We start from the raw sequence: 57,671 nt of genomic DNA, 5'->3' as shown, positions 1-57,671 counted from the left end.
ATGAAGCCAGCCGGGGACACACCATATGGTCTGGGATCAGGTGATACATTTCGACATCTGGATGATTAAAAAACGCTGTTTCATAAGGATTTTTTGTAATAAAAACTTGTTGTAAATGACCAAAAAGTTGAGACTGTTTATCTATCTGAAACACTTCTCCTCTAATAATGTTGTAGTTCCATTCCATCGTAATATCTAATGATGTGGACGTCCTTCCATCGATGACAAAGTAACAGTGATTATTTTTCTTCAATACGTTGGATTTAAATGTGCTAGGAAAAGTGATGAAAAAAATGTCGTCATCATAAGTTGATAAATACGCAAGTACGGTAGTATGAGGTTGTTTCTCTGCGTAAGTTAATAAGACACCAGCTTTGTTGTCATGACACAAAACATCTGGAACGGGCACTTTTTTTAAGGGGCTCGTTTTAATTTCTTGGATTTGCCTATTATCATCTGGATATTGATAGATTGGAGAATGATATTCTTTTTCACAATGATTGCCGTGAAACACTTGATACTCTTCCGCGTCGACAATTACTTCATATTCAGATTTATGGGTCACAACACCTTTGTACGATACCCTGTAAACACTGAGCTCTTCATCGTAGGTTGTATTGTTTGATCGGTTATCTAGATGAACAGTAACAAGCTGATTTTCTCGTAACTGATGACCATGTGGGAGCTGAACACTTAGTCTCGTATCCTCAATCACATCCACACCACATACATATACATCCATGCCATTTTTTCCTGGAGGATATGTACCTAACACGCCTAAAATCCGCTCACCGACCAACTCACAAAGCAGCCTATTGCCCATTTCCATGTCTCTCCTTTAGACCTATTTACAAAATTATAATCCATACTTCGGCTAGCTCAAGGAACGGATGTCGCATGCTTGAATATTGATATATCTGGCATAAATAGGCTCTAAGACCAAAGTAATATCATCGAAAAAATGGGGTGACGTACTCAAGAAACTAGATTTTTAAGTACGTCCACTATAAATGACACCACTCTATTACTGCCTTAATATAATCAATTTTTATTCCACTACTTTCTACCATTTAATATATATTTCGATTTAATTTATCAGTTATTAATATTCGCACTTATAAATCACCAATTAAAGAAAAATCATCTTTGACAATATAAAAATAAATATTTATAGTGCACACGAACACAATATCCCAACGAAAACCCCTTGGGTAAAAAATAATACAAACCATAAACCACTGATTAAATGGTTATTCAAATAGTGTAAATTTAAATTCAACAAATTTTCTTTACGCATCAATGGATGTGAACTATTAAACTTTTTGATTTTATATTCTCAATATGAATATCAACTTGCTAAATTAAATGGATTGACTGAATAAGCATTGCAATCAGATCTTATTTATTAGGAAATGAAGTATGCAAACAGTTAATGACTTTCAAAAGAAAAAACAAGCAAATCAAAAAATTACCATGGTGGCTTGTTTTGACTATGCGCTATCTAAAATTGTATCGGATACAGACATCGATTGTGTATTAGTCGGGGATTCAGGCAGCGTCGTTATGCTAGGCCACCCAGATATGACCCACGCAACACTTGATGAAGTCACGCTTTTTACTCGCGCTGTAGCAAGAGGCACAGACAAATTCATCATCGCCGACATGCCATTCATGAGCTACCGAAAGTCGCTACATTCAACAATGGAAGCCGTGACTCAGCTTATTCAGGCTGGGGCGCAAGCTGTTAAGCTCGAAGGTACTCGTGGAAACTTAGAAACGATAAAACATATTGTAGAGTCAGGTGTTCCAGTCATGGGCCATATAGGCTTAACACCACAGCATATTCACGCCTTGGGCGGATTTAAATCTCAAGGTAATACAAAGTCTGCACAAGACCTTATTTTAGAAGAGGCAAAACAGCTTGAAGAAGCTGGATGTTTCTCCATTATTTTAGAATATATCCCATCTCAACTTGGTAAAAGAATCAGTGAAGAACTGAGCATTCCAACTATTGGTGTTGGTGCAGGCCCACACACAGATGGACAGTCACTAATCTTGCACGAACTAGTCGGCTTAAAGCCACCATTTGAATCTAAGTTTGTAAAACAATATATGGATGGAACAAAGCTTGTTCGAGAAAGTATTGAACAATATGTAAAAGAAGTGTCATCGGGTGATTTCCCGACTCAAGCTCATTGCTACGATGATATAGAGCACTCGGCTTAATAAGTTGAAATAAAATTCATTACACTAGTAAAGCAAATTTAAATATTCGATGAAGGTTAAATATGGCTAATTTCGTTTTAATTCCCGGAGCATGGCTGGGCGGATGGTGTTGGACAAGAGCAGCAAAATCATTACGTGAACAAGGGCATAATGTTTTTACTCCCTCTCTGACTGGATTAGGAGATCGCTCGCACCTAATTGACAGCAACATCGATCTAGAGACCCACATACAAGATGTGATTAATGTCATCGAAAGTGAGGAGCTCACTGACATAGTCCTGTGCGGTCACAGCTATGGTGGAATGGTCATTACTGGTATTGCCGACAGATTATCCGAACGAGTGACATCTCTGGTTTACCTAGATGCACTGGTACCTGCAAATAAACAATGCGTTTTAGATTTACTACCAACTGAAGCTGCGTCTGAATTTAAGAACAACGCGGTAACTAAAGGCAACAACGCTTGGATTACGCCAGCTCCATCCGCAGCTTTTGGGGTTAACGTTGAAGACCAAGCATGGGTAGACCGCCAGTGTAAAGCTCACCCACTAAGCACTTTCGAACAAGCGGTCGAGTTAGAAGGCAAATGGGAAGATATCTCTAGGCATATTTACATTTATGCGACCGAATGGGGTTACCCTGGTGTGGGTAAGCCTTTTTATGAAAACGCTCAAAAGCTAGCAAACTGGGAGACAATTTCATTACCTTGTAGCCACAACGTAATGGTTGATGATCCCGACACGTTAGTAAAAATCCTAATCGAATCAATTTAATCGGTTAGCAATTCAATAACCTGCAAAAGTTTGACGCTCTTGCAGGCTATTTTTCACCGCATCTTCTTTTCACCAAGATCCCACGGGCAAGCTCACCTTTCGCTTTTCAATGGTTCAAACATCAATACCGCTTCTGTATTAACTTTAACTTGATCTGTTGTTTTTAGGATCTTGCGATACTTATTGTGTAAAAACATATCAGTCTGGTCAGAATAGTGTTTACTCATCACGTTGCCAGAGTTGCCAGTGGGCAAAATACTCCAAGAGGGCTCGTTTGCAGCAAAACTGACCAACCTTCTGGTCGATGGGATAGATATTGCACGATAATCATGGTTGCCCTTCCTTGACTTAAATTTATTGATTGCCGGGTATCCCGAAGGTGCTGAATAAGGGCCTAAATTGAAGAATAGGTTGAGCGGTTTTACTTTGCCCAGAGGATGAGAAAACTCGACCCAATGAACCTCTCCCCAGCGCCATTTTGTTGCATCACTACCCTGCTTTTCAACTATCTCTGCTACAGCTTGTTTAAAGGCTTGCATGATGACTTTACTTTTAGGAATGGTGAAAAAATCCACATTGGTTTCATCGCTTAACTCACCGGGCTTCAAATACGCTTTTAGGAAATTCCAGTGATCAGACAAATTCATATAGCGTCGAAATTCTTCTTCATCCAGTTTTTTTGCTAGCAAATCTTTAAGCAGATGGTAAGTTGTGAATTCAAATACGGTCGGCCCAACAGAATCTACCGAATAAAGGCCGTGCCAATTTTGCAGCGCTTCTAACGCCCTATTTTCAGTAGCAGATAACGAGCCTTTCTGCTTTTGCAAAACTTCAACCATGAAACGAGACATTTTATCGGCTTCTGCCACTGTCATATCTGTCTGTGCTGTTTTGAGTTGCTCTAAACTCCACTTGTTTCTTGTGTTCAACAGTTGATTTATTCTCGCCGCTCTATCCGAAGGTGCGTAATATCCCGGTATAAGACCAATGGGTGGAATAGGCTCCGCTGTCGGTAAATTATTCGCCGTGACGATCACCCCTGATTTCGGGTTCACTAGGTGAGGGTTACTAGAAAAAGGCAAATATCCTTTTATTTCGTCTTCACCCGAGGCTCCATCCAGTATTTTTTTGCCCGTCACATGGGGAGAGCGAACAACCAGTTTTGCTGCCGCCCACCAAGCAATATTGCCATGATTATCAATATAAGAAATGTTTAACCCTGGAGCGGCCAGCTGAGAAACTGCCTGTCTAAACTCAGCTAAATTTTTTGAATAGCTCATTCCGTACAAAACGTCTAATACCGGGTTATCAACGTCTAAGTAGGTCCAGTAGAGTGAGACAGGCTTTCCGGAGTACCCCTTGATGAAATCACTAATAACAGGGCCATGAGGGGTTACCCGAATCGTCAAAGGCTGTGGCTCTTCTCCTTTTACTCGAACAACTTCATGGTAGGTTTTCACTTTCACCCAATTGCCTTTGTACTTAACCAGCTCTGGATTGCTCGGATCGAAGGTTTCGGCATATAAGTCCATATCGTCATTTTCAAACATGGTCAGTGACCAACTTTTGCTTTTCGTTTGTCCTAGTAGAGGAAATGGCATTAAAGGTATATGATAACCATAGTTGTCGTATCCTGGATAAGTTACTTGGGCTTCATACCATGTTCCCGGATTCGACACTCCAACATGTGGATCATTCGCTAGCAACGCACTACCACTTTCACTTCGAGATGGTGCAATAACCCATGAGTTACTGCCTGTGATGGCTGGCACTACTTGATTCGCTTGGTCAAAAATTTGCTGCCACGAGTCGTGCAAGATTGCCAAGTTGGCGTCCATTTGTTTTGAATTAGCGCTGGTACTTAGGCTTGCTTGGCCGTTAACACTCGGCTGCAATATGGTGGTGTGATTTTCATCGAGGTAATTTGGGTAAAGCACCTTCATATCTGCTTCACCAAGTCTCGGTAATAGCTTGCTATATAGCGAATCTCGCTTTATTCCTTGGGCAAAGGTGTAGGCGACATAACCCATTGACGCTATTGCATCCACACGAGTAAAAGGCTTAGGTTTTACGTTTAAAATCGTATATTCGATAGGAAACTTGCCCTGCGCGATAAACTCATTAATCCCCGCTAAGAAAGCATCTAAAATTGAAAGGGCTTTGGAATCAGAAGCTGAATGTTGCTTTAGGTATTTCTCTGCTTGCTGCCTAATAAGAAGAGTGCGAAACATCTTATCAACTTTGACTGTTGAAGCGCCTAATACTTCTGACAATTCGCCTTGCGCAACTCTACGTTGCAAGTCCATTTGAAACAGGCGATCTTGGGCCATGACAAAACCCAATGCAAAATAAGCATCATGGGCATTTTGTGCCTCGATATGAGGAATTCCCCACTTGTCCGTCAACACTTTTGTCGTCTTATCGACAGCGTTTGTTTTAATCGAGCCGCTTTTGTTTGGGAGTAAATAATGGAGATAACCCCAACCAACCAAAACTATTAGGGCCAAAAGTAACAAGCCAATAACGGCAACGCGTGTCAGTTTTTTCATTCCACTTCCTTGAATCCGAGACGAGCAATCACATCCTAAGCGAGAATCGTATTTTGATACAGAGTTAACGTACCTACTCAAACAGATATCAAACCTAGCTCAAGGTAACATTAAAATATCATGAAATTTCAATAATCTATATACGACCTGGCCGTACAGCATGTTCTTTATCACCAACTAAAGTACTCGCCGACACCCATTCGCTTCAATCTGTGGTACAAAGCACATATATTCATCTCCGTTTCTATTGACTACGAGCAAATCAAACCTAGATCTCAATTTCACGCCGCGAAAAAACTTATCTTCACCCCAAATGAGAGCGCTCACATTTGTGATATAAAACTAATCAAACCATTGTTGAGGACAAAACATGAACAAGATTCTTCTATGCTGTGCTGCAGGAATGTCAACTAGCATTCTGGTGAAAAAAATGCTCGATTCAGCAAGCAGGCGCCAACTAGACGTCGAAATCAATGCCGTTTCTGTTTCAGAAATTGAGGCGCACATAGGTAACTATGATGTTGTCCTGCTTGGTCCTCAAGTTAAATACGAACAAGCTAGAATCACAGAACTCGCCGAGCCTCTCAATAAGAAAGTGTCAGTTATCAATATGCTCGACTATGGAACCATGCGCGGGGACAAAGTCTTGGATAGTGCGCTAGAGCTTGTCAACTAACACAGTAGGAGATTCAGATGGGTCTTTATTCTTCAATGATGCGTGTGGTTGAAAATCGTATTGCTCCTATTGCAACAAAAGTGGGCACCCAACCGCACATCATTGCTATTCGAGATGGTTTCATTTCAGCGATGCCATTTTTAATCGTCGGGAGTATGATGCTTATCGTGGCCAACCCACCATTTAGCGCCGATACGACCTCAACTTTTGGCCACTTTTGGGTTCAACTTGCCAAACACCATTGGGGCACGATTACTATGCCCTATTTCATGACAATGGGGCTCATGAGTGTCTTTGTCAGCATCGGTACTGCCTACAGCTTAGCTAAGCACTATAAACTCGATGGCCTCACTGCAGCAATGCTGTCCCTGATGGCATTTTTGCTTGCTTCCGCTCCACAAATCAATAACCACATGTCTATGGAGTTCTTAGGTGGAAAAGGCGTATTCACAGCTATCATTTGTGCGATTTGGTCAGTGGAACTCATTCGTCTGTTGCAGAAGTACAACGTGACGATAAAAATGCCGGAACAAGTGCCACCAGCAATAGCTCGTTCTTTTGAGCTTTTGTATCCCGTCATTGGCATCATGTTGACCGTCTACCCTCTGAGTCTGTTTTTGCAAAGTGAATACAGCATGTTATTGCCTGCTGCTGTGATGAAAGCTTTTCAACCTTTGGTCGCGCTCGGAGGCAGTCTCCCTGCGATTTTGATCGCGGTAACAGTAGCTAACTTGCTTTGGTTTGCCGGGATTCACGGTGACAACATCGTGACAGGTTTGCTCAACCCCATTTTCATGGCAAATATTGCAGCGAATGCCGCGCTCATTACTCATGGAGCTCAAGCAACCCACATTTTAACCGCTCCTTACTGGTCATTTTATTTGTGTATCGGTGGATCTGGCTCCACTTTGGTTCTGGCTTTTATGTATTTACGAAGTCGCTCTATTCACCTGAAAACAATAGGCAGACTCAGCGTTGTACCGGCCATATTTAACATCAACGAGCCACTGATTTTTGGCTCACCTGTTGTCATGAACCCAATCATGTTTATTCCACTATTGTTGGTTCCTATCGTAAACGTGCTGATCAGCTATGCTGCTCTCAATATGCATGTTGTCGAAACTATGATTGCAATGGCACCTTGGACAACTCCCGCTCCGATTGGCGCAATGATCTCCGCTTCTTGGGATTACCGAGCGTTTGTTCTTGTCATCGCCCTGATTGTTGTCGATAGCCTGATTTGGTATCCGTTCTTTAAAGCCTACGAAAGACAACTTTGCAAAGAAGAAAAAATAACCGAAGACACTCAAGCAAATGCAAGCGTCACTTCATCAGCGAACGCCTAATAGGAAAATAACATGGACACAATAACAGCCTCAGACCTAGACGCTAATAAACTAGAAAACATCGATTTAGAGTCCACCATCATGGAATTGCTTGTGACATCGGGTAGTGCTCGCAGCTGCGCTTTGATGGCTATTCAAAGTGCAAGAAATGATGATTTCGAACAAGCAAAACAACGGCTAAATGAGTCAAAGGAAGCAGTCAATCAAGCGCATAAAGTGCAAACCCAGCTGATTGGGTTAGATGAAGGTAGTGGCAAGCTACCCACAACGTTGATACTTGTCCACGCTCAAGATCATTTAATGAACGCGATGGTTATTCAAGACTTAGCCACAGATATGATTGAGTTGTACCGCCGAACTTCAACCAAGCAAGGAGAAAGCAAATGAAAACAGCAAAAATAACCATTATTGGTGGCGGTAGCAGCTACACTCCTGAACTTATTGAAGGATTGATTGAACGCTGGAAACTCATCCCTCTGCATGAGTTAGCACTTGTTGATGTTGAAGCAGGTAAGAACAAGCTTGAAACCATTGCTGCTTTAACCCGCAGAATGTTGGATAAGTCGGGTTTAGAACACGTTGAGATCACGACTCATTGCAGCCCAGAAGACGCCATTTTGGGCTCAGACTATGTGTTAACTCAACTTCGGGTAGGTCAGTTGCCTGCTCGCGCTGCCGACGAACGTTTAGGCTTAAAATATAACTTGCTAGGACAAGAAACCACTGGCGTCGGTGGGTTTGCAAAAGCGCTTCGTACTATCCCTGTAATGCTTAACATTGCCAAGTTGGTTGAAAAGCTGGCGCCAGATGCTTGGATTATCAACTTTACCAACCCTGCTGGCATTGTGACAGAAGCCGTCTCGCGCTATAGCAATGCAAAAATTATTGGCCTATGTAACGTGCCGATTACCATGCATCATATGATTGCCAATATGCTTGAAGCAAAATATGAAGACATACAGTTGCGATTTGCTGGCCTCAATCATATGGTCTGGGCGCACGAGGTGACGCACAAAGGTGAAAACATCACCAATAAAGTGATCGATCTTCTTTGTAACGGCGCAGAACTAACAATGAACAATATCAAAGAAGATCCTTGGGAACCGAATTTCTTGCGGGCGTTAAATGCGATTCCTTGCCCCTACCACCACTACTTTTATCAAACAAGAACCATGTTAGGTGACGAGCTTGAACAGGCGCAAAATGAAGGCACACGAGCCGAACAGGTGATGAAGGTAGAAGCAGAATTGTTCGACATTTATTCAAACCCAAACCTTTGTGAGAAGCCAGAACAGCTGAGCTTTCGAGGGGGTTCATTTTATTCTCAGGTCGCAATTGAACTTATCTGCGCCATTCATAACAATTTAGGTACTCGCCTCACGGTAAATACCAGAAATAATGGCACAATATCTGGGCTTCCTGATGATGCTATCATTGAAACAGATTGTATTGTTGATGGCCAAGGAGCACACCCACTCGCCTTTGGTCAATTGCCCGAGGCTATGCATGGATTAACGGCGCATGTTAAAAGCTTTGAACGTTTAACGATAGAAGCGGCTGTGCATGGTAATAAAGAAGCAGCACTACTTGCGCTAATCACGAACCCTCTCATCGGTGATGCAGAAATCGCAGCACCACTACTTGAAGAGGTATTGGAAATCAATAATGCTTACTTGCCACAGTTTGCTTAGATACTTACAGGAGTTCAACACCACATGGCAACTTTAGAAGATGTCGCCGCTTTAGCCGGAGTTTCACGAGCCACAGTTTCAAGAGTTGTCAATGGTGAGAACAAAGTTAGAAGCAAAACCAAACTCGTTGTAGAAAAGGCCATAGCCGAGCTCGGCTATGCGCCCAACCTCGCAGCAAAATCTTTAGCATCAAACAAAAGCCACACGCTTGGATTAGTGACAACCTCTTATCTGGGCGCATTCTTTGGTAGCTTAATGGACAATGTTCAGAGTGAGGCTGACTCTCACCAAAAACAACTTTTAGTCATGAAAGGTCGAGGGAGTGTCGAAAATGAGCTAGATGCTATCAACAAGCTATACAATATGAACTGTGACGGTCTAGTTTTACATGTTCGCGCACTCACTGATGCTCAGCTACGTAATTTAGCCTCTCAAGAAAAACAATTTGTACTGTTAGATAGGTTGGTACAAGGTTTAGAAAATCGATGCGTGTCATTCGATCATCGTTTAGCCAGTCAATTGGCAACAGAGTTTTGCATTAGCAAAGGACACCGCCAAATCGCCTGTATTAGCGGCCCTGAGTCCCGCGGCTCTAGCCAATTAAGAAAACAAGGTTTTCTCGATGCAATGAGTCAGGCTGGCCTGTCTCCGACTCAATGCTTAGCTGGCGAATATGATCTACCTAGTGGCTACGAAAACACTTGCAAGATATTGCAAAAAAACAGTAGTACAGCGATATATTGCTGTAATGAGGAAATGGCCGTGGGCGCACTTCTCGCAATTTCTGAGCATGGATTACGAGTCCCCGATGATATTTCTCTCATTTGTTACGACAGCGGTATGCGCGCCAATTACATAATTCCAAAATTAACGAGCTTACATTTCCCAATCACCCTAATGGCTAAAGACGCCACTCGAAAGTTAATTGAGCCAAATACTAACTTGGAGTTTCACACACCAAAGATTATCGATCGCGGCTCGGTTTGCGCAGTGTAAGCCTCCTGTGATGCTGTTCAGTTCACGTCTGTCTTAGCCTGTGTTGACAGATATTTATCAACAATTTTTTTGTAGGTCCCGTCTTGGAGAATAGAAAATAAAACTTCATCAAATTTCGGAACGAGATGTGCCAGGTCTTTTTTCTTGGAAAAGACAAAATATGCGGGTTTAGATTGAATTGAAGGGAGTATTGGAACAATTTGCGATGCGCCAATATTTCTAATGTTGTACAAGCCTACATGATAATTAGTTAACATTGCATCGATTCTGTTTAACTGAATCATTTTTAAGCTCTGCTCTTCATTTTTGACATCGTGCCTTTTTATAAGCCCGCTTGTTACCGCATCCTCAAAGTCTGGTGTTGTTTTGAAACCTCTGTTTACTCCAATCGTCCAGCCTTTCAGGTCTTGAAAAGAATTAAAAGCTTTATTGCTATTTTTTGTACTGGTAAAGAGTGTATAAGAAGTAATATGCAGAGGTACGTTTGTGAAGTCCATATACTCCATGCGCGGCTCAGTTTTAAAGTAAGCTGCAGCACACGTTATAGAACCTTCTTTAATATTTTTCTCAAGCCTCTTCCAAGGTCTGAGTGAAAAGGTAATATCAATGCCCAATCTATCTCCAACTTCTGTAATAACATCAACATCTATTCCACTTATTTCACCATCGTTATCAATAACATAAGGAGAGAACACGGTACTATAACAATCAAGTGTATTTTTTTCGTTGGCAAAACCCGTGAAAGGGAATAATAAAACGACCGATATGAAAACAGTAAGTTGAATAAAACTAGATTCAAGTAGAGAAGCTTTTGCCTTGAGTGGTCCTATAATCATGTGATCCCTCTATAAAAGGCATTGTCATATTAGAATTTAAGCCTCCTACAAAATAGTGTAGTCCGCCGTCTCAATTAGGCAAAAAGGTGGTTCAGAGTGAAACTTTGAGGGCGTCTGCATTTCGCTTCCCGAAAGCATGAGCCACAATGCGTTTAAATCATGTTTCCCGAGTATACCAAAGTCAGCGTTGATTCATTTTGTTTCCCCCAAACGGCCACTGTTTGTCGACAAAAACGGCAAGGGACTTCGATAATGGCAATGGCTACTTCTTAAAAATTGGATTGCGCGATATATCAACGAGTTGGAGTCATGACCTAACATCGGTAAAAGAGCTTTTGCTCTTGATATAAATCTAACAAGGTAAATGTGTTAGTACAAGTGCTGTAAAAGTACTTCTTAGTTATCCATGGGGTATTTACGTTTACTTGCCTCCACTAATGGTTGATTGCTATGTTATTGTTTTACATAGCAGTATAAGAGAAAACCTAATGGAATCTAATAGTAACTTTAAAAAAATATTAATGGTAAATATAGGTGGTATGCTCGATGTGTATGATTTCATCGTTTATGCCGTTATGTCGAGTTATATTGCCGAAGTATTTTTTCCTCATACAGATAGTATGACAGCTCTTATTGCCACATTTTCAATTTTTGCTATTGGCTATGTAGCAAGGCCACTTGGTGGAATTATTTTTGGCCACCTAGGTGATAAATATGGACGAGCCAAACTTTTTTCATACTCTATTTTTATAATGGCTTTCTCTACACTTATGATTGGTTTCACCCCAGAATACAATTCAATCGGCATATACTCTTCAATACTAATCACGGTATTCCGTTTACTTCAAGGTATGTCTTTAGGAGGAGAGTTTCCCGGCGCCATTACGTATATTACAGAATCCAATTCTGCTCAATCAGGAAAAAATGGTGGTTATATGTTTAGTTCGATGTGGTTGGGGGCCGTGTTAGGTTCATTGACTCTTTCATTGCTTTTGATAATGATGAATCATGCACAGATGCTAGATTATGGTTGGCGAATACCGTTTTTCATTAGTGGGGTAATTGGTCTAATGGGGTTCTTTGTTCGAAGCCAACTAACAGAATCAGCAGATTTTGAAAAGCTAAAACAAAAAGAAAAGATACCGGTGCTTGCTATTTTTCGCCGTAAAAAAACAAGCGTTTTACTTGGTATTTTTATTGTGTCGATCAATGCCGCTACGTTTTATTCTCTCTGGTTTTTCTTACCAGACTATTTAGTTAAAATTGTTGACCATACAATCCCGAACTTGCATTGGTTTATCACACTAGGACTGCTCCTTTCATGTATTTTCTGTATACCGTTTGGGCATTTAGTTGACAAAATCTCAACGTATTCTTTTATTCTTTTTGGGTGCGTCTTAGCGTTTGTCTTACCATATCCTATTTATTTACTCTATACTCTAACCGGTCATTTCTTTATAGTTTCTGTCGTTCTCAGCGCTATTTTAAGTGCTACTTCGGCCGTCATCATACCTAAAACCTTGTTTAGTCTATTTGAAACCAATATACGATTTAGTGGAATATCTATATGCTATAACTTTGCCAATGCTATTTTTGGTGGTTTTGCACCTGTCATTTCTTTACTTATGATTAAACAATCGGGTTTTAAGATGGCACCACCATTTTACATTATGTCATTGGCAATAGTCGCACTTATATTCGCAACCGTGTTTTATGGCCGAAAAGTAAGAAAACTAGCTACTGAATAAGGAAGTTGTTGAATCTCTGAATTATTTGTACTTGATATTGTGCTGCCTCACTTCGAGAGTATTAGGTGAGGCATACCATAAACTTTGTCCAAAACCGCGCAAAAATTGACGATGACTTTCACTGCAACTATCTACATTGCCTCACGCCTCACCCTAGACTATCGAAGGTCTTAGATGAGACGAGGCTACTGCAGTGAACTTGTAGGCAAGCTCTGCAGGCATCTCAAACCCGCTATGCTCCTTTAGCCAGTTTGACCGTTTGAACGTTGTTGCCATGAGCTGACGAAGTCTTGAATGTGCCCATTAGTTTCGTTAGCCTTTTGGCTAAATCTTCCATGGATTGACTCGCTGCAGACGTTTCTTCCACTAGCGCCGCATTTTGCTGCGTCATCTTATCCATTTCAGCGATAGCTTTATTCACCTCACTAATACCGACAGACTGCTCTTCACTGGCTTTAGTTATATCTCCAATGACCGAACCCACTTGTTTTACCGAAGTCACAATCTCCGTTAACGTCGTACCGGACTCATTAACAAGACGGCCTCCTTCGTCAACTTTAACAACACTGTCTTTAATTAACTCAGCAATGTCTCTGGCTGCCACTCCAGTTCGTTGCGCTAGGTTGCGAACTTCTGCGGCAACCACCGCAAAACCTCGGCCATCCTCTCCGGCCCTCGCCGCTTCCACTGCAGCGTTAAGTGCAAGCAAGTTTGTTTGAAAAGCAATTTCTTCAATGACAGCAATGATATCCGCAATCTTTTTACTACTTGCGCTAATTTCTTCCATAGCCGATACCGCTTGATTGACGACATCGCCACCGGCTTCAGCTTGAGTACTCGTCTCTGTCGAAAGCTCGTTCACATACTGCGTGTTCTCGGTATTTTTTGTTACGGTCCCTGTTAGCTGTTCGATACTTGCTGAAGTTTGTTCTAACGAAGCGGCTTGAGCTTCAGTCCGTTTACTTAAATCAATATTTCCGTTGCGAATTTCCTGAGAAGCGGTACGAATGCTACTCGATGAAACGAGTATTTCATTCACCAAATTGGATAAGTTTCCGACACTCGTATTCACTGCCTGTTGTAAAACCGCAAACTCTCCTTGGAAATCACCATTCATTGATTCCGTTAGATCGCCTTGAGCAAGCGCACTTAAAACACTTTTACATTCAGCGATAGGAGGCACAATCGCATCTAGAGCAGAGTTCACACCTGCAATGATATCTCTGAAATCGCCTTGATGTTGTGTCTCATCTGCTCGAGCAGAGAGCTCGCCTTGCACCGCAGCATTTGCTAGTTTATTAGCGTCGGTAATTAGTAAATTAATTGCGGCAATACACGTGTTCAGGTTGTTTTTTATATGATTGAAATCTCCTTGATACTCCTCGGTGATTGGCTCAGGTATATCACCTTTCGAGATCCGATTGACGTAATCTGCAGCGGTATTAAGAGGAGTAACTACTGCGTCTAACGTTGCATTCACGCCTTCAATAATCTTACGGAAATCACCTTGATGCTTGCTGGCATCTGCCCGTGCTTTTAGCTCTCCTTGCAGTGCCTCTTCCACTAGCGTATTGGCGTCACCTACCATACGATTGACAGCGGTGATGCAGGTGTTCAGGTTATTTTTAATTTTATTAAAGTCACCCTGATAATCTGCCGTAATAGGCTCTGGGATGTCACCTTTGGCTATTCGATTCACATAGTCAGCAGCCATATTGAGAGGATTGACGACGGCATCTAACGTCGCGTTAACACCCTCGATAATCTTGCGGAAATCACCTTGATGTTGAGTTTCATCTGCGCGAGCTTTCAACTCACCGCGCAATGCCTCTCCAACCAAAGTGTCCGCGTCAGTGACCATACGATTGATTGCCGAAATACATGTATTTAGATTATTTTTAATTTTATTAAAGTCACCCTGATATTCTTCGGAAATTGGCTCTGGGATATCACCTTTAGAAATTCGCTCAACGTATTCAGCCGCTACGTTTAATGGGCTAACGATGGCATCCAACATCTCGTTAATACCTTCCGCCAACGTGCGCATAAAACCTTGGTAGCGTGAGCTATCTAATCGCTTGCTCAGCTCGCCAGTAACTGCCGCCTTTATCACACTTGCGACTTGATCTTCTGCATCTCGTTGCTCGGTCAAATCAGCCCATTCAACTACAGTACCCAATCGCTCTCCGTTATCACCTAAAACCGGATTGGCAACGATATTATAAATGCGCCCGCCAATGGTGACTTCTTCTTGATGAGTATTCCTTATAGTGCTCAATTGACTAAACAGTGGCTTTGATGGTTTATCAAATACATTGATATTGGCGCCACGCAATGCTCGAACATCGAGGTTTGGTAGCTCTTTTTGCAACTCTCTTGTTTTACTACTTAGGAGCTGTTCGAAGGCACTATTAATGTAAATGACTGTATTACTTGCATCTGCAACAATAACGTTTGCTGAGACATTATCCAAAGCTTGACGTATGCGGTTGCTCGAAGCCGCTTGTTTCCGTTCTTTTTCAATTTGAGCACTTAGTTTACTTTGCATCGTACCCAATGCACTCAAAAGCTTACCTATTTCATCATTAGATTTCGCATCAATGGTGTTATCAAGTTTTCCATTGGCTATCGCGTTAGCAATTTGAACAGAGCTATCTAATGGACGAGTGATAAGCCGTTGAACAAAAATCAAGAAAGCGATAGTCAAAGCTAAGGCTAGTACAGTGGTAATAATCGAAGCATTGAGCGCCTGCCCCGCGTTCACTTCAAGTTCATGAACAAAATCAACTAAATCAATAGAAAGCCTGTCTTCCACTTTTTTTAACGCATTAATTTTGGTTGTTTGCATTTGGAACCAATACGCTGGATCGACACCAAACTGACCCGTACTAGCCTTTGCAATCGCAATATTGCGCATTTTTTCCGTTTCATCGATAAAATTGCCGTTCATCGTACTGGCAAAAAATGCTAGGTGCTGAGGTGTGGCAAGTGACTTGAATACGTCCATATAGACGTTCTGGGTGGTTATCAGAGATTGCAGCCGATTAAAAACACCTTCGCCAAACTTATCTTGAGCAAATACCCCTGCCAATACCGCTCGTTCCACTCCCGCTCGTTCTTTACTTTGCAAAAAATTAAAATACGCCACACCCATATTACTGACACGTCCATCCGAACTCAGTATCGGCAGCAAGCCTACAATATCTAAATACGTTGCATTCATTGAGGTAAAATAACCGATGGCTTGTTTTAGCGGTAAACGCAGTTCAGAAATTGCTTTTCGCTGGTCACTAAGCTGCGCGCTCATATCCAACGCTGCTTTAAGTTGCTGAGTGAACTTGTCACCAAATTGGGCCACGTCAAAGGTTTTAAGGTATTTAAGTAAGGTCTCTAGCCTTTTGTCCACCTCTATACGTTGTTGCTGCATTTCACTGGCAAACTTTTTACCTCCACTACCTAAATAACCTGCCGTGACCCCTCTTTCTTTTTGCATTTCATGGACAAGAGAGCTGGCTTTCACTGACAACTTAGCAAGCTCTTGTATTTGCTGGTTTTCATGTTGTGTTTTCCAGTCCAGCTGTATTTCTAATTGAGCAAACAACAGCATACAAATGATTGGAAGGAGCACGAGAGCGGCGAGTTTCCACTTGAAGCTCAAATCATTGAAGAATTTCATAGCCAATTCCTGATGAGTCAGAGTTTATGTAAGGTCCATCTTTTTTTGGTGCGCCTGACTCTGCCTATACTGCGGGATTTAGATTCATTGCCTTTTACACCTTGTTTTTAGAGTCCGTCAACTTCAATAATAACTGGCTCTTTTGCTTTAACATTTCTAGAGCATACTCTAGTAAAACGCTAGCACTAGTTAGGTGATGTTCAAGTCTGGCATTAGCACAATCCAGCATACATCTCGCTAAAATTAAATATAAAAACCTGGCTAGTCCACCTCGAACAAAATACCTTGCTCCAATAACACTCCCTTTCAGTACTGTTTCAATAATAAGAGATGTCGTTCTAACTAATTGTTAACAAAAAAAACAATCGTGTACATAACCACAATATGCTCATAGGTTAATATCTTCACCGCAAAACACTAGGGGCAGCTTCAGAGTTGTTACCTAAACATGGCCAGATGAACATATAGAGTCTCAGGGCCTAACCATTCAACTTAAAAAGAACTTAAATATATTTCCCCACATGATATAGGAGATTATATGATCAGCTCACTTGGCCTTATAGGCGCACTCGCTTTACTCATATACTTTACCATCAGAGGAATGAACCTACTTATCGCGGCCCCATTAACCGCAATGATCATTGCGTTAACAGGCGGCTTATCTCTATTACCTAACGAAGCAACAAACAGTGATTTTATACATAGTTACATGAGTGGCTTTACAGGGTTTATCGCCTCTTGGTTTTTCATGTTTTTGCTGGGTGCTTTATTCGGTAAATTAATGGAAGACAGCGGTTGTGCAGATAGCTTAGCGCGATGGATTGTGAAAAAATTAGGCATGCACAATGCCGCTCTAGCCGTCATCGTCGTATGCGCTATATTGACCTATGGAGGAGTCAGTGTTTTTGTCGTGGCTTTTTCAGCCTATTCAATTGCTTTAAGCCTATTTAAACAAGCCAATCTACCTAGAAGATTTATTCCCGCTGTTATGGCCTTCGGCTCCGTGACGTTTACGATGACATCTGCTGGCTCTCCCGAAATACAAAATTGGATACCAATAAAGTATCTTGGCACATCCCCTTACGCTGGTTGGCAAGTTAGCATGGTGGTCGCGGTATTTATGGCATTGTTTGGGTATTTTTGGCTTCAGAAAATGCTGCAAAAAGCCGTCGCAAATGGTGAATATTTCCAATCTCGAGATAACGACCCTGTCTTAGAAAATAAAGTGTTGCCTAAGCCTATCGTTGCCTTTATTCCGATATTATCTGTATTGATCGTTACCTTGCTAGGTCACAAAACGTTTGCTCAATATGCGTTGATTTTAGCTTTACTCTCTGGTTGCTTAACTGCTTGGCTGTTAAATACTCGATACCTTGAAAATATAAGTACAACGATAGGGAACGGAACCACCGGCGCTTTATTGGCGATAGGCAACACTGCTGCAGTGGTCGGCTTTGGCTCTGTTGCGAAAATGTCACCCGCCTTCTCTGCCGCTGTAGATTATTTAATAGCCATACCCGGCAACGAGCTAATTGGGGCAGCCGTCGCAGTATCAGCAATTGCCGCGATGACAGGTTCAGCATCTGGAGGACAGTCCATCGCTCTACCTCTGCTTGCCCCTCATTACGTTGACTCGGGAATAAATCTGGATGCGCTGCATCGAGTTGTGGCCATTTCATCGGGTGCACTTGATTCGCTGCCACAAAACGGATATGTGGTGACCACTATAAGGTCAATTTGTGGCGAAACCCACCACGATGCTTATGGCCCCATGGCTGCGTTAACCGTCATCATTCCATTGATTGGTACGGTCATTGCCATTGTTCTATTTCAATTATTTGGCTAGTTTAGCCCTAACTTTAAAACTAGCTAGCGCCAAACAGCTTGAATAACTCAAGCTGTTTGGCCGCACTTCATACTAAGGTTGTTGCTTAGTCGGAGCCAAGGCAATTTCGCGGATACACACATCTTGCGGTTGTTGATAGGCATAGATAACCGCTCTGGCTATATCGTCCGCAGCGAGAACTCCACCCATATCTTCTTTCCAAGAATTGTATCCATCTTTAATTTGTTCTGAAGTCGTGTGCGACAGTAATTCTGTTTCAACAGCTCCAGGGGCAATTGTAGTAACACGAACATTCGAGCTTGCTACTTCTTCACGTACATTTTCAGAAATAGCATGTACGGCGAACTTAGTTCCACAATAAGCGGCGTGATCGGGAAAAGTCTTCTTACCCGCTATCGAGCTTATATTAATTATGGTACCAGTGTTACGCTGTTTCATTGGCGAAAGTACCGTCTGCATGCCATTCAGCAAACCTAATACGTTTACATCAAACATGCGTTTCCACTCTAACGGATCTTGGCTATCAATTTGTCCAAGCAGCATCACGCCAGCATTATTAACCAGACCTCCAACAAGCCCATAAGCTTCTTCTGCTTTAGCAATGGCTACTTCAAAACTAGCTTTGTCTGTGACATCTACTCTCTCGCACAAAGTATTCGGTAAATCAAGAGCCTGAAGACGTTCTATACGGCGTGCAATAAGCAATAACGGATGGCCTAACTCGCTAAATCTTTTCGCAATCGCTTCACCAATACCAGAGCTTGCACCTGTAACAACAATAAGTTCTTTCATTTTTTAATCCTCAATTCGTTCTTTCGAACAAATCACCATGATTTGTCGAGATGCAGATATATTAGAGAAATGGTCATTGTTGATATATAGTCATCTAGTTAATACACTGTTGCCACACTGCAACAATAATAAGCAATTTTGGATTGTTGGGGGCAGCAATGAAAAGACTAAATCAGGTTCAACTATCAGATATTCGGACATTTGTTTTGATATCAAAGCTTGGAAATTTCACCAAAGCCTCCGAAGCCTTAAACGTATCTCGATCGCACGTGTCTAGACAGTTAAGCCAGTTGGAAGCACAAATGGGGGTCACATTACTCATTCGTACAACGAGAACGTTAAAGCTGACAGAGGCAGGCAAAAGGTTTTACCACCAGTGCGAATCTGCTTTAGACCAATTAGACCAAGCCGTAATGGCAACAATAGATGATATTAGCGATATAAGGGGGGAGATAAAGGTCAACAGCGTGGGCGGTCCCATCGGCGAGCAAATTGTCGCACAGATTGCTTTTGAATTTACTCAACAACACCCAGAAATCACCATAGACTTGGAATTTAGCAGCCACAGAGTGGATCTGATTAGTGACGATTTTGATATCGCATTTCGAATGGGGAAGTTGGAAGATGCTAGCTTTGTCGCTAGAAAACTAATGAGTATAAAAATGGGTACGTGGGCAAGTCGTCAGTATTTGGATAAAAATGGCTATCCTACTCATCCAAAAGATCTCGCTCACCACAACTGCTTAACTGGCTCCGTCACTAAGTGGAGTTTCCAGCATAGCGACACTCAAGAAAACATTGATATACAGATCGATGGCCAGCTTAAGTGCAAAAATGGGCATGTACTTATTCGAGGTGCCGTCAACGGAAATGGCATCATACGCACCCCTCAACTTTATTGTGAAAATGAAATTCAAACTGGTCAATTACAGCCTGTTTTTTCAGACTGGGTAATTCCCAGTGTTGATTTTTCAGCCATTTATCACAAGGATAGATATCAACCGCTTCGGTTAAGGGCGTTTGTTGATTTTACTAAAGCATGGATTGAAAATTTCTCAACCTAACTTATTAAAACTAAGCGACTTAACATCATTTCGAAAGTCATAGCGCTAAATGGATGAGAGGAAATCCTCCTTGAAAAAACTCATAGTAATTGCTGAACACAAGTCTAACTACCCTAACCCAATACAATTCACAAAAGGTGAGAAAGTCGAGTTGGGGCAACTTGATACTGAATATGAAGGCTGGATACCAGCAGAAAAGGCTACTTCAACATCATCTAATAAACTGATAATGAAAGGAAATGCTTTATGAGATTACCAGTTACCAAACTCAGCCATGTTGCCATTAGCTGCCGCTGTATTGAAAACTCATTACGCTTTTATAAAGATACTCTTGGCATGAGAGTAAACGAATCTCTAGGAAGCGTAAAAGGGAATATCAAACTGGATATTGGCAACGGCTCTTATTTGGAGTTGTTTCCTTTCAATGCCTATGAATCTCGCGGGCAAGGTACGCTAGCTCATTTAGCGATTGAGGTTGACTCCATCGAACAGACTATCTTGTTTCTGCAAAAACAAGAAATCCCCCTACTGAGGGGACCATTTACTGTCAAAGATCGTAGCGGCGAAACAATCAGTAAGGTGGTGTTTATCGAAGGGCCGGATGGAGAGGAAATAGAATTCATAGAAAAGTGTCGTGTTTAAACCCCCCCCTCTTCTAATTCGTACTAATTCTTATACCTGTCCAGTTATTGAACACATAGTTTTAAGTTCGTATTCAACTCTTCCATAAATCCTTTGTTTCTCGAAAGGTAGTCATTCGAATAGTAGATTCCCCAAGACTTTTCACTTTCGACTACCACATCAAACACATCCATTTTGTTGCTCTTTTCTATTGCTTCATCGAAAATAACACTGCTGCCGAAAATGGCATCAACTCGTTTCAGCTCTGCTAACCTGAGTAATTTATCTATTTTATCTAGGTCATGCGCAATGACGTTATAGCCTTTTTTCTCCAACCATTTACTCGCGTTGGCGCCATGAATGCCAGCGACCTTAGCTTGGGTTTTAAAATCTGCTGAACTCGGCAATAACTTGGACCCTTTAGGTAAATACCAATTCCAGCTTTGTATAACAAATGGCTCCGATAACGTCGCATACTCATCCCTAGAGTCACTTTGAGAAGCGGAGAAAAATGCACTTGCTCTACCACTTTTAACCTCTGATTGCGTTCTAAGCCATGGCATCACTTTAATAACATATTGGACACCCACTTTGTCGAGCGCACAAGTTAAAGACTCTGTCGCTGTCCCCGTTACTTTCTCCTTGGTTTTGAAATGGAACGGTGGGCGATCTTCTGTAGCGAGGATTTGTGGCTCGTAAGCAAATGAATTCATGCAAACAAAACAGCTAACAAACATCCCAAGTAAATAGGCAATCTTCATATGTTCCCTCAAAGACAAGTTTTCAGCCAACTGGGTGTGTTTTTTATTATTTGATTACAGCAAGTTTGAGTATAGCACTTGGAAATAGTGTTCTAGCTCAAAGCCATAGTTGATAAATTGAATTCGCAATGAAATATTTTCATTTCCTACGAAAGTTAAAGTACATTGACTTGTTAGATAACGTGACAAACTTGTTGGATAATATCGATTCCCGATACCACACAAATTGTATAAAGTATTCTTGCTATTCATTCATTTATCACACAACGCAATATTAATTAGGATTATTCATCAACTGAAAAAATTTACATCCAATAAAATAACGTTGATGTCTAATTGCAATATTTAGGAGATATATCAATGAGCCGTCAGTCAAAAAAAGTAACCGCATTTAAAGAAGCACTAGCAAGTGATAGATTCATTACTATGCCATCTTGTTTTGATGCACTAAGCGCTAAACTTGTCGAAAATGCTGGGTTTGAAGTAGGCTTCATGGGAGGTTTTTGTGCGACGGGTAGTCGATTAGGTATGCCCGATACTGGGCTCATGACATACACCGAGTTTACTGATCAAGGACGCAATATCTGCAACGCCGTCAGCTATCCAATTATTGGTGATGGCGACACTGGTTTTGGCAACACCATTAGCGTTAAGCGCACTTTAAAAGGTTATATCGATGCTGGCTTTGCTGGCATCATGATTGAAGACCAAGTCAGCCCCAAACGCTGCGGTCATACGAAGGGTAAAAGTGTCGTAAGCCGAGAAAAAGCGATGCAACGGATGGCTGCTGCTATTGAAGCAAGAAATGAAGCTCGCCAAGATGGAGAAGATATACTTATCGTAGCTCGCACCGATGCTCGAGAAAGTCTAGGGCTTGAGGAAGCGATTTCAAGAGCGTTAGCATTTCAAGAAATGGGCGCAGATATCTTATTTATTGAAGCTCCTCAATCAGTTGAAGAACTCGAAGTAATTGGCAAGCGAGTCCAAGGCAACAATATGGCCAATGTACTTGAAAATGGACTGACACCTATTTTATCGCCTGATCAGCTTCAAGAGATCGGTTTTAAACTAGCAGCTTACCCATTGACCCTCATGTCTTCCGCCGCTTATGCAATGCAAAAAGCCTTGCTCGACTTGAAAAACGGTCGTACCCCTGCTGACTTATTGAGCTTTAAAGACATCCAAAAACTCGTAGGCTTTCCAGAATACGATGAGGCATTGGAACGACTAGAACCTGTTGTGCGCGATTAACATCTTTAAGAAGGCTAGTTTCTATAATAATCCTCACCGATAGACGCTAGCCTTAACTCCATATTTGTCGAAGAGCCTGAATCACTATACATAAAATTCAAACTGGTTAGGATTACCGTCATACATTCGGACGTAGCTCGTCTTTATTGGCTTTGTTGATGCGCATCAATATTCAGTAATGACTGGTGAAGCAATGTTGAAATATACCACATAAACATACAAATCAATTGCACTTCTCTACCATAACTATCTCATAATATTCAAATAAAGACTAAATCATGGATGAACATGAAAAACATAAAAATCTTCTGTTTAATTAGCGGACTGATATTGTCAGCACAGGTATTTGCAAAGCAGTCGTTGATTCTACAAGGGGGAGTATCCAAACAACTGGGTCAGGATCACAGCAGTTATACATTTGAAATCAGCTATCAAAATACCCTGAGTGAGCATACCTATTTTGATTTGTCTCATATCAACGAAGGACATCATCCCAATCACAAACGTGATGGTTATGTGCTGAGCTATGGTGTGAATAGTAGCACTTGGAAAGGCTGGTCTTTGTATGCACAAGCTGGGGCCTATCTTTACTTTGATACGCAAACACTGGTGGGGCGCGATTACCAGGACAGCCATGGGGTCATACCGCTCTGGCAGGGAGGCATTCGTTATCAGTTTGCCAATTCTCCGTTCATCGCACTGGCCTCGGTAGCCCAATCGCAAACTCGGGATGGTTACGGCACTCGGATGTATATGTTTGGAATAGGCGGACAGTTCTCTGAACCTGAGCACTGGTTTGCACCAATTAATTCCGATTCGGCCAATCAGATTAATATTCTGGCGGGTCAAAGCGTGAAGAATAGCCTCGATAATGAATCTGGCGTTACTGGTCAAGTCGAGTACCAGCGTACTTTTAATTCGAACCTATTCGTCACACTGGGGGCTGGTCGGGAGGTTGATCATCTCTACTCTCGTACTAGCCTGTTTGCCCAAGCGTGGCTAAACACCGCATTAACACCAAAATGGTCTATTGCTGTCGGAGCCGGACCGGCAAGAGATATCAGCAACTCTCGCTGGAACGGGTTAATTTCGGCAGAATCTCGCTGGGCAATGACCAAAACGGTGGTTATGATACTCAGATTCGATCGGACACTGACGTCCAACGATATGGACAGTGACCACTTTTTGGTCGGAGCGGGTTTTAAATTCTGAGCTGGCTCAGCCTTTCTCTGGTTCTGTCGTAAAGTCTATTGCAAGGGCTTTGTTGATGCGCTCATTTAATCATCAACTTTGATTTGAGCGTGTCTTCCTTTATCCTTGGGGACTTTGTTGTCCTCCAACAACATTATAACTTCATACCAACTCGAATTGAGGCTGCAATATTGCGTGCAGTACGCTTCAGATTCACTCGCGCTTCCGTCAAAACTTGTTTTAACCCTTGAGGCGATCGCACCGTACCAAAGCTGGCGTCAATCACACCATAGAGTTCATCAATTTCCTTTCCTAATGAGCCCGCGATACCAATCACTGGTATGTGTTTCTTTTTGGCTCTTTGAGCGATGCCAAACGGTGTTTTTCCTTGTAAGGTTTGGTTATCCATCTGTCCTTCACCAGTGATAACGAGATCAGCGCCTTCTAGAATTGAATCAGCTTGCAATACATCGAGAACCATTTCAATACCTTGCTTGATTTCTATATCAAACAGCAATGATAACCCTAACGGCGTACCTCCGGCTGCACCGAAACTTTTTGATTCACAATGATCAATGGATGTTTTCTCAGCCGATACTTTGGCAAAATGACGAATTGCACTATCGAGCTTAGTCACCACTTTTGGAGACGCACCTTTTTGTGGGCCAAATATATGGCTTGCCCCCGTTTCACCAACTAGAGGATTAGCAACATCACATGCCAAAATTAACTCTACTTCTTGGCAACGTGGATGCAAAGAGGTTAAGTCGATTCTAGATAAAAGAGAAAGTGGCTTGCCGCCTCTCGCTAGTTCGTCGCCATTAACATCTAACAATTTCCCGCCCAGTGCTTGAACAATACCGGCCCCCGCATCGTTGGTTGCACTGCCACCTAAACCAAGCAGTATTTTACTTACACCTAAATCTAACGCGTGCTGGATTAATTCTCCTGTTCCATGAGTTGTTGCTCTGGCTGGATCAAGCTGACTAGGGTCTAGCAAATCAATTCCAGATGCCGCCGCCAATTCAATGAGCGCCGTTTTTCCACCCTCTAATAAAGCCCAATTTGCAGTGACTGGCTCACCTAATGGGCCACTTACCCTTGATTGTTTTATCACCCCATCTAAGCCTTGCAATAGTACGTCAACCGTCCCTTCCCCGCCGTCAGCGAGAGGAAGGTGAACGAACTCAGCTTCAGGAAAAACTTGGCTAAAGCCTAACTCAATACATTCGCAGACTTGCTGTGCTGTTAACGATCCTTTGAACGAATCTGGAGCAATTACAATTTTCATACTTATAAATCCAAAGCCGCCCAAAATGGGCGGCGACACTGTTCATCTAAAACTTAACTTGGAACGTTTTCGCTTGGCATGGTTTGATTGTGCCAAAGTGCTCTGTCTCATATATCGTGTCTGACACTTGTTCGTCGAGGCTAGCTTCACGCCAAGACGAAACTACAGGGTTAAAGTTAATTCGGTCATCTACAGTTTCAGACTGTGACGGGTTGTAAATACGCATGATGAGCGCTTCTTCATCTTCTGCCTTTTTCAACACACTTAACACAGCACCGCTTTGTTCTTTGCTCAATAAAGAGTATGTAAGCGGTTTGTCTTGCTCGCCAACATTTAGCTTCATCGCGTTAAAAGGGATTTTGTTGTAGCACTGAATCGGTGTGACATTGTCACGGGCTTCGGCCATGATGTTTGCTTCAATGTGGTTGCCAGAATAGCCGTATAACGAAAACTCGCAGACTAATTTGCCACGTGTTTGCGAATCTGGCGTTGGAATTTTTATCCCTGACGGACGCCCCGGGCGCAGCAGAAGGTTCTCTTTACCAAGAACACCCACTCCACGCAGAAGAGTCAAAGCAAAAGTATCGCGCTGATCGTTACCCTGACTTGAGATAACTTCAAACTCTCGTAAGCCATTGGTCATTAAGGCCATGCCACCTTGCTTTTCTTTGGATTCTAGCGCAGCAAAATTCATCAGTTGGTACACAGGTACTGGCGCTTCTTTCCAACCTTCGTCCTGCCAAACCTGCATCGCAGGGTCGTTAGTTGGTCGAGTGATGAGGCCAAATTGATTGTCAGCCACCACTTCATTCGAAACATAAGGTGTCGGAATGAGTACTCGTACACGATGATCGTCAGCTTGGTTATCTAACTCCATGCGAACTTCAATTCGTCTTGAGCCTTGCTGTAATACCACACTGCAATGAACATCAACATAGCCATTCCTACCTGAGCGCTGCTCTCGCTCAGTTAAGTTTTCCGGTACATCCATTCGAAGATTTATCGTCGCAACAGACTGGAAACCCTCATACTTTATGTTGGTCTTCGCTTCAAATTCGTCGGAATACAACAACCACTCTTTACGCGATGGCGAGTAGTCATATTCGTCACCATCATCGGAGCCTTCCTCTATGCGAAGCGCCTGTTCAAATCGCATTCCTGTTTCTTTATCAAGAATATTCAGTGTGCCATTGTCATTGACCTTGATTTGATAAAACTCGTTCTCAAGCAAGTCTTTATTTTGTTCTGCCGGTTTTTGCTTGCCTTGTTTGTTTCCTTCAATATGCAATGTCGTAAAGCCCATCGCAGGCACTTTGCGGTGGATCTGGATATCGTATTCGATAAACGGATCGTAATTACCATAATGAACAATCTGGCGGTCAATTTTCCCGGGGTCAATTTCACGCTGATCTTGGATAAAGTATTCGACTGAATCACCATTTTCATCAAAAATATCAAATTGGTTTGCTCGGATGGTAATCGTTGTATTGATAACTTCTTCACGAGAATATGGCGATAGGTTAAACAGAGCTAACTTATCGCATCCTTCACGATCTGGCATATGATCGACAATCTTGCGCTTATAGAACTGAATCAAGTTAGTCGCCATATCATCGGCTAGGATGTAGCGGTTTAAAATTTCAGCATGAACTTTATCTGAGCAGCAGCAACCAATCGAGTCATGGGCATGGTTCTTCATGCTTTCTTTCCACATTTTCTCAATGAGACCGTGGTGATACTCAAAACCTAGTGACCATGCGATAGAAGCTAATGGTTCAAGGATATTGACGATCTTATTTTCAACCTGCGCGTGGATCAACTTAATGTCCATGCGAGTTGACGAAATTGTCCGGTGAACACGCATGTATTTGCCGTCATTGAACTCACCTTTCACGGTATCCAATTGAGCGCGCTCTTGCTCTATTCGCTCAAACACTTCTTCAAATCGGCTCATCATAAACTCGCGATCTGGATAAACTTCGCGCAGTTTATCCATCACATCAAAAATATCTTTTTGAATCGGCATTTGGTCATGCCCATTGGGCAACAAAATATCTTTCGTGACCGAGGCATCTTCAAGGACTGGGAAATACTTATCCAAACGAGCTCTTAAGCCGTCTTCATCTTGTGGAAGGTATTTACCAATGGCATAACCAAGGGGTAAAACTTGCGCCATCACTTCTGAGCCATCATTTGACTGCCACAAGAATTCTGTTTTGTCAGTACCGTGACGCTCAGAACAACCACGCCAAAACATGGTTTTGTCAATACCAAAGCCGTTGTAAATCATGGGTAACTGTGAGCTCATAGAGAACGAATCTGGTAGATAGCCAATTTTCATTGGCTCTCCTAATTCTAGGCAGTCGCGCAATCCGTAAAGCATATTACGTACAATGGACTCACCTGAAACTTGCATCGTATCAGTTTGAGAATACCAAGGTCCGACAATTAACTTTCCCGCTTCAACTAATGCTTTGACTCGTGGTTTATTTTCCGCCTTGATGGCGAAATAATCTTCCAAAACAGCTGTTTGACCGTCGAGTACGTAGTATTTGTACTCAGGATCGTTTTCCAGACGCTGGATGATTTCTTCCATGTTGTTCACGAGCAAAATTCGAGATTCTTCGGTCGTGAAGTACCATTCGCGATCCCAATGCATGTGAGGAGTAATATGAACGCGTGATGTAGTCATTAACTTTTACCTTTAAAGCCGATTTTTCAGCTTGAATGAATGCTTTGTAGTGTGATTAAGTAGGGCATCGCTGATATTCTCCGCAATGCCGTCTCTAAAATGTGTTTAGTTTTGAGTCGCGACTTGAGCTTCAAACTTCCCTTTTTTTACTGCATGTGCTCGCCATGCAATGAGAGTAATAGTCGAAATTATCGTGCCGATAGCGGCTGCGCCAAACCAGACAGCAGCTGCCATAAAACCACCTAACCCCGCGTCATGTAATAGGAATAGTGAGAAGATGCCCGCACCCGGCGTAGAGAGCCCAATACCAGCAGCGCCAACCATTGCACCTGTTACCGCAGATCCAAGTAAGAATGAGCCGATAACGCGAATAGGATCTTCAATCGCCATAGGAATTGCACCTTCAGTGATACCCGCAAGCCCTAGCAGCCAAGTGGATTTACCGATTTCTACTTCGAAGTCTTTGAACAATCTAGGGGCAATTAAAGTGGAGGCGGTCACGGTAAACGCCGATACCATTTTAACTGAACCAAATATCGCGTACGGAGCGTACACACCATTAGCCATCGCTCCCAAACAAAATGCATAAGCTGCTTTGTTGATTGGCCCACCTAAGTCAAACGATACAAATAAACCGATAATTCCACCAAGCAATAGAGCATTGGTTCCAGACAAACTATTTAGCCAGTCCGTTAAGCCCTGATTAAGCCATGCTACAGGTTTACCTATCACAAATAGCATCAACGAACCCGCAACTAACGTGCCGATCACTGGATACAAATAGAACGTTAGGAAACCATTAAAGCTAGGACTAAGACGAATATTTTCCTTCACCCAACGCATAACATAGCCAGCGATTAAACCGCCGACAACGCCACCAAGGAAACCAGATCCTATTAAGTTGGCCGCGATACCCGCTGCAAAACCGGGGCCCAATGCTGGTTTGTCTGCTAACGAATAAGCAGTATAAGCAGCCAATACAGGTACCATAAGGGTACCAAGTAAGCCACCACCTAACTTGCGATACATCCAAAGCCAAGAATCTTTGGTCGCGTAAAGCTCCTGAAGATTGAACATTTGAGCAATCAGTACTGCGACAGCCAACACAGTACCACCAGCAACAATCAACGGGACCGCAAACGAAATCCCCGATAGTAACGCTTGCTTAAGCTCTGTTTTTAAGGGTAGTTTTTTGGGTTTATCTTGCGTAGCGGTTACCCGTTCGGTACTAACCCCTTCTTTGGCTGCCTCAATCGCTTGGTTTAAAATTCTTTCCGAGTGCTTTATAGGCTCTGCTACTGGAACTTCTACACGAGGTATACCGCTAAATCGCTCAATTTCTTTGATTGCCACCTCGGCAGCAAATACAACAGCTGCCGCGCAATTTAACTGTTCAGCGGTCAAACGATCTTCAATACCGTTCGCGCCTTGCTTTTCAACAAACACTTTATAGCCCAGCTTTTTACCTGTTTTTTCAAGGTACTCGGCCGCCATATAAGTATGAGCAATCCCCGCAGGGCAAGCGGTTACTGCGACAATAACAGGAGTATTTGTATCACATTTGTATTCTTCTTCCTGAGCTGAAGAATTGCTGAGCAAATTCATGACTTGCTCTACCGTTGTCGCATTTAGAACCGCTTCTCGCACATCGTCGTCAACTAAAGTCGTGGTTAACTCTGTAAGCAGGTGCATGTGCGTAGAGCCAGCCTCAGCATTTGGAATAGCGATTAAAAAGATAAGGTTTACATCCTCATCTTCATCCAGCCCTTTCCACTTAATATCCTGTTTTAGCGTCGCAACAGCAAACGCCGCTTCTTTTACGGCATCCGTTTTACCATGCGGTACTGCTAGGCCTTCGCCCAGAGCAGTTGGCCCCTGCTCTTCTCGAGCATAGACCGCTTGCAAATATTCTTCTTTGCTATGCAGTTTACCTTGTTGATTTAGCTTTTCTGCTAGTGCTTCAATCGCTTCTTCTCGACTATTAAACGTCGTTTGTAGGGTAATCAGCGATGAGTTTGTCAGAGAGGTCAAGTTCATAACTTTGTTCCATTGTCTCATTCGATAGTCATTCTTCTTCTGAAACAAATAATACCTTTATAATACATATTATCTGCGACAATGATCTCAATTTTGTGTCAACTCAAATTATATGTATTTATTTTGTATCAACAACAATTGTAATCATCTGTATTTACTGCTTGTTTTTGTTTCTACAATTCGTATTATTGTTGTAGCTAACGTACCAAACAACCTATTACAACGAGGCACGAATGGCTAGATTGCCAATGTACCGTAAAATTGCTGATGCAATTCGCGAGAAGATCAAGGTAGGTGAATATAAAATAGGCGAAGCATTGCCAACTGAAGCTCAATTACGCGAAGAGTTTTCCGTTAGTCGCGTCACTATCAGACAAGCCTTAAAGCTTCTAATTGCAAATGAAGAGCTAGAAAGCATTCAAGGCAGCGGAACTTACGTTAAAGAAAGCAAAGTCAATTACGATATCTACCAGCAAAGTAGTTTCGCGGAGAAATGGACTCACCTGCAAGGCGTGACTCATAGCGATGTCGTTGGCTTTGAAATACAGGCTGCCTCTCTTGCAATCGCTGATCTTCTACAACTAAGTGAAAATGATAAAGTCTATTACATTAAACGAGTTCGATATTTAAACAACAATCCAATTACTGTTGAAGAGACATGGATGCCAACAGAAATGTTTCCCGATCTCACCTATCAAGTGATGCAGGGCTCCAAATATGAGTTTATTGAAAAACAGAAAAAGATGGTGATTGATCGAAGCGAACAAGAACTCATACCTGTACTCCCTCCCAAAGAGGTCGCTCAACTGCTCGACATTGACCCAAGCTCCCCAATTATTGAGAAACGCACTCGGGGCTATTTAAACGGTGATGTCGTTTTTGAATACAGTCGCAATTACTTTAAGTCGAGCGACTATAAATTTACTTTGGTTGCAAAGCGTCATCGTTAGTAATTTTTGTCACTTAAAGCATCTAAGCAATAACCGCCTTTTGAGGCGGTTATTGCTTATTAACACTTAGACTAGAAACATCTCAATATTTAAAGCAACGCTCTACCATTATCGCCTTGCTCATATATAAGTTTACTCACCGTATTCAACGCTTTTATTTCTTCTGCGGACACTGCCAGTGAGTTTTTTCCATTTTTCAAATTCATATTCAAGCGACAAGCTAGTAACTTAATCGTACTCAAGCTTTGTCTTGCATTAGGAACACGTTTTTGTACAAATAAAAACCACTCTTTATTCATATTTCTATGTACCTTATCCAATACCGCTTGGTTAGTAATAGTAAAAGGCTTACCGTCAGCACTACCATCACGCAGAATATCATAAATGATATGTCCTTTCTTTTTAGCGACTAGCATATTGCGAGTGTTCAACTGAAGCTCAGAGATATGACCATTACTCATTTTAAGGAAGAATTTAATGTCCTTATATCCAGCATCAGTCGCCTCACAATTAAATCTGGCGTATTCACCTTCACTGGTTTTATACCTATCTTTCATGGCATTTTTATAGGTTTGTAACACTCTAAATTCATTTGAGTTACGTATAAGAGCGGCTGCGGATTTCATCCCTTCTTTGGTTTCAAAAAGTATTGTCATACGCGCAGCATCCTTCAAGTCACCAATATCATAGTGACGTTTACGATTGGTAATTTTATCTAATGCACCGTGAAAATCTTTAACGCCCAAATAAGCCCCAGGTGGAGCTTTAACGATCGCTCTGTAATTGTCACTATTACCAACACCCAGTTTAGAGACCTGTGCAACAATATTCTCCGAAAATGTACGCAGCTCAGCTTGAGCTTCTGTTATTTCCATAAACATAAGAAATAGCTGCTTTTTCTTTAGCTGAGCGTTTGCTAATTGCGTTCTGGAATGGAAATCATTCTGACCAATTGTTTCTTGCTCAAGATAGTTACTGATCCTGCTATTGTCGGTCATAATATCGTGTATGATTTGATCTTGAGCTCTATTGTTTTCGTCTTGATAGTCATAAACTCTCAGTTTTTGTTTCAACTGTAATAGCTTTGTTGCTAACTTTTGCTGATTAACCAACCGAAAGCCTTGCGACATATTGTTTTGCTGATTGATTTTCGCAAACACACGGGCATTAGTTGCGCTTTGAGCTTCAGACCTCATCTTGTTTCGTTGTATGGCGTCTTGTTGCGCCTGAGATATCACCACACTATCTTGGGTACCCATTGGTTTCTCCTAATTATTTAGTTGCTCATCTAATTAATTATTTAAACTCTATAAAGGGATGTTATTTATTAAATAACATCCCTTTATCAATATTCACCTAATACAAGAACGAAATTAAGATATAAGTTAGTAAAGTAGTTTTAAATAATATTCCTAGATTAATAATATTGTTTTTTTTGAACTTGGATAACTACCCAAAATAGTAGTTTTATTAACAGTAACGTAAAAATAATATTAGCTATTGTTTATATAAGGCCTATCCAAGCCATGAAAATTAACTGTGCAAGCCAAGTCAACGCCACACTTTTTCCTTGCCCTAAACGAATTTGACAACGCATTGAAGTTTTTAGGAAAAAAACTGTGTTACAAGCAGAGGAGCAAGGATACAACGCCATGATTGTCGGGCTATACCACATTATTCGAAATAATGGGCAGTCCGTTAAGGCCAAAGACATTATTACGTGGACTTCAGAAAATACGCCAATCCCGCCCTTTGGCTTCTGGTCTTTTGCTATCAGACAAGATAAAACGATAGGTGTCTTAGTCTTAGATGGCTATTACCAAGGAGAACTAGCCGCTCAACTTGCTCTGCAAGGGTTAGAAAATGGCAAGTTTATAAATTCGTTTCCCAAAACCGCAGAAAAAGGAAAATTACTATTTAGTGAAACCCAAATGAAAAAGTGGAAAATTACTCTACCAAAAATTTTGCAAGAAAAGACGATATTCGTTCACTAGGTCTATAATCCCCTGCTCCTGACGGTGAATAATCTGATTAATTAGAATTTTTACTCTTTCTGTTCTGGTTGATTAGCTTTCAAATTTTTCTTCCTACCCCTGAGCTTATTAGGTATCTTAATAGTCATATCACTTCTAAGTAACGGAATACTTATGACAGCGAAGAGTTGGCTGAAAATAATCACTTTTTTGAGTTTGGTATCCACCAATATTTTTCTAACGTATGCACATGCCTCCACAGCAAAGGTAAATGTTTGCGATGACATTTCCGAATGGCCTCCATATAACAACTGGGAAAGAGTTGATGGAAAGGTCAACAAAAACAAATTAACAGGCGCGATGATCGACGTGCTTGACGAAATCTCCAAGCTGACAGGAATCGAGTTTGAAATCTCGATGTATCCTTGGAAGCGCTGTCTAATTGAAGTTGATCAATTCTCTAAAAACCAGAAATTTGAAATGTTCATCAACGGTACTTTTAATCAAGATCGAGCGGACAAGTATTACTTAACTGCTCCTATTTACTTCAACCAAGCTGGTGTTTGGTACTCTACATCCCGATTTCCAAATGGGTTTACTATACAAGCTTTTGACGAGCTTAAAGATTACAACTTATGTGGCATCCTAGGATACAATTACGACCGTTATGAAATATCCGACCCTAACCAAGTTGATACGGGTGCGACAAACCTAAATCAAGCGATGAAAAAGGTATCAGCTGGCCGGTGTGAGTTGCTATTAGAATCTGCCGCTATCCCCTATGGATTTCAAGCCATAGGAAAAAGCGTTATTCCAGAAGGCGTTAAGTTTGCCGTGATATCGGACTCTCCTTCCTCAGGCTTTCATATTTTTATCGCTAAATCCTCACCTAGAGCGTATGAGTTACAAACTAGAATCAATCAAGCCATCATCATACTGGCTGCAAACGGCACTATCGATAAGATTATGAGAACCTATCTGCCCACTTGTGGTCGGTATTGCTAACCAGAGATGTTGGATAACAATAAAGAATGATCAACATCTACGGGAGTTTCGTATAGAAACTGGCTTAGATTAGTCGCTTGCTTTCGGAATATTCGAATTAATATAAGTATCGTGAATCCTGAGTTGTTTACGATATCCCTAGCAGCTCATTTGTGTACTTGGTAAGCCCCTTTGTCCCAAAACCTTGCTCTAGTTTTTCATAAACATAATAGGTTATCGACTGACTATTTCGATCAGCTTGCACTATGGTATTTCCGTGTTGGTCAATAACACTAGTGGGTGCAGTTTGCTCGAAGGTTGAGGAATTGACCGAAAGAATAGTAAATACATTTTCAATTGCGCGAGATAGGAGGTGAGACTTGATTATTGAAAATCGGCTGTCATCAGGTTCATTTTGAACATCGCACAGACTGACAATAGCGACATCCACTTGTTCTTTGTAGAGCTCTCGAAAATATTCTGGAAAACGAATTTCATAGCAAACTCGAACACCTACCCTTATACCTTGAATATCAACGACTCCGTTAAAACCACTATCTACAATGAAATTATCAGCGTCCCAACCCCATAATGCTCTTTTATCATAGTACTGCACTTCACCCGACGGTTTAATAATAGCAATAGAATTGGCTGCCTTTTCACCACACTTACGAATATAGCCTAGGAAGAGGTAAATCTGCTTTGCTTTTACAAGGTTAACAACTTCATTAAAAGCAATTTCTTGTGTTTCGAAATCGATATCGGAAATAGAGCTAATTTCTACAGGAGGATAACCTGAAAAAGCACACTCCTGTGTAACGAGAACCTGAGCATCATTTTCGCTAGCTTCACATATCGCCTTCTTAATCGTTTCATAATTTTGGGATGGTTTAGTGCTTATCGGAAACTGCAACAAAGCAAACTTCATTTCTTCATACTCCCATCTTGGTTGTCGTACAAACTAGTGTGAGCGTAATTGCGCCAAACGCCCCCTGAAGACTAACAAATCATCTGATCTATCATCAAAAAACACCTTAATCCAAAGCGTTACAATCACAGTTCGTTATCATAATTAGAGGGCTTAAGTACCATTACTTTTTCTTCTTTTAAAATGTCTGTCCGTTCAATTTATCCTTGTAGAAAAGAAAGGAAGCCCAGCGTAAACTAGGCTTAGTGTTCGACCTTTATTTTACGGTTTTTAAGATAAAAGGAGCGCTGCTTCCAGTTTTTGCATCGCCATAGATAGGCGAATAGGTTGCGGGTAGTTGTCCATCCCAGCCTTTACCCGCTTCGATTTGTTTTACTTCCAATTCTTTGAGTCGAAGAATGTTAGCTGTCAATGATTTGTTTAATGCTTTATTACCTTCAGCTCTTTGCTCTAACGCATAACGCTCTGCATCAGCAGCAACTTTTTGAGCATGTGCTTGACCATTCGCAAGAGACTCTAACCTAAATTGCTCAGCTTCAGCTTGTAGCTTTTTGGATTCCGTTTCACCTCTAGCTTGTTCAATCGCGCGATCCGCTTGCGTTTTCTGGATCCGAAGTTGAGAAGCCTCGGTTTCTTCTTTTTGTAACCTTACTTGTGTTTGATAAATTTGCTCTGCAATTTTCTTATCAAAAGTGATATCTTGTACAAGCACATCATTAATTTCAATCTTGCCATCCAACGCATCGGTTAAACGCTGTTTTAGTGAAAACTGCATGTTGGTGACATTTGTCGATTGAGCGAGTGCTCTTGAGTCTGGCAGCTTACGTCCCTCATCACGGACAAACGCCCTCAATTGCTGACGGATCGTCTTGTCTAGAAATTCGTTCATGGTACCGTAGTTAACCTTAATGGACGGGACACTGGTTGGCGGGACGCGGATTAAAGCGGTGACATTGGCTGTTGAGTTAAATCTGTCTTGGGTCGGCAGATTAATTGCGTTTATTTCGTATTTAATTTCTCTTGTGTCGTAAGTATCAAAAGAACACCAAGGTTTAACTGGAAAGTGTAGACCTTCTGTAAACGGTGTATCTGTCACTTCACCAAAACACGTTTGTACTTTCGTTTGTCCTGCTGGCGTAATGGTGTACATATTCAACGCTACCATGAATAGTAAAAACAAGATTATAATGGACAAACAATAGGTAATAATTCGATTATTAGAGATATTCAATTGCTAGATTCCTTATGCATTGAAATTAAGAATTTGATATAGGCAGCATCCAATACTGCGAAGAAAACAAATTTAATAAACAGAACTTAAAATGTCTATTTAATTCAATCATTTTAGAAAAAATGGTCACATCTTGAAAAAGAAAGGGGGACACACACTCTAACTAGTTAGCCCACTCTATTTCCTTCTCCCTAATGCTTTTGATGTCACGATAGCACTCTCTGTCCGTTTAATTCGTCTAAGCACCCAATGAGGCAAAAACTCCTTAGCAATAGAGTTTCTACCTTTGCAAAAAGATTCGATATGTAATGGCTTAGTTTAAAGCTTTATTATCGCTAAATAATTCAATCTCAGATTGATTGAGTATTGACGTTTTCGATGATGTAATCCAGCGCACCAATAATAGCGGCAGCTTGAGCATCATTACATTCTTCATCATTAACTCTTGGGCTATCTGGGTATACTTCCGTCGTCGTGCCGAAAGCACATTCTGTCATCCCACCACAGAGGCCAAGTTTTTTCATATCATAATTGATGACGCCCTCTTGCTTGACTTCAGAGCCGATAATTTTTCCATTTTCATCGGCAGGTGCTATGTGGGTGACTTTTTTTACCGACTCTATCACTGCTTTTTGAAACTCTGGAACTGGGTTTCCACTGTCCCCTACCGTATAGAAACCATCTGGAATAGTACCTTTGACGAACTCGATTCCATCTCGCGCTGCTAACGCTGGGCGGAATTCTGTTTCATCTGTATCTGTCGTCTCATGTAGGTCTATATGTGCGAGAATATTGATGCCGTGTACTCTGCGCATTATAAAGGCCGCTTCTTCCGAAGGCGTATCCTTATAGAATGAACGATTAGGATCAATGGCTAGTGGATTCCATCGGTTAATGGTTTCGTAACCCCAAGGGCTGATACAGGGACCAATCAGAAAATTAAAATCGTTTAAGTATTGGCCTGATTTATCTTTCGCGAACTTCAATGCCCCATGCACACCACTGGTTTCATAGCCATGCACACCACCAGTAATCAAAATAGTTGGCTTGTTATCGTCCCAATTTTTGGACTGTAAGCAATACAAGGGATATTGTTCAATGTTGTAGGAAAGCGCGCCGTAGTTATCAATATCAAACGTATTCTCAAGCGCTTTAATTTTACTCACAACTTCTTTTTGATAACTGCGCTGAATTTTTGTACTTTGCAGCCATTGTTGACGCTCCTTGTCTTCCCAAGATTTCCCTGGCGTTCCGATAGGGTAAAAAGTGTTAGTTTGCATAATAGTTATTCTTTGTGTAGGAGTTGGTTAGTCCGTATGTTCTACTATCATATTGTTTCCTGTCCAATAGTTTGTTAGCGACTTTGCTAAATAAGCAAAACTCCAATTATCAGAGATATTGGAAACCTACGTAGGCAAAAGCAGCATTCGACTCGATGCTTTTCTTTTCAAACCATCGCAGAATAACTATAGATATCTCTGCAATGTATACTTTGCTAAACTCCGTCCTTTAATGAGAAAGGTCCCTAGAATGATGACTGACGAAGAAAGAATCGAACTGCAACGAAACAACCCACTTCATGGGCTAAAGCTAGAAACTATGTTGCAAGAGTTAGTGGATTTTTATGGCTGGGACATTCTAGATACAGCGATGCGCTTTAATTGTTTTAACACCAAGCCTTCGATTGCAAGTAGCGTGAAGTATTTAAAGAAAACCAAATGGGCGAGAGAAAAGTTAGAAAACTTTTACCTTTATCGCTTTAAGCGCATGCCACGAGCAAGTGCAGAAGAATATGATTTACCGCCGAGAGCACGTACTTTCCCTCATGGTCTTGAACCTAAAGATCCTATGCCGTTAACCGTTGACTCTATTCTGAAGTCACAGGCGAAAGCAGCATCAGCATTTAAAAACCGCTCATCTCGTGGACGCTCGGCTCGTCGATAAAACAGCACCGTGGAGAGACAATAGAGCCTATCTTGACATACTAAGTGAGGCTCTATCGCGCTTGTTTACTGGTTGCGTTTTTTCTTCTTCTTTCCGGTACCTGCAGGTTTTGCTCGCGGTTTCATCGGCATAAAGTACGCTTCACTTTGGTCATCTTCCACTTCAAAGCCTTCTACCTGTTCACGTTCCAGCTTGAACTTATTTTTCTTTTCTATCACTTTAAAATGGTGATAATCATCATAATCGATAAGAGATAACCCTAGACCCACTTCACCTGCACGACCACTGCGCCCGATTCGATGCATATAATCAGCGGGGCTGCGCGGAAGATCAAAGTTTATTACCACTGGTAGTTTTTCTATATCAAGACCACGTGCTGCGATATCAGTTGCAATCAGAACTTGAATTTCACCAGACTTAAACTCTTCAAGGACGCGAGTACGAGCGCCCTGCCCTTTATCACCGTGGAAAACTTCGGCTGTGATACCGCGTTTTGACAGTTTTTGAGCTAGATGATTACAGGCATTCTTTGCATTCACAAATATCAAAGTCTGTCGCCATTGATGTTGTTTGATTAAGTGCGCAAGTACCGCAGTCTTCTCACCTTTGTTAACACTAAACACACGCTGTACCAAAGTACTGGTTTCTGTGCTCTGCAATTGAACTTCAACTGGATCGCGGAGCAAGTGCTGAGCCAACGTCGTGACTTTATCAGGGAAAGTAGCAGAAAATAGCAGCGTCTGTTTCTTTTCTGGTAGCAATGAAAGAATCTTATTGAGTTCATCGGTAAACCCGAGGCTCAACATACGGTCAGCTTCATCGAGGACAAGTGTTTTTACTTGATCCAACTTGATAGCGTTACTGGATACCAGATCGAGTAACCTACCCGGTGTTGCCGCAATAATGTCACTTCCACCACGAAGGGCCAACATTTGAGGGTTCACCGATACGCCACCAAATACTGCAACCGTTTTTATCTTATCTCTATGATGGTACGAGTAGGATTTAATGTTGTAAGCCACCTGTGATGCCAACTCACGTGTTGGAACTAGAATCAGGTGAGACACGAAATTACCACGACCGTTAGACGACGTATCCTGCTGAACTATCTTTTGCAGAATTGGCAACACAAAAGCGGCAGTTTTACCAGAGCCGGTATTCGCACCGCCAACAAGGTCTCTTCCATCAAGTACATAAGGAATGGTCTGAGACTGAATTGGCGTCGGTTGGCTATATTCCAACGCCTCAAGTCGCTCGACTAAGGTTGGAATCAGGCCTAAGTCGGAAAAAGTCGCTTGCTGTGTTTTATCTGTCATTACAATGAGTGGCTCAAACTAGGTAAAGGCCGTGTATCTTATGCTATTTAGCGCGAGGATGTTAGCTGTATTGAACGAAACAGCCTATTGGCTGGACTCCGAATTGGACTTCCAGTATTAGCAACATAGATCTTGACCTACTTTGGGGATATACATAGAATCCCACCAATCATTTAACCACTAGAAGACTCAAGATGTATTACTGCGCTAGACCATCGCATCATTGCAGCTATGAACTTCTAGTTGTGACGCCTGTTGCTTATCTTATAAAGCCATTCCTTTCTAAATAATCAATTCGTTTCTTAGGACAGATCTGTCCAGAATTTATCAGCTTCAATGACACTTTTTCGCCGTTGAAGTTTTCCAATTATCAGTAAGGTACGAGCAAAACTTAAGCTCGTGCTGGAAACGAATGTATGCCAACGTCTAAGTTAAATTTTGGGCTTATTGCCCTTTTAGCCGCTATTGCAGCTTTATCTCCTACAGCCATGGACATGTATATACCTGCATTCCCTTATCTAGTGAAAAGCTTCCACACCGACACGGCTTCGGTTCAAACGAGCTTTCAACTTTATCTAGTCGGCTTTACGCTAGGGCAACTTTTCTGGGGCCCTATTTCCGACACTATTGGCAGAAGACACTCCCTGCTCTCTGCCATAGCGCTTTTTTCTTTGGCTAGCGCTAGCTTTTTGTTCGTCACGTCTATCAACCAATTTAATCTTTTGCGGTTCATTCAGGGTATTGCTGGATCAGGCGCTGCTTTACTTGTTATAGCGATTGCTAGAGACAGCCAACGTCAAAACGAATTTGCTCGCACGCTATCTATTATTTCTTCTGTGATGTCTTTGGTTCCTTTAGCGTCACCGACTATAGGTGCACACTTAACCACATCTCTTAATTGGCAATCAATCTTTGTCTTAATGAGTGGCATGGCTTTGGTAACTTGTGGGCTAGCTGCTATCTTGTGCAAAGAAACTTTACCTAAACTTCAACGCCAACCACTTAGCCTTGCCAAAACAGTATCCAGCTACGCTGGTTCAATATCCAATCCAAGGTTTGTGTGTTTTACTTTGGCTGGCGCATTTGCATTCTCTGGGGTATTCGCGTTTTTAGAACAAGGCACCTTTATTTACCAAAACCTTTTTCATGTTCATACCGATACCACCGGATATTTATTTGCGCTGAACATCATTGGTATGATGGTTTTTAATACCATCAATACCAATTTTATCAGGCGCTATGGAGCACCTCGTATGTTGGCCTATGGGGTTGGAGTACAGGTGTTCGCCGTGACCATCATGCTAGTCAACGCTCATACCGATAATCGGGTATCAATATTGGTGTCAGGGATTGTCTTATATACTGGCGTCAATGCTTCCATATACGGCAACTCGCTAGCTTGTGCACTACAAAATAAAATGCATTCGACCGGGACATCCGCAGCACTTTATGGTGCGTCATGCTTTGGCATCGCCTCTATCGTGGGCTGGCTATTAGCTCACTTTTCTATCACTACATCCTTGCCGATGATAATGACGATGGCTATTTGTTCGCTCATTTCGACGATTTGTATCAGGGTAGCTAGGGCCTTCTGAGCTACTAAAGCCAACAGCCCCTAGTCGATATGAACTAGGGGCTGTGTTTCATTCTAGTTGGTGTCAGTATTTTCTGAAGATCTATCGTCAGTATCAGACTTCACAATACGACGATGTAGATTAACTGGCGTCTCAACTTGTTTAGTTTTGAAGTACTGACTGATTTCATCCTTTCGCGTATAACTATTACCTTGCATATCGACAGTGTGTTCATAGCCTTTCTTCACTAACTCCTGCCGAGGTAGTCTAGGGTGGATCCGCTTCAGTTGTGGAGAACCCTCATTTTCAAATAGATAGACATAACGTCCACCTCCGGTTTCAACAACCAGTTCCGAGCCATTAAACTCATAACTAGTGGTCATTAATCTAGAGTTTTTATAAATTCCTGATTCGTTTATCACATATTGATCCGTGTTGTATTTGGGCGCTCCAACCTCTATCCAAGAACCAAATAATTTTGTTTTTGTGGGTTTATTCTTAGCATTAAAACTAGTCACTATCGCAATTATCACCCCAAGCAAAATTGCTAGTAGCAAGGCTAATACTACTTTTAGCATTGCTACCGTTATCACACCCCTATCCTTCGCCGTACTGTTTATTCCGATGCCATTATTAGAAAGCATATTACTCCATTAATTACGCCAAATGTAATACGTCAACTCTATAAGAAACAACACGAAATGTTAAACAGTAGTAAATACTCTGATAGTATTTTTAGACCTTAATTATCAATAAATTAGTAACAAGATATATCAATATTTTTACTAGTAATGGATATAGAGGTGACAAATGAAAGGCAAGTTAAATTCCATAAGGACAACAGATAAACCAAGAAAATAAATTTACATTAAAATGCACTTTAGCGATCTGAATTATGAATATATTTAGCAATCACATACGAAATGACAATTACCAGCGACCTCAAACAAATCTATACCATCAGACCTTTTTGAGGTCGCTCTAAATGAAGTTACTTACTCATAAACCACGCTTTCTTTCCAGCTGTGTTCACCCAATAATTTTAACCCCAACTCTGATAATTCAGGCTTTGGATAGCGAGTCTGCTCCCAATTTCTTGGGTCACCGGGAAACGCAAAACCTTCCGGAGGTAAACGATTTAACCAAGATTGAATCCTCCATTGACGAATATCAATATTCTCTTCCTCCGCTGGCACCATTGATATATATTGTGCCATACGCACCCTATCAGAGTGATTCGGACGAATTCCATGAGGCAACAAGCTATTAAAAATGAGTAAATCTCCTGCTTGTAGTGGAATAAATTCAACATCAAATCCTGTTAAATCTGGCACAAATGGGTCTCTGTCTTTAGGCTGGGTTTCACGCCACTCTTCTAATTCTCGGTACAACCGAGGCACACACTGAAAGCCGCCCGTTTCTTTATCTGTATCTGTTAGAGCAAGCACACCTTGAACATTAACTGGCAACGGAGTGAGTGAAGAATCCGCATCCCAATGGATAAATCCATCAAACTCACGACTCTCTTTATTAGGTGGGTTGAGGTTCGCCCTATCAATAGTGACCCATAATTCTTCTTTGTCCCATATATCCACAAATGCATTGTAAACATCAGGATTTTGCCTGTTATCCCATAGAACCTGATTGTGGTAACACTCAACCATGCCAGAGTTATTTAATTCGACCATTTGATGGTCTTTCCTTTGCGCTTGGTACCATGTCGTTGGATGATACGGAGACATCTCCTGAAACTCCCACAGAAACTGTTTGGTACGTTCAACTGTTTCTGAAGGTATCATTCCTTTAATGACGACATACCCATTTTTCTTCCAAAACTCGAACTGCTCTTTAGTGAGCTTTTTAAGTGGTAGTTTTTTATTTATGTCTTTTAACTGGACATCATACAGGTTTGAGACACTGTTATTACCCGGTGCGTTGTCACCAAATCCATATTTATTTTTCATCTGACCTTTCTCCGCTTCTCGTTATGTATTCACATTTTGACAACATACACAGTAGAAAGGTGATGAATTCAGCGCAAATTTCGATACTATTCAGTCATATTAAACAGAAGAAATACAACTTTAGTATTGGAATAAGTTCTAGATGAAAGCCCAATTTGAAAAAATAATCTATGAAGAATCTTGTTCTTGGAGGCTACTGATCCGAGAGCTAGATGAAATCCCATTTGAGTGGCATTTTCATCCAGAGTTTGAGCTTACTCTGACCCTCAATAGTCTAGGTGAACGTTATATAGACACTCGCATTGATTCTTATTCTAATTGGGATCTAACTCTGCTTGGTCCTAACATTCCTCACACTTGGCATTCCAAATCGAAGATGAATCAAGATAGGCCGCATAAGGTTTACGTTTTGTGGTTTGATAGACAGTGGCTAGAGAATCTCTCGCAAGTTTTTCCAGAATACAAACACGTGAACACCCTCGCGCAACTTGCTCTTAAAGGTATTCAATACCCTTCAAAGCTAGCAAAAGAACTGTACCCACTTTTTGTCGAATTAGACCAAGCAACGCCTGCAAAACGCCTCACTCTTTTTTTACAGATTTTAGAGTGCTTGATGAACTACCAAGAATTTCGCTATTTAAATGTCAATCATTCTGAACTGCGAATAGGTTCTGAGAAGAGGCAACAATTGATGCTCAACAAGGTGTTAGATTTCATTCATATCAATTACGTTTCCTCGATCTCTTTGAGTCAAATAGCACAGCATATTGGAATGAGCGAAAGTACGTTGAACCGATTCTTCCAACGGTTAATGGGACAGAGTGTCAGTCAATATATAATTGATGTGAGATTGGCAAAAGCCTGTTCACTATTAATTCGCTCAGATCTGTCAGTCGCAATACTATCAACCAGAGTTGGTTTTCAAAACCTGTCGAATTTTAATCGCTTATTTAAGAAAAACAAGAATATGACACCGAAAGACTTTCGTAACAAGTATCAAAGAAAGAGCGCCTGAAAAGGCGCTCTAGAAATGCGATTAAGACTTGCTAGAAGTGCTCGTAGCAGGGGTCTTAGCGGTAGCTGGTGAAGCGGATGCTACGTCAGCCTTAACTTCAGCAATAGCCGCTTTTAAGCCAGCAGGATCGTAACCACGAATGATCTTAACGTTGTCTTTATTTGCACCTTCGCTAGGCATTACGATAAGTGCTGGAGTTCCACGGAAGGAAAGCTCACCAAACAACTGTAGGTTGTCCATGTAGCTATTGTCTGTCTTGAACTTGCTAACATCAACACCCGCTTCTTTCGCAGCTTTGTCAATTTCTTTCTTAGTTAGCTTGCCTTCAACCTGACCACTTTCGAATACTGCATTGTGGTAAGTGTTGTAAGCTTCGCTACCTTTTTGTGCATAGATCCAGTTACCCATATCCGCTGCGTAACGAGAGGCTTCCCAACGCATACCAAAGATTGGCGTCTCTTTGTAAACAAAGCGAACATCTGGATTATCTTTTTGCAGCTCTCTTACAACAGGAGAAACTTTCGAGCAGAAGATGCACTGGTAATCGAAGAATTCAATCACGTTCACTTTCGCGTCTTTTGGACCAACAAAAGGTGTCTTTGGATTGTCTAGAAGCTCTTTGGAGTGCTGAAGCACTGCTTGAACAGCTTGATTATTTTGCTCAGCAATCTGCTGCTGCTTGTATGTCTCAGAAGCTTTAATCAATACTTCTGGGTGCTGAATGATATATTGACTAGCAATTTTTTCAATTTGCGCTTTTTGCGCTGTCGAAAAGTCAGTGTTTTGTGCACTACAACCAGCTAGGGCGATAGCTGCTACTGCTGTAAATATGGCTGTTTTTTTCATAGCTCGTCTTACTAATTGGGTTCTACAAAGGTTCAACAAAAGTTTTGTTTCAGACACCTTCTACCATAAAAGTTCGTACTTTTTACCGCCATGACAATAAATTTACATAAACGAGTACGTTTTACCACTTATTGCACAACTATTACAAATAAAGTTAAGAAGTAAAATTCACACCCTGAATAAACCAAAGAACCAAACGTTTGGAGCATAGACCGAAACGCCACATCCATTTTCAATTTTAAAAAAGAGACTTTTACGCCTCTTTTACCAATTTAATTTTTCTTTTTACCGCGCCCTGCATGTATTTTTAGCTTGGCCTTCATTTTTTGCTTATCTCGATTGCGCCCTCTACGTTGGCGCGGTTGATCAGGCTTGTCATTTAATGGAGCTGGGCTGGGTTCAAATCCTGCCAACCACTCTTGTGGTAAACGTCTATCTAGCAGTGTTTCTATAGGGGCTAACAAGTACTCTTGGTCATGAGACATCAGTGAAACTGCTAGTCCATCTCTTCCTGCGCGCCCCGTTCGGCCAATACGATGAACGTAGTCTTCTGCCTTAAACGGCATATCAAAGTTTACAACCTGATCCAATTGGGGAATATCTAGGCCCCTAGCAGCCACATCGGTTGCAATCAAAGCTCGCACCTGACCAGTTTTGAAATCTTCTAGTGCTTTGCTTCTTGCACCTTGGCTTTTATCACCATTGATGGAAACAGCCTTTATTCCGTCCAGTTTCAGCTCCTTCGCTAATTTATTGCTACCCTTTTTGGTTCTGGTAAAGACCAACACCTGTTGCCAGTTTCGTGAGCCAATTAGGTAGGCGAGTAACGCGGCTTTTTTCTGTTTATCAACTGGATACAGGATCTCTTTTACTGTTGTTGCTGTGCTATTTTGCTCCGACACTTCCACTTCTTCTGGATCTTTTAGCAGCTTATAAGCCAGTGCTTTAATTTGAGAAGTAAAAGTGGCTGAAAACAGTAGAGTTTGACGTTGTTGGCTGAGATGACGAAGAATTCTCTGAATATCTGGCTTAAACCCCATATCCAGCATTCTATCTGCTTCATCCAGTACAAAGTGTTCGACATGCTTGAGACTAATATGGCCGCAGTGGTGATGATCAAGCAAGCGCCCCGGAGTCGCGACCACAATATCACATCCAAGTTTTAAGGCATCTCTTTGCGCTTTTATACTCGTACCACCATAAACAGCAACACATCGCAAGTTGGTATCTTTACTAAAACTAACCAACGCTTCAAACACCTGTTGAGCGAGTTCACGAGTAGGCACTAAAACTAGGCAACGCACTTGATTCTGCTTACTTTCCGCCACTGATTCTCTAAGCATTTGATCAATGATAGGAAGCGAAAAGGCTGCCGTTTTGCCCGTTCCAGTTTGCGCAGCCGCTAATAAATCCTTACCCGACAACACCAACGGAATCGCCTTAGATTGAATTGGAGTTGGCTCGGTATAACCCAGTTGGTCAACGGTTTCACATAAAGATGTGCAAAGACCTAGTTCACGAAATAGCATAGTTTTATAGATACGAAGTGGTAAAAACGCTTCACTCTACACCAGTCACTGCAATAGTGAAATTAGAATTCATTGGCTGAAGAAAAATTGCTCGCGTTGTTCGAATAACGCTAACGGCCCTAAAAGAAAACCCCGCAACCGAGTAGGTTACGGGGTTTGTTCCTTACCTGCAGCAATCCTGCTACATTAAAGTTGCTCCCTGCCTCTGTCCTTGACAGTACGCGAATCCTTTTGCGCTTTCCTTAACATCGCCTTCCTAGCGGTGTCCTTTCTCGTCATCCTGACGGGCTGTATCTTTCCGTGAAACCAGTCCTTTTGCCCTAAGTTTTCACCATCCTAGTGAAGTGCTTCCTGCACGATTCCTTAGCTATCCTTTCAGATTACTCTTCCTAACTGAATAATCTCTCCCTCTTCCTGAGGGCGACTGATCCTTAGTCTTTTCTATCCTTGTCTGCGTCCTGCTGACATGTTTAAGATTACGGAAATGAGCCGAAGACACAATGCAGCAATGAAAATAATACTTTCACTTATGTATCACAAAACTTTAATATCATTAAATATCATATAGTTAATATTATTATAAAAATAATCCTGCAATGCTAATCCTCAAATTCCTACCCATTTGTAAGAAATATCTCACAACAAAAATAGACAGACATCCGTTTAACTAGGCAAAACCAATCATCACTAGAACGAGCGATATCACATTTTTAGTCAAGGTTGTGGTGCGTATTTATTCAAATAAATAGCAATTACAGTGACGTTTATACTCATGCGCGTTAAAACGTTGGATTCCATAAGACTCAGCTAACGCTGTAATCTCACGAACTTGACTGGCATTGCTTGGAGCGAGGGTTCCAAAACGGTCGAAGAGGTTGTTTTCAAAACCTACCCTGACGTCACCTCCTAGTAGCATCGTTGCAGTCAAACAGTCGAACTCTTTATTCCCAAAGGCGCACGCTCCCCAACGTTCATTTGCGAAAAGCTCTTCACTGAGAAAAGGTACTAGCCTATTGGGAGTGGCAACTTGCCGATCATGATAATGACCAAGAACAAACAATGTGTGACGTCCCTGCTTAGGCAAAACGTTCTCTTGGCATAGCTGCAAATATCGCAATGCATCTTGTCTGTCGTATAGAATATATTGAGCAAGAATATTTTTCTCTGATACCCAATGAAAAAAATCTATCGTTTTAAAGTCATTGGTAGAGCTTGGTAAAAGCTCCCGCAATGCAAAAGATACAGCGGGAGGCTGAACTTCTTTTATGAGCCGCATCTGATGCTGTGGAGAATAACGTCCGACTGCTTCAGTAGTAAGCTGAATAATTACGCTATCACCAACTGCAGCTTGTAATGCATCATGCAATTTAAAATTAGCGTCAATATCCAAGGTGTGCTTGCCCGACTCATCTCTCGCATGGACATGAACCATAGTCGCACCAGCGTCGCGACATTCAACGACATCATTTACTATCTCACGCGTTGTGACAGGCAGTTTCCCATGGTCAGTTTTTTGTTTTCTCGCGCCGTTAGGTGCAACGATTAACGCAATTTTACTCGCCATTCTTTGCTAGCTCCCAATCTCTTGCCGCCATAGTTATCGCTTCCACCAACTTATCGACCAGCTCTTCTAGTTCAGAATCACAAATGATGTATGGAGGAGCCAGAAGGATATGATGACCGTTAATTCCATCAATTGTTCCTGCCATTGGGTAGCACATCAATCCCAATGACATTGCGATTGATTTAATTGATAAGTGTGCCTGTGTAGATGAATTTAGCGGAACCTTGCTCGTTTTATCAGATACCAGTTCAATACCAATAAATAGCCCTCGGCCTCTAATATCACCAATGTAAGGTCGTTCAGATAATTTAGAGCGAAGCATTTTCTTTAATTTCTGTCCGCATACTCGAACTCGGCTTAATAAATCTTCTTCAATTATGGTGGTCACTGTGGCTAAAGCCGCTGCACATGCGACTGGGTGTGCCATAAAAGTATGCCCGTGTTGAAAGAAGCCACTTCCCTGACTTATTGCGTCATATATTTTTCGACTTGTTAATACTGCTCCTATCGGCTGATAACCAGCAGCGAGTCCTTTGGCTAAAGTAACGATATCAGGAACAACGTCTTCTTGCTCAAAGGCATAAAAGCTACCCGTGCGCCCAACGCCACACATGACCTCATCCAGTATTAATAGCACTCCATATTTGTCGCATACCTTCCTTACATACCTAAAATAGGACTGGGTTGCCGTCAAAGCTCCAGAGGTAGCGCCAACAACAGGCTCTGCAATAAATGCCATGACTTTTTCTGATCCGATTCGCAAGATTTCCTGCTCTAACTCATCGGCTAATCGCTTTGAATACTCAAGTTCAGACTCATCGATTTGTTTCTCACGATATGGATAACAAGGAGAGACAAAGCGAATATCAGATAAAAGTGGTTCGAATGGCGCCCTTCTCCAGAAATTTCCACCCGCACTAAGTGCTCCCAAGGTATTTCCGTGATAGCTTTGCCTTCTTGCAATCAGCTTGCATCTCTGTTTTTGTCCAACTTCCATAAAATATTGCCTTGCCAGTTTGAGCGCAGACTCTACTGCTTCTGAACCACCACTGACAAAATAAACATGGCTTAATGGCTCCGGTGCAAGTGTACAAAGCAACTCAGCAAGCTTTTCGCTAGGTTCAGAGGTAAAAAAGCCTGTATGAGCATATGGAATAGCCTCAATTTGTGAGAATATCGCTTGCTTGATGGTCGAATGGCTATGACCAAGGTTAGAGACAGCTGCACCTCCACATGCGTCTAGGTAACGACTACCTTCACTGTCATACACATATACCCCTTCTCCTTTTTGGATTTGGGGAAATTTGACGTGGCAATGCCGATGAAAAACATAAGACATACTTAAGCCCTTTTTCACATAATTTATTGTGACTTAAGGTATTAATATCACTGAAATCCACCTGCAATAATCGAATAGTTTTCCTACCCCATGAGGAAATGGAATACCATAATACATAATAGCTATCAACATTAAACGATCTTCTTCGACCAACAACTCGCTATGCAATCAAGTCATTTTCCTACTATAAAATCGCTAAGAGCGTTTTTAGCTACTGCTTCAACATTGAATATTTCTAAAGCCGCCGAAAAATTATCGGTGACACAAGGCGCGGTCAGTAAACAAATATTGGCTTTAGAGACACAATTAGGCCAAGCTTTATTTATTCGGAAAATCAATGGACTAGAACTCACAGAGGCTGGAAGAAGATACCTACCAAAGGTCACAGAAGCGATACACATTATAGAGTCATCTACCGCAACGATGCTTCAATCTGCCCCTTCTCGGGACCAGCTCAATATTAGCGTCACTCCATCCTTTGCAAGCCTTTGGTTAATTGGCAAGTTAGAGCGATTTATAAATAGGTTCCCTGAGTTACAAGTGAACATTCATACCAGTGACAACTCTTTAGGCATTGTTAGCAGTGATTATGATATTTCCATCAAGTGTAAACCTTTGGCGCAGCATTACGAACAGTCCCAATTACTTTGTAAAGAAAACCTGATCCTCATTTGTTCAAATAAAGTGTTCGAGCTTAATCCAATACATTCGAAGGGCAACTTAGCCTCTCATCAACTCATCCCACATTTAACTCGCCCCCAACTGTGGCAACAATTTATGACTGAGCAAGGCATTAAACTCGATTTAAACTTCCACCCTATAGGCCATGAACATTATTATATGTCGCACTCTGCGGTGCTCAATCATCACGGGTTAGCTCTATTGCCAGACTTCATGGTAGCCGACTCACTGGAGAGAAAGCTTGTCACCAACCCGTTAAACGCGAAAATAGCGAGCCAGTATGGTTACTACTTAACGGTTCCACACTACAAAAAAGACATTCGAAAAATAATGGATTTTTGCTACTGGCTAAAACAAGAATTCCAACCTTTGGCAGGTCAATGAAAAGAGCTCTCTAAGGCTAATTCGAATTTTTGTTAAATAGAAACGGATACTTACGTCTCAAACGTATTTGTTCAGAAACCATATGCTTGAAACTTGGCCCTTGCTTTAATTTCAAAATGACCTCGTCCCCATCAAATCGTAAAATGGCTCCTTCTATCTCAATCAACTTGTCTCCATGCAACAGTAATACGCCTTTCATCGACATACCTCTATAAAGTACAGAAGCGTTTGCCATAACAACTCGGATCCCTTTCTCAGAGACTTCTGCCACCGAATATTTTCGGTCTTTTAATCGAACAACAGGGCGAGCCCGCTTAGGATAACGCAAGCGAAAGTACTTCCGTTTTTGTTCTACCGAGTCATCTGTCATATGTTACCTCAGGCTAAGTAGATGTTTATTGAACTACTAATCAGTTTAGATACCATCAAACATTTAGAGTAGAAATTTACGAAATCGAGTGCCAAGTATTTGAGGAAGGTTCACTATACTCTATTGGATAACTAATTTTTCACTATGCACTAAACAGCAACTACATCACACAGTTTGATACCGTCGTTCAATTAACTGCACGAGAGATTTACTTTTACAAACCAGAGAGATATACCAGATAGTCACGACATGCGAAAATGGTAATGTAAAATGACAAAGGAAACAGATCATATAGATATCATTTTGAATACGCACTCTAACTCTCCGTCATACTCCTCTGCCGACGAGAACGAGCTTTCAAGTGAAGAGTTTTTGACGATTCAAAGAGACTTTTTCGACGAAGAATCAAGCTGGTATGCTTCAAAGCAGTCGAGACCAGAATTTGTTGAACCAAGGCTGAGTAAAATCGCCTCCAGCCCACTTAATCATATCGACAATAATCGACACGAAACGAGCCATATTCTCGATGTTGGTACTGGTACCGGAGTGCTAATAAAGTACATAGAACAGTTATTCCCCAATGCATGTATACACGCTTTGGATTTATCGGTTAATCAGCTCGAACAAGTTAAATTACAATACCCACAGGTACAGGTTTATAACTGTGACGTATCTACCTTTAGCAATGACGTTAAACACGATTTAATCTATTGCAATGCTTGTTTTGGCAATTTGCAAGATCAAGCTTGTGCCTTAAAAAACATGGCTAAGCTATTAAATGAGGATGGCTTGATAGTCATCAGCCATCCTCTTGGATCCGCATTTGTAGAAAGCCTGAATCGGAGCAATTGTGTAATAGTCCCCAACTCTCTCCCAACTCAACGAAAAGAGATAAATAGCCTGATAGGTTCCACAAAACTTTCTTTGGTTGAGCTTGTCGACCTCGAAGGGCTGTATATCTGCATATTGAAGAAAATCGACTAGCCCAAATTTAACGTATACTCGAACGTATTCACAATTTTATGTCCGTTGAATGAGCGACTAGTAAGTCGCTCATTGCTATTCACCGCTTCGACTAAATTGAAACATGTTCCTCAATGACTTTCTTGCTATCGCGCTTTTTTGCCCACTGCTGGCGAACCGATTTGGCTGCAGCAACCAAATTCTTCAAGGCTGCTTCGGTTTCAGGCCAACTGCGAGTTTTAAGACCGCAATCAGGGTTCGCCCAAAGGCGCTGGTGTGGAATTTTTTCCGCCGCTTTATTGAGCAGGTTCTCTATCCACTCCTGACTCGGAATATTTGGTGAGTGGATATCATAAACACCGGGACCGATTTCATTTGGATAGTTAAACTCTTCAAACGCTTTAAGTAACTCCATATTTGAACGAGATGTTTCTATTGTAATCACGTCTGCGTCAAGAGCAGCGATAGACTCAATAATCTCATTGAACTCGCTGTAACACATGTGAGTGTGAATTTGTGTCTCAGGTTTAGCACTCGCCGCAGACAGCTTAAACGCATCGACAGCCCAGTCGAGGTACTCCTGATGTTGCGTTTTCTTAAGTGGTAAACCTTCACGAATCGCGGGTTCATCAATTTGAATAATATTGATACCCGCATCTTGCAAGTCGGCCACTTCATCTTGCAGAGCGAAGGCTAATTGCTCAGCTATCTGCTTGCGCGAGATATCTTCACGTGGGAATGTCCAACAAAGTATCGTCACTGGGCCAGTTAACATACCTTTCATCTGTTTGGAGGTTAGTGACTGAGCATACGCAGACCATTCAATGGTGATTGGCTTATTACGTTCAATATCAGCAACGACAATAGCGGGTTTCACGCATCGAGATCCGTAGCTTTGCACCCAGCCAAACTTGGTTGTTTGGAAACCTTGCAAGTTTTCGGCGAAGTACTCCACCATATCGTTCCGCTCTGCTTCTCCGTGTACAAGGACATCTAAATCCAATGCTTCTTGGCGTCTAACTGCATCTTCGATGTGGCTTTTAAGGATCGCTTCGTATTCTCTCTCATCGAGTTTGCCTTGCAAGAAGTCTCGACGTTGAACACGGATTTCAGATGTTTGTGGGAAAGAGCCAATCGTCGTTGTAGGCAGTATTGGCAACTTCAGCTTATCACGCTGTATCTTAGCTCTTTGATCATAAGGGAAGCTTCTGTCTACCGATTCCTTTGTAATGCTCGCTATCCTATTTTGGACTGCTGGTTTGTTAACCTCAGTAGATGTGCGTCTCGCAATGACTGGCTCACTATACGCTTGGCACTCTGCAATAGCGACTTCATCACCATCAAGCGCCGCAGCCAATATAGCAACCTCAGACACTTTTTGCTTAGCAAATGCAAACCAACTTTTTGTTTCATTGGACAAGTTAGTCTCCAAGTCCAGATCAACTGGGCTATGAAGCAATGAGCAGGAACTCGCTAACCAAAGTCTATCACCCAATTTATCCTTAGCGGATTGCAGTGTGGCTAACTGCTCCTGCAAATTAGCCTTCCAAACATTTCGACCGTTTATAACACCGGCAGATAAAACCCAATCGCTTGGTAGGTTTTCTACTATCGTATTGAGTTGTTCAGGTGCAGCAGATAAGTCAACGTGCAGTCCATTTACGGGCAAATCTGTAATCCGCTCGATGTTTTCTTCGATAGAGTCGAAGTAGCTGGTTAGCAACAGTTTTACCTTACCTTGCAGTACTTGATAACTGGTAGAGAACGCCTCAAGCCACTTATTTTCTAACTCTAGTGCTAGTATCGGCTCGTCAATTTGTAGCCACTCCACGTTTAACGCTTCAAGTCTCGCGAGGATGTCTTGGTAACAAGTCAGTAGTTTAGGTAGTAGAGACAAGCGGTCAAAGTCATTTTCCACTTCCTTACCTAGATACAAATAACTGACCGGGCCAAGTAGCACCGGTTTAACTTGATGGCCAGCTTGCTTTGCCTGTTCTATTTCGTTAAACAGTTGTGGCCAGCTTACTTCAAATGTTTGTGACTCGCTGAATTCCGGAACAATATAGTGATAGTTCGTGTTAAACCATTTGGTCATATCAGATGCAGCCCCACAACCACAATCAGATTGGGAGCGCCCTCTCGCCACTTTAAACAAGGTGTCTAAATCTACCGATTGAGATTGATGGCGCTTTGGCACATGACCAAGCAGTAACGACGTCGATAGAACATGGTCATACCATGCAAAGTCACCAGCTGTCACATATTTAAGTCCCGCATTTGCTTGAACTTGCCAGTGCTTAGAACGCAAGGAAGCCCCGACTTCTTCAAGCTCTTTCTTATCGATATCTCCACGCCAATAATTTTCTAACGCAAACTTAAGCTCTCGTTTATCACCAATTCTCGGATATCCCAATATATGAGTCGTTGTAGCCATTTATCTTTCCCTTCTTTTCTTAGCTCTTAGCTCTTAGCGAACTGCCAGTTATGGATGTCTAGATAGCTAAAATATCGCGTCAATCCTTGAATTCAGCAATATCCAATTCTTCAACCGTATGATGAAGAAAATTCATGTTTGTAGTGAAGCTCGACGTGCTAACGCTTCGAAAGGTATTGGCAAGAAAACTTTAGACGTCTAGACGTTTACAAAAGAGAAATTTCCGATTACTTTAGTAACATTCAATATTGGAAGTTGATTATTAGGATTATTCATGATCGAGCTTAAACATCTGAGAACACTGAGTTGCTTGAGAGATACAGGCTCACTGACAGCGACAGCAAGAGCTCTGCACCTCACTCAGTCTGCACTATCCCATCAAATCAAAGATATTGAAGCGCGCATTGGTGGCCAGCTATTCTTCCGTAAAACTCGCCCAGTAAAGTTCACAGCTGAAGGTCAAATAGTATTAAAGCTTGCCGATGAGGTGCTACCAAAATTTGCTCATGCGGAAAATGAGCTCGCTGGATTAAAAGAAGATGTCAATGGAAGGCTACATATGGCGATAGATTGCCACTCCTGCTTTCAATGGCTCATGCCAGCTATTAAGGAATATCAGATCAATTGGCCAAGTGTATCGCTCGATTTTTCTTCTGGGTTCGGCTTTGAACCCTTACCTGCATTATTGGCGGGTGACTTAGATTTAGTCATTACCTCTGACATTCACCCGAGATCAGAAGTGCACTACGAGCCATTGTTCGATTTCGAAATGCGCTTAGTAACGTCGATTAACCATCCATTGAACCAAAAAGATGTCATAGAGCCAGCCGATCTCGCAGATGAAACCATGCTCAGTTACCCAGTTCAGAAGCAACGACTCGATGTGGTTAAACACTTTTTACAGCCAGATGGTATTGAGCCAGCAAAATGGAAGCAGGCGGATAATACTCTCATGCTAGTCCAAATGGTTTCTGCTGGTCTAGGGGTAACTGCGCTACCCAACTGGGCTGTGAGTGAATTTTCACTTCAAGGGTTGGTTCAGAGCAAACCTCTGGGCAAAGGGCTTTGGCGACGTCTATTTTGCGCGACCCGCCACTCTGAAAAAGACAAACATTACCTACAAGCTTTTTTCAATACCGCTAGACAACAATGCAAAAACCATCTTGACGGTATCAAGATGGTTTAGGTGAGTAATCTGGATTTTATCTGTCGTACGCTTTGAACTGGTTAGTCACTCTATCGTATTGATAGCCCAGCATATCTAACTTCCCAATCACATTTTCTACATCCATTTCATACATGCTAACCAGTTCCTCAAAACTGTCACACTCTAAGCGTAGTTTTTCATTGACGATTCCCAGTAAAATCGTGCTATCAAGGCGGTGGACATTACTTAGATCCATACGTGAACTCCTTACCAATCAGGCTCACTGTAAAGCATACTCCTAACTTTTTGCTTAAAAGGTGACCGCAATCTAAACTACGAACAATCCTAAGCTATAGTAGGAAGACGCAAGCAACAAGACGGTACTAATTATCAATTGTGATCTTGCTGGAGGTTTCGAGAGGATGATATGTGTGCACCAAATAAGGACACCAAAGATTAACAGCAACAAACCAATAATAACCTGATTAATTAGTGGTGTGATGTTTTCTACCAATAACCCCCGAGTATGAATAAACACAACAACAACCAGCAAGATTGAAGATACTACACCGCAAACAGGTAAAATACGATGGAAGGCTTGCAAACGAGTTCTAGCGAAGGTTAACAATAAATGGGCAAGCGAGGTGCCTAATAGAATAACCAAAAGCACAACGGCCAAGCTGTAGCTAATTGTAGTTTGCTGATATACCTGGATTAGAACCACTAGCCCTGCGAATACAGAGGACAATTTCAATATCCACATTGGCCCTTTATCTTTTGTCTTCGATGTTTTCACTCTCGAGAAAAAGTAAAATAGAGGCAGCGCAACCAAAATAGCGGCAAACGAATACAAACAAGCGACCAACCACAGTACTCCAACAATAGGCAGTAGCTTATGTACTCTTCCCCTCTGCCCTGGGCAAATATCCCCTTTGATGAGGACAAGAAGAAGTAGAAGTTGAGCGCCTAATAGCATTGGTGGAACAAATGGTATAACGTGGAAAATCATGATCTACAAACTGGCAACAATATAGGGTTTGGATAATATCAAACTGATGTAATTTAGCTATTGGCGAAGTGGGATAAGAGATCTTGATCAGTAATCAAACCTAAATATTGTCCCAACTCATCTTCAACTACCCAAGGTGCTTTTATTCCACTAGAAATCAAATCAGGTATTTCAGAGACTTTGGTATTAAATGGAGCACGATAAATATCTGTGCGCATCACGGTATTCAAGGTTTTTTTCCAAATCACTAAGTCTTTCGTTGTTTCGAGTTTTGAACCTGCAGTAGGTGATAAATAAAGGTTTAGCGTTTCCCTATCAATCACTCCTACACATCGTTTGTCATACAAGACTGGAATCACGTTAATATTAAATGAGCGTGAATCAAAATATTCTTTGGCTTCTTTTACGGTATTGTCTGGCCTTAATGTCGGAATATGGCTGTGACAAATATTTAAAATCCCAATACTCAATACGCTGGATTTACGACTTAGAAAATCTTCTAGTTGCTCTTGGTAGTCCCAAGCGTGCTCTAACTCAGACAGGGGCAATGGTTTGGAAAAAAAGTACCCCTGTATATAATCCACTCCAATACCACATAAGACTTCTAGCTCCTGACGAGTTTCGACGCCTTCAGCGACCACCTTCACCGCCAACGTATGGGATAAATCGGTAATCGACTTAACGATATGATACTTATGCGTCCCAACCTTGATATCAGTGACAAACTCTCTGTCAATTTTTAACAAATCAAAGTTACAGTCGCTTAAATAAGTGAAGGAAGAGTATCCGGTGCCAAAATCATCAATCGCGACACTAACACCATGCTCACGAATACTTTTTATCAAAGATTCCTGACTCGACTCGCTATCGAAATAAGCACTTTCCGTGAGCTCCAAAGTAATTAATTCGGGTGTACTGGAGTACTCAGCAATCATTTTCTCCGCACTTCGCAATACTTGCTCCGCACCTAGTTTAGTATTCAATGAGCGATTAATCGTCATGCCTAAATTTTTGCCAAACCTTTTATGGATAATATTTAAATCATCAATAGACTTTCGACCAACACACCAATCCAGCTCAGCGACAAGCTCTAGATCTTCGGCAATCGCCACCATTTCCTGCGTGTTCAACATACGACCGTTGCTGTCTTTAAATCGACACAAGGCTTCAAACTTCACCACATCCCAGCTTTGAGTATCTACGATAGGTTGATAAAAAACCTCTATTCTTTTTTCCTTGATACTTTTAATCGTAATATCTTCTAGCTCTTTCCTTCTCAGAACTTCCCTATGAATCGTTCCATGATAGAAGGTAATCATGCCTTTTCGATCGCTTGTCTGCTCAAGCATTGCCTGTACCGCATGAGATACTAACTGTTTGGGATTATGAGTATCATGGTCCATAACCGACACGCCGACTTTTCCATTTACAATGGCTTCATGTACCGAACTGCCAGCTTGACG

48 protein-coding genes (2 of these 48 cut by a window edge) are annotated in these 57,671 nt (G+C 41.7%); 23 read left to right on the top strand and 25 right to left on the bottom strand.

Annotation, left to right across the window (positions count from 1 at the left end):
* Positions 1-829, bottom strand: the 5' portion of a protein-coding gene (locus ACM2FC_RS04220; RefSeq protein ID WP_498479607.1) for a hypothetical protein. The gene continues 2 nt to the left of window position 1, outside the view; the window shows 829 of its 831 coding nt (coding positions 1-829); its start codon is at positions 827-829; its stop codon straddles the left edge of the window (only 1 of its three bases is visible, at position 1).
* 590 nt (positions 830-1,419) lie between these two features.
* Here ACM2FC_RS04220 and panB point away from each other — a divergent pair.
* A complete protein-coding gene (gene panB / locus ACM2FC_RS04215) occupies positions 1,420-2,226 on the top strand; it encodes a 3-methyl-2-oxobutanoate hydroxymethyltransferase (protein ID WP_498479606.1) in 807 nt (268 codons plus the stop codon).
* A gap of 62 nt (positions 2,227-2,288) precedes the next feature.
* Positions 2,289-2,999 carry an alpha/beta fold hydrolase gene (locus ACM2FC_RS04210; RefSeq protein WP_498479604.1) on the top strand — a complete coding sequence of 237 codons (711 nt, stop codon included), beginning with the start codon at positions 2,289-2,291 and terminating at the stop codon, positions 2,997-2,999.
* A 92-nt stretch (positions 3,000-3,091) separates the two neighbouring features.
* Here the strand turns inward: ACM2FC_RS04210 and ACM2FC_RS04205 are convergent, their stop codons facing one another.
* Positions 3,092-5,548 (bottom strand): penicillin acylase family protein, encoded by a 2,457-nt coding sequence (locus ACM2FC_RS04205; RefSeq protein ID WP_498479603.1) that lies wholly within the window; start codon positions 5,546-5,548, stop codon positions 3,092-3,094.
* Positions 5,549-5,918: 370 nt separating this feature from the next.
* On the opposite strand from ACM2FC_RS04205, the gene ACM2FC_RS04200 reads away from it, so the two are divergent.
* Genes ACM2FC_RS04200 through ACM2FC_RS04180 form a run of 5 tightly spaced genes read left to right on the top strand, consistent with a single transcriptional unit; the run spans position 5,919 to position 10,257 of the window.
* The gene (locus tag ACM2FC_RS04200; protein ID WP_498479602.1) at positions 5,919-6,224 is read left to right on the top strand and encodes a PTS sugar transporter subunit IIB; all 306 of its coding nucleotides are present in this window, start codon (positions 5,919-5,921) and stop codon (positions 6,222-6,224) included.
* A gap of 17 nt (positions 6,225-6,241) precedes the next feature.
* Entirely contained in the window at positions 6,242-7,570 is a 1,329-nt protein-coding gene (locus ACM2FC_RS04195; RefSeq protein ID WP_498479600.1) for a PTS sugar transporter subunit IIC, read from the top strand.
* Between the two features lie 12 nt (positions 7,571-7,582).
* A complete protein-coding gene (locus ACM2FC_RS04190) occupies positions 7,583-7,957 on the top strand; it encodes a PTS lactose/cellobiose transporter subunit IIA (protein WP_498479599.1) in 375 nt (124 codons plus the stop codon).
* On the top strand, positions 7,954-9,261 hold the full coding sequence (locus tag ACM2FC_RS04185) for a 6-phospho-beta-glucosidase (protein WP_498479598.1): 1,308 nt from the start codon (positions 7,954-7,956) through the stop codon (positions 9,259-9,261). The genes ACM2FC_RS04190 and ACM2FC_RS04185 overlap by 4 nt, the downstream gene beginning before the upstream one ends.
* A 24-nt stretch (positions 9,262-9,285) precedes the next feature.
* On the top strand, positions 9,286-10,257 hold the full coding sequence (locus tag ACM2FC_RS04180) for a LacI family DNA-binding transcriptional regulator (protein WP_498479597.1): 972 nt from the start codon (positions 9,286-9,288) through the stop codon (positions 10,255-10,257).
* Between the two features lie 17 nt (positions 10,258-10,274).
* Here the strand turns inward: ACM2FC_RS04180 and ACM2FC_RS04175 are convergent, their stop codons facing one another.
* Positions 10,275-11,093: a substrate-binding periplasmic protein gene (locus tag ACM2FC_RS04175; RefSeq protein ID WP_498479596.1), complete on the bottom strand. Its 819-nt coding sequence runs from the start codon at positions 11,091-11,093 to the stop codon at positions 10,275-10,277.
* A 488-nt stretch (positions 11,094-11,581) separates the two neighbouring features.
* Between ACM2FC_RS04175 and ACM2FC_RS04170 the strand changes: the two genes are divergently transcribed.
* Positions 11,582-12,841, top strand: coding sequence for an MFS transporter (locus ACM2FC_RS04170; RefSeq protein ID WP_498479595.1), 1,260 nt, complete (start codon positions 11,582-11,584; stop codon positions 12,839-12,841).
* 232 nt (positions 12,842-13,073) lie between these two features.
* Here ACM2FC_RS04170 and ACM2FC_RS04165 read toward each other — a convergent pair whose 3' ends face one another.
* Positions 13,074-16,517, bottom strand: a complete 3,444-nt coding sequence (locus ACM2FC_RS04165; RefSeq protein WP_498479594.1) for a methyl-accepting chemotaxis protein — start codon at positions 16,515-16,517, stop codon at positions 13,074-13,076.
* A 538-nt stretch (positions 16,518-17,055) separates the two neighbouring features.
* Here ACM2FC_RS04165 and ACM2FC_RS04160 point away from each other — a divergent pair.
* Positions 17,056-18,363: a GntP family permease gene (locus tag ACM2FC_RS04160; protein WP_498479593.1), complete on the top strand. Its 1,308-nt coding sequence runs from the start codon at positions 17,056-17,058 to the stop codon at positions 18,361-18,363.
* A 72-nt stretch (positions 18,364-18,435) separates the two neighbouring features.
* On the opposite strand, the gene ACM2FC_RS04155 is transcribed toward ACM2FC_RS04160, so the two are convergent.
* Positions 18,436-19,155 (bottom strand): SDR family oxidoreductase, encoded by a 720-nt coding sequence (locus ACM2FC_RS04155; RefSeq protein ID WP_498479592.1) that lies wholly within the window; start codon positions 19,153-19,155, stop codon positions 18,436-18,438.
* 158 nt (positions 19,156-19,313) lie between these two features.
* Between ACM2FC_RS04155 and ACM2FC_RS04150 the strand changes: the two genes are divergently transcribed.
* The 3 genes from ACM2FC_RS04150 to ACM2FC_RS04140 all read left to right on the top strand — a co-directional run bounded on the left by ACM2FC_RS04150 (position 19,314) and on the right by ACM2FC_RS04140 (position 20,861).
* Positions 19,314-20,219: a LysR family transcriptional regulator gene (locus ACM2FC_RS04150; RefSeq protein WP_498479591.1), complete on the top strand. Its 906-nt coding sequence runs from the start codon at positions 19,314-19,316 to the stop codon at positions 20,217-20,219.
* A 70-nt stretch (positions 20,220-20,289) separates the two neighbouring features.
* Entirely contained in the window at positions 20,290-20,469 is a 180-nt protein-coding gene (locus ACM2FC_RS04145; RefSeq protein ID WP_498479590.1) for an SH3 domain-containing protein, read from the top strand.
* Positions 20,466-20,861 (top strand): VOC family protein, encoded by a 396-nt coding sequence (locus ACM2FC_RS04140; RefSeq protein ID WP_498479589.1) that lies wholly within the window; start codon positions 20,466-20,468, stop codon positions 20,859-20,861. The genes ACM2FC_RS04145 and ACM2FC_RS04140 overlap by 4 nt, the downstream gene beginning before the upstream one ends.
* Positions 20,862-20,905: 44 nt before the next feature.
* Here the strand turns inward: ACM2FC_RS04140 and ACM2FC_RS04135 are convergent, their stop codons facing one another.
* Entirely contained in the window at positions 20,906-21,601 is a 696-nt protein-coding gene (locus ACM2FC_RS04135) for a substrate-binding periplasmic protein (RefSeq protein ID WP_498479588.1), read from the bottom strand.
* Between the two features lie 360 nt (positions 21,602-21,961).
* Between ACM2FC_RS04135 and ACM2FC_RS04130 the strand changes: the two genes are divergently transcribed.
* Together ACM2FC_RS04130 and ACM2FC_RS04125 are read left to right on the top strand one after the other, a co-directional pair.
* Complete coding sequence (locus ACM2FC_RS04130) at positions 21,962-22,852, top strand: isocitrate lyase/PEP mutase family protein (RefSeq protein WP_498479587.1); 891 nt, start codon at positions 21,962-21,964, stop codon at positions 22,850-22,852.
* A 288-nt stretch (positions 22,853-23,140) separates the two neighbouring features.
* On the top strand, positions 23,141-24,064 hold the full coding sequence (locus tag ACM2FC_RS04125; RefSeq protein WP_498479586.1) for a hypothetical protein: 924 nt from the start codon (positions 23,141-23,143) through the stop codon (positions 24,062-24,064).
* 133 nt (positions 24,065-24,197) lie between these two features.
* Here the strand turns inward: ACM2FC_RS04125 and ACM2FC_RS04120 are convergent, their stop codons facing one another.
* The 3 genes from ACM2FC_RS04120 to mngA form a co-directional block, all read right to left on the bottom strand.
* Complete coding sequence (locus ACM2FC_RS04120) at positions 24,198-25,334, bottom strand: glycerate kinase (RefSeq protein ID WP_498479585.1); 1,137 nt, start codon at positions 25,332-25,334, stop codon at positions 24,198-24,200.
* Between the two features lie 46 nt (positions 25,335-25,380).
* The gene (gene mngB / locus ACM2FC_RS04115) at positions 25,381-28,026 is read right to left on the bottom strand and encodes a mannosylglycerate hydrolase (protein WP_498479584.1); all 2,646 of its coding nucleotides are present in this window, start codon (positions 28,024-28,026) and stop codon (positions 25,381-25,383) included.
* Between the two features lie 105 nt (positions 28,027-28,131).
* A complete protein-coding gene (mngA, locus tag ACM2FC_RS04110) occupies positions 28,132-30,063 on the bottom strand; it encodes a PTS 2-O-a-mannosyl-D-glycerate transporter subunit IIABC (protein ID WP_498479583.1) in 1,932 nt (643 codons plus the stop codon).
* A 233-nt stretch (positions 30,064-30,296) separates the two neighbouring features.
* Here mngA and ACM2FC_RS04105 point away from each other — a divergent pair, with 233 nt between their 5' ends.
* On the top strand, positions 30,297-31,013 hold the full coding sequence (locus ACM2FC_RS04105; RefSeq protein ID WP_498479582.1) for a GntR family transcriptional regulator: 717 nt from the start codon (positions 30,297-30,299) through the stop codon (positions 31,011-31,013).
* 89 nt (positions 31,014-31,102) lie between these two features.
* Here ACM2FC_RS04105 and ACM2FC_RS04100 read toward each other — a convergent pair whose 3' ends face one another.
* Entirely contained in the window at positions 31,103-32,272 is a 1,170-nt protein-coding gene (locus ACM2FC_RS04100; protein ID WP_498479581.1) for a hypothetical protein, read from the bottom strand.
* 360 nt (positions 32,273-32,632) lie between these two features.
* Between ACM2FC_RS04100 and ACM2FC_RS04095 the strand changes: the two genes are divergently transcribed.
* Together ACM2FC_RS04095 and ACM2FC_RS04090 are read left to right on the top strand one after the other, a co-directional pair.
* Positions 32,633-33,007 carry a hypothetical protein gene (locus ACM2FC_RS04095; protein ID WP_498479580.1) on the top strand — a complete coding sequence of 125 codons (375 nt, stop codon included), beginning with the start codon at positions 32,633-32,635 and terminating at the stop codon, positions 33,005-33,007.
* A gap of 153 nt (positions 33,008-33,160) precedes the next feature.
* Positions 33,161-33,991, top strand: coding sequence for a substrate-binding periplasmic protein (locus tag ACM2FC_RS04090; RefSeq protein ID WP_498479579.1), 831 nt, complete (start codon positions 33,161-33,163; stop codon positions 33,989-33,991).
* 127 nt (positions 33,992-34,118) lie between these two features.
* On the opposite strand, the gene ACM2FC_RS04085 is transcribed toward ACM2FC_RS04090, so the two are convergent.
* The 3 genes from ACM2FC_RS04085 to ACM2FC_RS04075 all read right to left on the bottom strand — a co-directional run bounded on the left by ACM2FC_RS04085 (position 34,119) and on the right by ACM2FC_RS04075 (position 37,409).
* The gene (locus tag ACM2FC_RS04085; protein ID WP_498479578.1) at positions 34,119-34,898 is read right to left on the bottom strand and encodes a carbon-nitrogen hydrolase family protein; all 780 of its coding nucleotides are present in this window, start codon (positions 34,896-34,898) and stop codon (positions 34,119-34,121) included.
* Between the two features lie 256 nt (positions 34,899-35,154).
* On the bottom strand, positions 35,155-36,048 hold the full coding sequence (locus ACM2FC_RS04080; protein ID WP_498479577.1) for an SPFH domain-containing protein: 894 nt from the start codon (positions 36,046-36,048) through the stop codon (positions 35,155-35,157).
* A 431-nt stretch (positions 36,049-36,479) separates the two neighbouring features.
* A complete protein-coding gene (locus tag ACM2FC_RS04075; RefSeq protein WP_498479576.1) occupies positions 36,480-37,409 on the bottom strand; it encodes a M14 family metallopeptidase in 930 nt (309 codons plus the stop codon).
* Between the two features lie 250 nt (positions 37,410-37,659).
* Here ACM2FC_RS04075 and ACM2FC_RS04070 point away from each other — a divergent pair, with 250 nt between their 5' ends.
* Positions 37,660-38,073, top strand: a complete 414-nt coding sequence (locus ACM2FC_RS04070) for a VF530 family protein (protein WP_498479575.1) — start codon at positions 37,660-37,662, stop codon at positions 38,071-38,073.
* Between the two features lie 65 nt (positions 38,074-38,138).
* Here the strand turns inward: ACM2FC_RS04070 and ACM2FC_RS04065 are convergent, their stop codons facing one another.
* A complete protein-coding gene (locus ACM2FC_RS04065) occupies positions 38,139-39,389 on the bottom strand; it encodes a DEAD/DEAH box helicase (RefSeq protein WP_498479574.1) in 1,251 nt (416 codons plus the stop codon).
* Positions 39,390-39,805: 416 nt separating this feature from the next.
* Between ACM2FC_RS04065 and ACM2FC_RS04060 the strand changes: the two genes are divergently transcribed.
* Positions 39,806-40,984 carry a Bcr/CflA family multidrug efflux MFS transporter gene (locus ACM2FC_RS04060; protein WP_498479573.1) on the top strand — a complete coding sequence of 393 codons (1,179 nt, stop codon included), beginning with the start codon at positions 39,806-39,808 and terminating at the stop codon, positions 40,982-40,984.
* Between the two features lie 53 nt (positions 40,985-41,037).
* On the opposite strand, the gene ACM2FC_RS04055 is transcribed toward ACM2FC_RS04060, so the two are convergent.
* Positions 41,038-41,607 carry a DUF2850 domain-containing protein gene (locus tag ACM2FC_RS04055; RefSeq protein WP_498479572.1) on the bottom strand — a complete coding sequence of 190 codons (570 nt, stop codon included), beginning with the start codon at positions 41,605-41,607 and terminating at the stop codon, positions 41,038-41,040.
* 351 nt (positions 41,608-41,958) lie between these two features.
* Positions 41,959-42,927, bottom strand: a complete 969-nt coding sequence (locus tag ACM2FC_RS04050) for a phytanoyl-CoA dioxygenase family protein (RefSeq protein ID WP_498479571.1) — start codon at positions 42,925-42,927, stop codon at positions 41,959-41,961.
* 142 nt (positions 42,928-43,069) lie between these two features.
* On the opposite strand from ACM2FC_RS04050, the gene ACM2FC_RS04045 reads away from it, so the two are divergent.
* Positions 43,070-43,942: an AraC family transcriptional regulator gene (locus ACM2FC_RS04045; protein ID WP_498479570.1), complete on the top strand. Its 873-nt coding sequence runs from the start codon at positions 43,070-43,072 to the stop codon at positions 43,940-43,942.
* A gap of 21 nt (positions 43,943-43,963) precedes the next feature.
* On the opposite strand, the gene ACM2FC_RS04040 is transcribed toward ACM2FC_RS04045, so the two are convergent.
* The 4 genes from ACM2FC_RS04040 to ACM2FC_RS04025 all read right to left on the bottom strand — a co-directional run bounded on the left by ACM2FC_RS04040 (position 43,964) and on the right by ACM2FC_RS04025 (position 49,220).
* Positions 43,964-44,788 carry a DsbA family protein gene (locus ACM2FC_RS04040; protein ID WP_498479569.1) on the bottom strand — a complete coding sequence of 275 codons (825 nt, stop codon included), beginning with the start codon at positions 44,786-44,788 and terminating at the stop codon, positions 43,964-43,966.
* A gap of 272 nt (positions 44,789-45,060) precedes the next feature.
* Entirely contained in the window at positions 45,061-46,317 is a 1,257-nt protein-coding gene (locus tag ACM2FC_RS04035; RefSeq protein ID WP_498479568.1) for a DEAD/DEAH box helicase, read from the bottom strand.
* Between the two features lie 733 nt (positions 46,318-47,050).
* Positions 47,051-47,881: a beta-keto acid cleavage family enzyme gene (locus ACM2FC_RS04030; RefSeq protein WP_498479567.1), complete on the bottom strand. Its 831-nt coding sequence runs from the start codon at positions 47,879-47,881 to the stop codon at positions 47,051-47,053.
* Positions 47,871-49,220: an aspartate aminotransferase family protein gene (locus ACM2FC_RS04025; protein WP_498479566.1), complete on the bottom strand. Its 1,350-nt coding sequence runs from the start codon at positions 49,218-49,220 to the stop codon at positions 47,871-47,873. Before ACM2FC_RS04025 ends, ACM2FC_RS04030 begins: the two co-directional genes overlap by 11 nt.
* Positions 49,221-49,382: 162 nt before the next feature.
* On the opposite strand from ACM2FC_RS04025, the gene ACM2FC_RS04020 reads away from it, so the two are divergent.
* Entirely contained in the window at positions 49,383-50,285 is a 903-nt protein-coding gene (locus tag ACM2FC_RS04020) for a LysR substrate-binding domain-containing protein (protein ID WP_498479565.1), read from the top strand.
* A gap of 16 nt (positions 50,286-50,301) precedes the next feature.
* On the opposite strand, the gene ACM2FC_RS04015 is transcribed toward ACM2FC_RS04020, so the two are convergent.
* The gene (locus tag ACM2FC_RS04015; RefSeq protein ID WP_498479564.1) at positions 50,302-50,655 is read right to left on the bottom strand and encodes a PilZ domain-containing protein; all 354 of its coding nucleotides are present in this window, start codon (positions 50,653-50,655) and stop codon (positions 50,302-50,304) included.
* A gap of 270 nt (positions 50,656-50,925) precedes the next feature.
* Between ACM2FC_RS04015 and ACM2FC_RS04010 the strand changes: the two genes are divergently transcribed.
* Positions 50,926-51,639, top strand: a complete 714-nt coding sequence (locus ACM2FC_RS04010; RefSeq protein ID WP_498479563.1) for a class I SAM-dependent methyltransferase — start codon at positions 50,926-50,928, stop codon at positions 51,637-51,639.
* Positions 51,640-51,730: 91 nt separating this feature from the next.
* Here the strand turns inward: ACM2FC_RS04010 and metE are convergent, their stop codons facing one another.
* The gene (gene metE, locus ACM2FC_RS04005) at positions 51,731-54,052 is read right to left on the bottom strand and encodes a 5-methyltetrahydropteroyltriglutamate--homocysteine S-methyltransferase (RefSeq protein WP_498479562.1); all 2,322 of its coding nucleotides are present in this window, start codon (positions 54,050-54,052) and stop codon (positions 51,731-51,733) included.
* 274 nt (positions 54,053-54,326) lie between these two features.
* On the opposite strand from metE, the gene ACM2FC_RS04000 reads away from it, so the two are divergent.
* Positions 54,327-55,238 (top strand): LysR substrate-binding domain-containing protein, encoded by a 912-nt coding sequence (locus ACM2FC_RS04000; protein ID WP_498479561.1) that lies wholly within the window; start codon positions 54,327-54,329, stop codon positions 55,236-55,238.
* A gap of 16 nt (positions 55,239-55,254) precedes the next feature.
* Here the strand turns inward: ACM2FC_RS04000 and ACM2FC_RS03995 are convergent, their stop codons facing one another.
* The 3 genes from ACM2FC_RS03995 to ACM2FC_RS03985 all read right to left on the bottom strand — a co-directional run.
* Complete coding sequence (locus ACM2FC_RS03995) at positions 55,255-55,455, bottom strand: DUF4250 domain-containing protein (RefSeq protein WP_498479559.1); 201 nt, start codon at positions 55,453-55,455, stop codon at positions 55,255-55,257.
* 72 nt (positions 55,456-55,527) lie between these two features.
* The gene (locus ACM2FC_RS03990; RefSeq protein ID WP_498479558.1) at positions 55,528-56,208 is read right to left on the bottom strand and encodes an HI_1241 family integral membrane domain; all 681 of its coding nucleotides are present in this window, start codon (positions 56,206-56,208) and stop codon (positions 55,528-55,530) included.
* 53 nt (positions 56,209-56,261) lie between these two features.
* Positions 56,262-57,671 carry the 3' portion of an EAL domain-containing protein gene (locus ACM2FC_RS03985; protein ID WP_498479557.1) on the bottom strand. The gene runs 1,062 nt beyond the window's last position, so the window shows 1,410 of its 2,472 coding nt (coding positions 1,063-2,472); the start codon falls outside the window, past its right edge — the gene reads right to left on this strand; the stop codon is at positions 56,262-56,264.

It is taken from the genome of Vibrio sp. A37, from assembly GCF_059777565.1.
The sequence above is the reverse complement of the archived record's forward strand: the minus strand, read 5'-3'. Positions and strand labels throughout refer to the sequence as shown.

What these genes read in the sequence shown, in the direction of transcription:
- ACM2FC_RS04210 (WP_498479604.1), top strand. Translation starts at nt 2,289, where the DNA reads ATGGCTAATTTCGTTTTAATTCCCGGAGCATGGCTGGGCGGATGGTGT.
- panB (WP_498479606.1), top strand. Translation starts at nt 1,420, where the DNA reads ATGCAAACAGTTAATGACTTTCAAAAGAAAAAACAAGCAAATCAAAAA.
- ACM2FC_RS04120 (WP_498479585.1), bottom strand. Translation starts at nt 25,334, where the DNA reads ATGAAAATTGTAATTGCTCCAGATTCGTTCAAAGGATCGTTAACAGCA.
- ACM2FC_RS04035 (WP_498479568.1), bottom strand. Translation starts at nt 46,317, where the DNA reads ATGCTATTTCGTGAACTAGGTCTTTGCACATCTTTATGTGAAACCGTT.
- ACM2FC_RS03990 (WP_498479558.1), bottom strand. Translation starts at nt 56,208, where the DNA reads ATGATTTTCCACGTTATACCATTTGTTCCACCAATGCTATTAGGCGCT.
- ACM2FC_RS04200 (WP_498479602.1), top strand. Translation starts at nt 5,919, where the DNA reads ATGAACAAGATTCTTCTATGCTGTGCTGCAGGAATGTCAACTAGCATT.
- ACM2FC_RS04155 (WP_498479592.1), bottom strand. Translation starts at nt 19,155, where the DNA reads ATGAAAGAACTTATTGTTGTTACAGGTGCAAGCTCTGGTATTGGTGAA.
- ACM2FC_RS04050 (WP_498479571.1), bottom strand. Translation starts at nt 42,927, where the DNA reads ATGAAAAATAAATATGGATTTGGTGACAACGCACCGGGTAATAACAGT.
- ACM2FC_RS04195 (WP_498479600.1), top strand. Translation starts at nt 6,242, where the DNA reads ATGGGTCTTTATTCTTCAATGATGCGTGTGGTTGAAAATCGTATTGCT.
- ACM2FC_RS04070 (WP_498479575.1), top strand. Translation starts at nt 37,660, where the DNA reads ATGATGACTGACGAAGAAAGAATCGAACTGCAACGAAACAACCCACTT.
- metE (WP_498479562.1), bottom strand. Translation starts at nt 54,052, where the DNA reads ATGGCTACAACGACTCATATATTGGGATATCCGAGAATTGGTGATAAA.
- ACM2FC_RS04075 (WP_498479576.1), bottom strand. Translation starts at nt 37,409, where the DNA reads ATGCAAACTAACACTTTTTACCCTATCGGAACGCCAGGGAAATCTTGG.
- ACM2FC_RS04135 (WP_498479588.1), bottom strand. Translation starts at nt 21,601, where the DNA reads ATGAAGATTGCCTATTTACTTGGGATGTTTGTTAGCTGTTTTGTTTGC.
- ACM2FC_RS04105 (WP_498479582.1), top strand. Translation starts at nt 30,297, where the DNA reads ATGGCTAGATTGCCAATGTACCGTAAAATTGCTGATGCAATTCGCGAG.
- ACM2FC_RS04175 (WP_498479596.1), bottom strand. Translation starts at nt 11,093, where the DNA reads ATGATTATAGGACCACTCAAGGCAAAAGCTTCTCTACTTGAATCTAGT.
- ACM2FC_RS04020 (WP_498479565.1), top strand. Translation starts at nt 49,383, where the DNA reads ATGCAATCAAGTCATTTTCCTACTATAAAATCGCTAAGAGCGTTTTTA.
- ACM2FC_RS04030 (WP_498479567.1), bottom strand. Translation starts at nt 47,881, where the DNA reads ATGGCGAGTAAAATTGCGTTAATCGTTGCACCTAACGGCGCGAGAAAA.
- ACM2FC_RS04065 (WP_498479574.1), bottom strand. Translation starts at nt 39,389, where the DNA reads ATGACAGATAAAACACAGCAAGCGACTTTTTCCGACTTAGGCCTGATT.
- ACM2FC_RS04190 (WP_498479599.1), top strand. Translation starts at nt 7,583, where the DNA reads ATGGACACAATAACAGCCTCAGACCTAGACGCTAATAAACTAGAAAAC.
- ACM2FC_RS04180 (WP_498479597.1), top strand. Translation starts at nt 9,286, where the DNA reads ATGGCAACTTTAGAAGATGTCGCCGCTTTAGCCGGAGTTTCACGAGCC.
- ACM2FC_RS04185 (WP_498479598.1), top strand. Translation starts at nt 7,954, where the DNA reads ATGAAAACAGCAAAAATAACCATTATTGGTGGCGGTAGCAGCTACACT.
- ACM2FC_RS04015 (WP_498479564.1), bottom strand. Translation starts at nt 50,655, where the DNA reads ATGACAGATGACTCGGTAGAACAAAAACGGAAGTACTTTCGCTTGCGT.
- ACM2FC_RS04055 (WP_498479572.1), bottom strand. Translation starts at nt 41,607, where the DNA reads ATGCTTTCTAATAATGGCATCGGAATAAACAGTACGGCGAAGGATAGG.
- ACM2FC_RS04205 (WP_498479603.1), bottom strand. Translation starts at nt 5,548, where the DNA reads ATGAAAAAACTGACACGCGTTGCCGTTATTGGCTTGTTACTTTTGGCC.
- ACM2FC_RS04090 (WP_498479579.1), top strand. Translation starts at nt 33,161, where the DNA reads ATGACAGCGAAGAGTTGGCTGAAAATAATCACTTTTTTGAGTTTGGTA.
- ACM2FC_RS04000 (WP_498479561.1), top strand. Translation starts at nt 54,327, where the DNA reads ATGATCGAGCTTAAACATCTGAGAACACTGAGTTGCTTGAGAGATACA.
- ACM2FC_RS04085 (WP_498479578.1), bottom strand. Translation starts at nt 34,898, where the DNA reads ATGAAGTTTGCTTTGTTGCAGTTTCCGATAAGCACTAAACCATCCCAA.
- ACM2FC_RS04125 (WP_498479586.1), top strand. Translation starts at nt 23,141, where the DNA reads ATGAAAAACATAAAAATCTTCTGTTTAATTAGCGGACTGATATTGTCA.
- ACM2FC_RS03995 (WP_498479559.1), bottom strand. Translation starts at nt 55,455, where the DNA reads ATGGATCTAAGTAATGTCCACCGCCTTGATAGCACGATTTTACTGGGA.
- mngA (WP_498479583.1), bottom strand. Translation starts at nt 30,063, where the DNA reads ATGAACTTGACCTCTCTGACAAACTCATCGCTGATTACCCTACAAACG.
- ACM2FC_RS04040 (WP_498479569.1), bottom strand. Translation starts at nt 44,788, where the DNA reads ATGAAAAAAACAGCCATATTTACAGCAGTAGCAGCTATCGCCCTAGCT.
- ACM2FC_RS04160 (WP_498479593.1), top strand. Translation starts at nt 17,056, where the DNA reads ATGATCAGCTCACTTGGCCTTATAGGCGCACTCGCTTTACTCATATAC.
- ACM2FC_RS04170 (WP_498479595.1), top strand. Translation starts at nt 11,582, where the DNA reads ATGGAATCTAATAGTAACTTTAAAAAAATATTAATGGTAAATATAGGT.
- ACM2FC_RS04130 (WP_498479587.1), top strand. Translation starts at nt 21,962, where the DNA reads ATGAGCCGTCAGTCAAAAAAAGTAACCGCATTTAAAGAAGCACTAGCA.
- ACM2FC_RS04140 (WP_498479589.1), top strand. Translation starts at nt 20,466, where the DNA reads ATGAGATTACCAGTTACCAAACTCAGCCATGTTGCCATTAGCTGCCGC.
- ACM2FC_RS04150 (WP_498479591.1), top strand. Translation starts at nt 19,314, where the DNA reads ATGAAAAGACTAAATCAGGTTCAACTATCAGATATTCGGACATTTGTT.
- ACM2FC_RS04060 (WP_498479573.1), top strand. Translation starts at nt 39,806, where the DNA reads ATGCCAACGTCTAAGTTAAATTTTGGGCTTATTGCCCTTTTAGCCGCT.
- ACM2FC_RS04100 (WP_498479581.1), bottom strand. Translation starts at nt 32,272, where the DNA reads ATGGGTACCCAAGATAGTGTGGTGATATCTCAGGCGCAACAAGACGCC.
- ACM2FC_RS04080 (WP_498479577.1), bottom strand. Translation starts at nt 36,048, where the DNA reads ATGTACACCATTACGCCAGCAGGACAAACGAAAGTACAAACGTGTTTT.
- ACM2FC_RS04025 (WP_498479566.1), bottom strand. Translation starts at nt 49,220, where the DNA reads ATGTCTTATGTTTTTCATCGGCATTGCCACGTCAAATTTCCCCAAATC.
- ACM2FC_RS04165 (WP_498479594.1), bottom strand. Translation starts at nt 16,517, where the DNA reads ATGAAATTCTTCAATGATTTGAGCTTCAAGTGGAAACTCGCCGCTCTC.
- ACM2FC_RS04010 (WP_498479563.1), top strand. Translation starts at nt 50,926, where the DNA reads ATGACAAAGGAAACAGATCATATAGATATCATTTTGAATACGCACTCT.
- mngB (WP_498479584.1), bottom strand. Translation starts at nt 28,026, where the DNA reads ATGACTACATCACGCGTTCATATTACTCCTCACATGCATTGGGATCGC.
- ACM2FC_RS04045 (WP_498479570.1), top strand. Translation starts at nt 43,070, where the DNA reads ATGAAAGCCCAATTTGAAAAAATAATCTATGAAGAATCTTGTTCTTGG.